This is a genomic window from Halobacterium sp. DL1 (genome assembly GCA_000230955.3).
Taxonomy (GTDB): Archaea; Halobacteriota; Halobacteria; order Halobacteriales; family Halobacteriaceae; genus Halobacterium.
Window position 1 is genome coordinate 109,694 of record CP007060.1, and the last position, 56,200, is coordinate 165,893.

Genomic DNA, 56,200 nt, shown 5'->3' on the forward strand with positions numbered 1-56,200 from the left:
AACCCCTGCAGGAGCGGGACATGATCCCCGAACTCCGCATCACGAAGTACCACGTGTTCGGCTTCGTCGTGGTCTTCTTCGGGCTGGCGGCCATCGGCATCTCCTACGCCTACTTCCTGTTCTTCCCGCTGATGTTCGACTTCCTGGCGGGCAACGCCGTCGGCTCCGGGCTGGCGCCGAAGTACTCCATCGTGAAGTGGACGGAGTTCATCTTCTTCCTCGCGCTCTCGTTCGCGCTCGCAGCCCAGCTACCCCTGTTGATGTCGGCGCTCTCGTACTCCGGCATCGTCTCCTACGAGACGTTCCGCGACAAGTGGAAGTACGCCGTGATGGGCATCTTCGCGTTCGGCGCGATGTTCTCCCCGCCGGACCCGTTCACGCAACTGCTGTGGGCGACGCCCCTGGTGTTGCTGTACGGGCTGTCGCTGTACCTCTCGAAGATCGTCGTCACGATGAAACGCGGCCGCGAACACGTCGACGTCGGGGGCGTGTTCCGCGAGCGCTGGAACCGCATCCTCGGCGTCGCCGTCCTCGGCTTCGGCGCGGGGTACGCGTTCGGCAACTTCGGCGGCGTCGCCGGAATCAACGACGCGCTCGCGTTCGTCGGGTCGTCCTACCGCCTGATGACCGCGGCGGCGGCGTTCGGCGTCCCGGTCGAGACCAGCTACCTGCTGCTGGGCGCCATCTTCGCCGCGGTCGCGCTGCTCGCGACGCTGTTCTACTACGTCTACGTCGCCGTCGAGCGCGCCGCGCAGGCGGTCGCCGCGGCGGGTGGCGGTCGACCCACCGACATCGACCTCGACGTCGTCGACGCGCAGGGCGTCCGCGCCGCACCCCAGGAGAAGTTCGCGTCGATGAGCGAGGACGAGGCGATGGCGACCGCCCAGCGCGCCCTCGACGACGGCGACGACGAGAAGGCCCAGGCCATCGTCGACCGCTTCGACCAGGTCCAGGCCGACCTCGAAGAACAGGCTGAAGCGGAGGAGGACGACGACTCGAATACCGTCCAGAGCACGGCCGCGGGGATGATGGACGCGTTCACCGAGGAGGAGACCACGGAGGACGACATCGGCGGCTACTACTACGACATCCGGTTCATCGTCGGCAGCCTGCGCTCGCGGGCGTTCCGCATCGTCGGCACGTTCATGGCGCTGCTGGTCACCATCTTCGGCTGGCTCTACTACGGCGGGTTCGCGGAGACTCGGGACGACTTCATCGCGCGCATCCCCCAGGACGTCCAGCCGGCGGGCGACGTGGCGTGGCCCATCACCCTCCACCCGGTCGAGGCGCTCGTCTTCCAGGTGAAGATCTCGACCGTGCTGGCGGCCATCGGCGTCCTCCCACTCCTCGTCTACTACATGTGGCCGGCGCTCGCGGACCGCGGCCTCGTCACGGGGGACCGGCGCACCATCGGCGTGTGGGGCGGCGGCATCGTCGGCGGCCTCGCGCTCGGCAGCTACGTCGGCTACTCGTTCGTGGCGCCGGAGCTCATCTCCTTCCTCGTCTACGACGCGCTCCAGTCGGACATGGTCATCAGCTACACCGTCAGCAACTTCGCGTGGATGGTGTTCCTGCTGACGGTGGGTATCGGCCTGCTGGCAGACATCCCGGTGACGATGGTGCTGTTCCACATCGGCGGCATCGTCTCCTACCGGACGATGCGCGAGCGCTGGCGGGTCCCCGTGCTCTCCATCTTCGCGTTCAGTTCGCTCGTCACGCCGGACAGCCTCTACACGATGTTCCTCATCGCGCTCCCGATGATACTGATGTACTTCCTCGGGCTCGGCATGCTGTTCGTCGTCACGCTCGGCGGGCGGCGCGGCGGGCCGCCGACGCCGGCCTCAGAGGCGTAACTCGCCGGCCGCCGCGTCGAGCGCGAGGCGCACCCCGGCGTCGCTCGTGCGGCCGTACGCCTCGAAGCGCTCGGGCGTGAGTTCGACGTCGGTCTCGAACACGGTGCCGTCCTGGCCTGGCTGGAAGACGTGGTGGCGGTAGGAGACGCGGAATTCGAGGCCGGTCTCCGGGAGGTCGCTCAGTAACACGTCGCGTGGCCCGTTGGCCGACTGCGCGGACGGCACGCCGATGACCTGTGCGCCGAGTTTCGAGAGGAGGATTCCGGGCTCGACGCCCGCCGAGAACGTCTCCGCGTCGGTCACGACGACGACGTTCTCCGGGCAGTAGCGGCCCGCGTCGTCCCCGCGCGCCAGCTCCCGGGCGAACGTCTCGCTCAGCTCCGTCAGCTCCTCGAGTACGGACGCGCCCTTCTCCCCAGTGGCCGTGAAGTAGGAGTCGAAGTCGAAGCCGGCGGCGTTCTCGGTGTCCGCGACCGGACCGTCGTCCCCGTAGTTCTCGCGGTAGAGCGCGGAGTCCTTCGAGACACTGTACTGGTCGCCGGCGGCTGTCGCGACGCCCTCGCGGCCGTGGAGGACGTAGGTGAGCGCGTACGCGGCGACGGAACTCCCGCCACCGTTCCCGCGCGTGTCCACGACCAGCGTCTCCGTGTCCCGCGACGCCATCTCCTCGGCGAGAGCCACGAATATCTCGGTGGCCGCGGGGATGCCCGCGAGCACCGCCGCGTCGTCCTCGGGCACCGGTTCGCCGGCGGTCCGTCGGTAGGTCTCCCGGAGGTCGTAGAGGTCCGGCACCTCCTCGTACATCGCCAGCGCGGCCTCCAGGGGTTCGCGGTGCGTCTGACAGTCCGGAATCCTGAGAAGCGCCGCGTCGTCGAGGAACCGGTAGGCGGGTTCGCCGCTCGTCTCGGGGTGGTCGAGCGCAGCGTCGAGCGTCGCCACGGGGTCGGCTGCGTCGGTGCGTGCGAGCGTCCGTTCCTGGTGCTCGCCGTCGGTCGTCTCGACGGTGACCGTGGGAGTGGTCGCGTCCCCGACGAGCGCGTCCAGCGAGGCGGGGTCCGGTCCGAGCGCGTCACAGAGCGACTTCCGGTCGCCGTACGCGTTGTCGCTGCTCTCCGTGCGCGCCACTCGCTCCCGCAACGCCGGGACCGGGACGTCCTCGACGGCCAGCAGTCGGCCGCCGAGCAGGTCGGTGTGCGCGTCGTCGTACACCGCCTCCACGTAGAGGGCGTCGCCGACGACGCGCCAGCCGAGCGGAAGGCGGCCGTCGGCGTCGGCCGACGCGTCGTCCGGGACGACGACCTTCGTGTGGCCGTCGCGGACGCGGGCGGCGAACTGCTGGAGTCGCCGGGCGAACGCGGGCGCTGACTGACCGCCGTCGGGAATCTCGCGGACCAGTTCTTCGAGGTGCCGGTGGAACGCGACCCGCCCGCCGTGGCCGGCGTACGGGTCGGGGTGGGCGTCTTCGAGGGTCGCCGCGAACTCGCGGGCGTCGGAAACGAGCGCGTCTCGGCCGTGGGTCCGTGAACCGTCTGTCGTCACGGACGACAGAACGCTGGACTGACAGTTAACGGCTCGCAGAACAGCTTTTCTGTCGGCGAACGGGAACGTCTGGGTCGGTCCGCGACCCCGCTACTCTCCGTGCTCGTCGAACGCCGGGTGTCCCTCGATCCGGTCGGCGGTCTGGTTCCCGGTACCCCAGCTACTGATGGTCTCGGTCTCCACGTCGACGTTCGGGTGAACGAACGTAGTGTCGAACGCCGGGAAGTAGACGGCCACGACTCCCGGTTGGCCCCGGACCTGGGGCTGTAGTTTCTTCGCCGTGTCGAAGTCGTCGAGTTCGTGGCGTTCGAACCCGCCGTCGCTCGCGTTCGTCCAGTAGACGATGTTCGTCTCCGAGACGCCGGTGCTATCGACCTCGAAGTTCCCCTTGCCGTTGAACGTCGCGCCGTCGAGGCTCGCACACGAGAGTTCGAACTCCCGCGTCGCCCCGGAGATGGATGCGGTCACGCCACTCCCCTCCAGGGTGACGGACACCTCGACGGTCTCGGTCTCACCCGGTGTGCAGTCGACGGTTCCGCTGACGACCGCCGTCGTCCCCGGCGATAGCGTGGGCTCGGAGAGGTCCTTGATGGCGAAGGAGTCCGCGTCCACGGTGACGTCCGTCACCGCGACGTCGCCGGGCAGTCGGTTCGTGACCGTGACGAGGTCCACACGCTGGCCCTCGGGTGCGAGTCGGTCGCTGGCCTGGTAGCCGACCATCGCGTTCTCGTCGTCCACCACGGCGACGGAGACGCCGCGCTCGGCGGAGGCGGCGCTGAAGCCGAACGTGCCCAGCAGCAGGCCGGTGCCCGCGAGGACTGCGAGCGCGATGCTGAGTCCTTTGAGGCTACTCATGGTCCACTTCGACTGGCTGCTCGCCGCTGCCGAGTTCGCTCTGCCGGGCGTAGTAGCGGTGGGCGACCGCCGAGACGGCGAACCCGGCGACCGTGGCGACCCCCCACGCGAGGTCCGGGAGCATCGTGAACGGCCACACGTTCACCGCGACGGCGAGCATCAGCGTCGCGGCGACGGCCGAGAGCCCCAGGTAGTAGGTGCTCCAGGGGATCTCGTTGCCCTTCACGACGTCCATGTACACCTCTACGTCCTCGAGCGCGGGCGTCGGTTCGACGAGCCCGCGGTTCTTGTCGAACTGTACGACGTTCGCGTCGTCCATCTTCGGGAGGTGGGACTGCTGGAGCGCCGTGTAGACGCGCTTGCGCTCGTCGTAGGACACCTTCGCCACCTCGGTGTCGTACTCCCACGCGGCGACCTGCTCGGCGACGTCACCGATCTCGACCGGCGACTCCGTCCCCTTGAGCACGTGCAGCGCGTACCGGCGTCGTCTGCTCGAGAGCACCTCGAACAGTTCGTCTTCAGTTGGCCCCGAAGACGTATCCGCTCCCCCACTATGTGATACCGATGCCACAACAACACATGCAATGCGCCCAACCAATCATAAGTGTTGGGGTTCTTTTATTTCTGGCCTGTATGCCCGCTGTCAGACGCTGGGTTTAGCGAGGGTTTGAACTCCTCTAACGGTATTTTACGGCAATCGGCGAGTTCGGCGCCTGCCTGTAGTTCTCGTGAGGCAGTCGTCGTTAGGCCACTGCTATCGGTCGCACGGGACTGAGTTATGGCCCGGGTGACCAGTTCTCAGGCCCACCCATACGGCCGACTTGCCGTTCTCAGACCCGACCATCCGGTGCTGGCTGACGGCGCTGGCACAGCCTTCGCATCTGGCCGCCATTTCACGTCCACGCTGAACCACGTTCAGTCGTGTCAATACTACGGGGAAAAGGCTCCTGGGTGTGAGTGAGCGCTCTCGGGGCGTGCGGTGCCCGCGGGAGTGCACGAACGAGGTAATACGACAATGCAACGACGCAAGTTCATCGCGGGACTCGGATCGCTCGCCGCCGCTAGCGCGGCTGCAGTTGGTACAGGTGCGTTCAACTTCGCGAACGTCGAACGCAGCGCAAACATGCAAGTTGTTGGCGACAAGAAGGCCTTCCTCGCGCTCAATGACACGAGCGACTACGCCGTCGGGGGGAACAACGGAACACTCCAGTTAGCTTTCGGTAAGAGTGCCGACGTCACGGGCTCGGGTATCAATCAGGAATCGGACTACTCCTTCACCGGCGTCTTCAGCATCACCAACCAGGGGTCGCAGCCTGTTGGCGTCTGGATAGAGGACAACGATGGTGACGACGCTGTGAACTGGTACGGCACCGAGTCGGACGACAACTCCGACTTCAGCACCTCGATAGAAGGACCTGGAAACGCGTACCAACTCGACGTCGGGGAGCAGGTTTTCGTCAACGTCACGATCCTGACTCGTGGGAAGCCGAAATGGGACGATCTCCCAGATACGGTGAACATCAAGGCCGACGCATCACAGGGCTAGCGCCTCCAGACGGACCACGAGACGGCTATCTTTTTCCTCGGCCTCGGCGGTGTCGCAGGCGCTGGTACTCCCGATAGCGGAGCCGTCACCATCGCGAACGTCGAGCGGGAAGTCGGGGTCGTCGGGACAGACGTGAGCGAGGTCGACGGTAACTCCATCTAACCAGGGTCGTCCCAACGGTTCCTAATCCGCTTACGAACATCATTTTCGCGCTCACTCGCACCGTCTCGGGGCGTACTCAGACACGACTTGACTTCCTTCAGGCACCCCAATACTACCCCTTAGTCTTGTATTGTCCCGAGCAACTGGATGGAGTTCTTCCGGTAGAGGGCACGCGTGATCAGTCGACGCACACTCGCACTCGCTGCGGCGCTCGCGCTCGCGGGGACGCTGGCGTTCCCGTCGGCAGCAGCGCCGCTGCTCGACGGGCCGAGCGACGACGTGTCGGGAGGCGTGGAGCTGTTACCGGCCGCTGACAGCGAATACGCGACCATCGGGCCGGACGGCAAGCTAGCGCTGGATCTCACCCCGGGAGAGACCGGGTTAAATCCTGACTCGGTGACGGTGTTCGGGGACGTGTTCTACTTGCGGTACACGGGCGACCGGTACGCAGAAGTCTGGGTGACGGCGGACTCGGACGAAGTCACCTTCGAGGTAGCTGGACAGCCGGTTGACTCGCGGGCGGAGGGCGTGCGTCTTGGTACCGACGAGGCCGTACCGGTGAGCGTGCGTGTGAATACCACGGAGGGCGACTTGGATGTCGACGACATCACGGTGCACTCGCGGGTCGCGGAGCCCGAGACGGCCGACGCGATGACGGTCGACGACAAGGTCGGGCCGAACGTGCGGACGGTCGCGGCGTCCGAGGGCTCCCGACAGTTCACCGTGTTGCACGCGTCTGCGGGGGAGCCGGTGGCGCTGGACACGTCGGGGATGAGCGTCGTCGAGACAAACGTGACGCTCGAGGAGCTGTCGGTGACGCGCGCGACCGACGGCGCGCTGTCGGTCGGCGTGCGACGCGTGGGGGCCTCGTCGGCGGGGCCGCTGCCCGCGTCAGGAGCCGACGCACTCGGCGCCGTCGAGGTGACGACCAAGAGCAGCGAGCGGGAGATTCGACGCGCGACGTTCCGGTTCAGCGTCGCCGAGGACTACCTCGACGCGGTCGACACGGACGCCGGGGACCTGACGCTGTACCGGCACAGCGACGGCGAGTGGAGCGAAGTCGACGCGACGGTGGTTGGGGAGCGCGCCGGTCGCCTGTTCGTCGCGGCGGAGGCGGACGGCTTCTCGACGTTCGTGCTCGCGGCGGAGCGGCCCGCGATCGGCGTCCAGTCCGCGTCCGTCGACCCCGCGACGGCGGCCGCCGACGAACCGGTCACCGTGACCGGCGAGGTCGAGAACGCGGGCGGCGCGGCGGGCGAACGGACTGTCGCGCTCACGCTCGACGGTCGCGTGGTGGCCGAACAGGCGGTCGCCCTCGACGCGGGCGAATCGACGACAGTGACGTTCACGACCACACCGTCTCCGGGCGAGTACGACGTCGCTGTGGGGGGGACGGACGCGGGCAGCCTCGTGGTCGAAGCTGGGAGTGGGGACGGGACCACCGCCGCCAGTGGGTCTGGGGACGAGTCTGACGCGGCCGCGACCGACGGTGCCGACGAGACGCCGGTGGCGGAGCCGGCGGGCATCGACCTCCAGGCGGTCGCGGGCGTCTCGGTGATGCTCGCGCTCGTCGTCGCCACGCTCGCGCTGGTGCGGCGGCTCCCGCGGGAGTGACGTGACAGTGGGGTGGACTTTTGGCGGCGGGACGACCACTCCGCCCATGGACAGCGAGTCGGGCCGTCGACCGCCGTTCCGGGCGGCCCTGCGACGCGCCGTGCGATTGCGGGACGTCGCGCTCCTGCTGCTCGTGCCCGGGGTGCTGGTCGGCGTCTTCGCGCTCCCGCTGGACGTGCGACGGTCGCTGGCGTTCCGGTACACGGACCCGACGCTCGCGACGGCGTACACCGCGCACTTCGTCCACCTGGAGAGCTCACACCTGCTTGCGAACGTCCTGGCGTTCCTCTTGCTCGCGGGCGTCGGCTATCTGCTCGCGACTCTCGCGGGCCGCCGCCAGCTGTTCGGCACGGCGACCGCCACCTACCTGCTCGCGGTGCCGTTCGCGCTGTCGGGACTCAACCTCGCGGTGCCGCGGAACGCCGTCGGCTACGGGTTCTCGGGGGTGAACCTCGCGTTCGCGGGACTGCTTCCGCTGTTGCTCGTCGCCTACGCGCGGCGGAGACTCGACGCCCGCGTCCGTCTGCGACACGCGCCCGGCCTGTTCTTCGCCGCGCTCGCCGTCGTCGCGGTGGTGGCACTCCCCTGGTCGCCGGTGAGTGTGGGCGTTGCCGGGGTGGCCGCAGTCGCGGCGGTGGCGTACGCCGTGCCGCTCGTCCGGAGCGACGCGCCGCGGGCGTCGACCGGCGCGTCGACGGCGGGGTGGCTCGACCTGCTCGTCGTCGGTCTGGTGTTGTACCTGGCGACGCCGTTCGTCGCGTTTCCAGCGTCGCCTGGCGTCGAGGGGGGCGTGTTGAACCTGTACGCCCACCTGCTCGGGTTCTGTCTCGCGTTCGTCGCGCCGTACGTCGCTCTGGAACTCGGTCTGTTCGAAGCGACGCCGGCGCGCGCGGTGGACGCCGCGGACTGACGCCGTCCAAGGATTTATGCCTCGCTGATACGTTCACCCGTCCGACACTCGATGGATTCGCGGCGCATCCTCACGCTCGCCGGCGAGGCGCTCCTCGTCGGGATGGTGCTCGCACTCGTCGCCGGACAGGTGCTGGGCTACCCGGTGTTGCTCGGCTACGTCGAGACCGGGAGCATGTCGCCGACGATGGAGCCGGGCGACGGCTTCGTCGCCGTCCCCACCGCTGTCGACGGCGACATCGAGGAGGGCGACGTCGTGGTGTTCCGCGCCAAGGAGCTCCACGGCGGCGGCCTGACCACCCACCGGGTCGTGGGGGAGACGGAACGGGGATTCGTCACGCGGGGGGACGCGAACCCGTTCACCGACCAGGACGGCGACGAGCCACCGGTGAAGCGCGCGCAGGTCGTCGCGAAGGCGCTGGCGGTGAACGGCGAGGTGGTCGTGATTCCGAACCTCGGTACCGCCGTGATGGGCGTCCAGAACGCGGTGACCGAGACGCAGCGCACTCTCGCGAGTCTCACCGGCACGCGCTCGCTGATGGGCACCCAGGGGCTCACGTACCTCCTGTTCGCGCTGTCGGCCCTGCTCTACGTCGTCGACTTGCTCGTGAGCAGCGGCCGGGAGCGCGACAGAGAACGCTCGCGCTCTCGCGACCAGGGTATCTCACCGGGCGTCGTCGTCGCCGTGCTCGCGGGCCTGCTCGTCGTCTCCGCGACCGCGGCGATGGTCGTGCCGGCCGGCACCGAGGAGTACGGCGTCGTCAGCGCAGAGTTCGACTCCGAGAGCCCGACCACCATTCGGGCGGGCGAGTCCTCGACGTTCACGTACCGCCTCCCCAACGACGGCCTGGTGCCGGTCGTGACCTACCTCGAACCCGCCAGCGGCGGCGTCGCTGTCGAACCGGCGCGGCAGTACGTCGGCGGGCGGTCCTCGGGGAGCGCCCAGGTGACGCTGTCGGCGCCGCCCGAGACCGGCTACTATCGGCGGTACGTGGCCGAACATCGCTACCTGGCAGTGCTCCCGACGTCGCTGCTCGACGGGCTCTACCGGCTCCACCCGTGGCTCCCCATCGTCGCCATCGACGCGGTGCTCGCGGGCGGCATCGCGCTCCTCGGCCTGGGGGTGTTGCGCGGGCGCCGCGTCAGGCTCCGGCGCCGGCAGTCCAGACACGACCGGTCGCTGCTGGGCCGCATCCGTCGCCGGTTCCGGTGACCCGACCACCGGCAGTCGGTTCAGGTCACCAACAGTTCTTTGGGCCCGGATGACACAGGCGTTGGGCATGGCAGGGGACAGTCGCTGGCTGGGGATTCGGTCGTTCGCCGCGTCGTGGCTCCCGGTTCTCGTGGTCGCGCTGGCCGTCTGCGCGATGGCCGGCGGCTACGCCACGGCCACCGCCTACGCCGCGCCCGGGACCACCGAGGAGCGCCAGACGGTGACGAACTGGGCGGTCACCGCCGACTACAGCCACTCGGCGACCGTCGTGGCCGAGAACCCCGTCTTCGAGGAGGGGACCGAACTCCGGGGGCGCTCGACGTACTTCACCACCGTCACGCCGGTGCTCGACGGGACGTTCGCGGCGACCTACCGCGACACGGACGCCGACTCCGGGTCGCTGTCCGTCTCGATGAACGCCACGCTCGTCGCGCGCTCGGTGGGCGAGGAGGGCGCGGTGTTCTGGACCGAGCGCACGCCGCTGGCCGCGAACGAGACCACGCTCGACAGGGGCGAGACCGCGACCGTGGACTTCGCCGTGAACGCCAGCCGAGTGAACGACCGCGTCGCAGCGATACAGGAGTCGCTGGGCGAGACGCCGGGCAAGATAGAGACGGCGGTCGTGGTGGCCGTGAACGCCAGCGCGGCCGGCGGTGGTCCGGGCAAGTCGCTCACGCACAGCCTCCCGCTGTCCATCGGTAGCACGAGTTACACGGTGGGTCAGGCGGAGTCGACCCAGGCGGCCGCGACTACCACCCAGGTCGTCGCGGTGCCGCGGACGTACGGACCGCTGTGGACGGTCGGCGGACCGCTGCTACTCCTCGCCGGGGTAGTCGGCCTGGCGGCGCTCGCCCTCACCCACCGCCGCGCCGCGCTCGAACTGACCGACGTCGAGCGGGAGTACCTCGCGTACCGCGACGACCGTGCCGAGTTCGACGAGTGGGTCGTCCGCGCGCGCCTCCCCGAGTCAGTGCTCGACCGGGAGCGGACGGAGGCAGAGTCCCTGGCCGACGTCGTCGACTTCGCCATCGACTCCGACGTCGGCGTCGTCGAGGACACCCGGACCGGGTCGTTCTTCGCGGTCACCCCGGACCTGCTCCTCAGCTTCGACCCGCCCGAACTCGTCGACGACCCGTCACCGCTCCCGGCCGACGCCGCGGCCGAGTTCGACCTGCGGGGGGTACTCGGTCTGGCCGAGACGGCCGGAGGAACCGGAGAGGACGCTCCAACCGCGGATGCCGGCGACGACGCGGGCGGCGTCGACGGTTCGAGCGCCGACGCGAGCGAGGCAGCGGAGCGCGCCGGCGTGGTCGAACCCGAGGACTGACCGGCCCCGAACGCGGCGCTTATATTCTCCGGGTATTACTGCAGTCATATGCCAAAGATAAGCGTGGAGGTGCCCGAGGAACTCCTCGCGGACCTCGACGAGCACGTCGGGGACGACGGCAAGTTCGTGAACCGCAGCGACGCCATCCGGGCGTCCATCCGGAAGACCCTCGACGTCCTCGACGACATCGACGACCGCCACGGGAGGCTCGACGATGACGAGTGAGGAGCGCCTGGCGACTGGGCGCATCGTCCTCGTCGCCCTGTTCGTCACCGCGCTGGTGACCGCCCAGCTCACCGCCTCGAAACTCCTCATGTTCGAGTTGCCGTTCGGTCTCACGCTCCCGGTCACGGGCAGCGCGCTCGTGATGCCGGGCGCGGCGCTGGCCTACGCGCTGACGTTCTTCGCGTCGGACTGCTACTCCGAACTGTACGGCCGCCGGGCCGCCCAGGTGATGGTGAACGTCGGCTTCGCGATGACGCTCGTGATGCTCGCGCTCGTCTACACCACCATCGAGGCCCCCATCGCGCCGTTCTCCGGCGTCGGTCAGGCCGAATTCTCCCGCGTGCTCTGGTCGAGCGCGAACATCGTCGTCGGGAGCCTGCTCGCGTACGTCGTGAGCCAGAACTGGGACGTCCTCGCGTTCCACGCCATCCGCGAGCGCACCGGCGAGGACCTTCTCTGGGTGCGGAACATCGCCTCGACGGCGACCAGCCAGGCCCTCGACACGGTCATCTTCGTCACCGTCGCGTTCGCCGTCGCGCCCGCCGTCCTCGGCGTCGGCTCCGTCTACCCGACGGACCAGATTCTCTCGCTCATCGTCGGCCAGTACGTCCTCAAACTCGCCATCGCCGTCCTCGACACGCCGTTCGTCTACGCCGTGGTCGGCGCGTTCCGCGGCCGCGGCCTCGGGGCCACGCCCACTGCGGAGTAGCCTCTTCTCACGGGAGCGTCGCCCGGTTTTATCACCACGTACCGCGGAGCGCGGTACGTGACAGCAACCAGGGCACTCGCGGTCTGTACGCTGGTCGTCCTCGCCGGGTGTAGCGGCGCGCTCGGCCCGCTCGGTGGTGGGGACGGCGCCCCGTCGCCACCGCCGGGCGTCGAGGGAGGCCAGGTGAACGCCACCGTCCTCCTCGACGCGCACGTCGCGTCCCTCGACAACGAGTCGTTCACCGCGGCGCTCCCCGACGGACCGGCGGGTCAGGGCAACGCGGCCACCGCCCGCGTGAGCACGAACGGCACCGCGCGCGTCGAACAGGAGACGGCGTTCGGCGGGACGGCGAACGTCTTCGTCGCCGACGGTCGGTCGTACTGGCCGGCCGACGAGGCGGGAGCGAAGTACGTCGTCTCGAACTGGTCGGCGCGCTACGACCACTCCCCGCGGGGGCAGTACGTCGCACCGCCCGCGCTCCGTCGCGCGCTCGGTGTGGCCGACGGCCGCCCAGCACCCGCACTCTCACGGGACGGCACCGTCGAACGCGACGGCCGCACCCGCTGGCGACTCACCGTCAGCGGGTCGAACCAGACGGAGGCCGCCGGGCTGACGAACGTCCGGGGCGAGGTGCTCGCCACCGCTGAGGGCCGCGTCGTCGAGGCGTCCTACCGCTACGACCGCGGCGGAACGCCCGTCTCGCTGACCTACGAACTCTCGGCAGTCGGTGACACGCACGTCGAGCGCCCGGCCTGGGTTGACGACGCGCGCCGCCACGGCGACTACCGCGGCTTCGGCGGCGACCAGCGCCGCCTCACGGCCGACGTCCCCGTCGGCTTCTCCGGGGACTCACGCGGCCTCGTGACGCTCGTCGGCGTCCCCGAGCACGCCGACCACGGCGACGTCAGGGTGCGACCCATCGGCGTCACGGAGGACCCGCTGAGCGACGCCGTGGTCGCCTGGTACGCCCACGTGGAGGCGACGGCGTCCCACGACCACGCGTTCCTCACCTTCGAGTACAACGAGTCCCGCCTCCCGGCGAACGGCTCGGAGTCGGAACTCGAGGTCTATCGGTACTCGAAGGGGGTCGAGGAGTTCGTCGCGCTCGACGCGTCGATCGACGCCGACGAGAACGAGGCTTCGGTCCGGGTCGACGACGCCAACGGACTGTACGTCGTCTTCCACGCGCCGACGTTCGAACGCCTCCGCGAGAACCTCCGGGACTAGCGCCGTTCGGCGAACCCGAAGTTCGGCTTCACGTCAGTCACTTCGACCTCGACGGTCTCTCCCTCGTCGGCGTCGGGCACGAAGATGGTGTAGCCGTCGACCTTCGCCACGCCGTCGCCCTCGTCGCCCTCGCCGACGATGTCGACCTCGAGGCTGTCGCCCTCCTCGACGGGCGCGTCCACGCGGTTCTTCGCCACGACGTACAGTTCCGAAGAGGAGTCACGGGAGGCGTCCGGCGTGTACGTCCGGGTGAACGCGAACTCCTCCTCGACGTCCGCGAGGAACTCCTTGAAGTCCTGGCCGTCGAAGACCTTCACCGCGAAGTGGCCGCCGTCCACGAGGACCTCGCGGGCGGTGTCGAGGGCCTGCCGCGCGAGGTGGACCGAGCGCGCGTGGTCGAGGTTGTACTCTCCGGTCATGTTCGGCGCCATGTCCGAGAGGACGACGTCGACGCCGCTCGAACCCGCAGCCTGCCGAATCTGCTCGCGGGTGTCTTCTTCGGTCATGTCGCCGCGGATGGTCTGGAAGCCGGCCTCGGTGTCGATGTCGTCGATGCGCTGGAAGTCGACACCGATGACCCGTCCGCGTGCTCCGGCCTCCTCGGCGGCGACCTGCAGCCACCCGCCGGGCGCCGCGCCGAGGTCCACGACCGTCGCGCCGCCGAACAGCAGGCCGAACTCGTCGTCGATCTGCTGCAGTTTGTAGGCGGCCCGGGTCCGGTAGCCCTCCTGTTTCGACTTGTTGTAGTAGTGGTCCTTGCCGTTCCCCATGGTCAGTTCACCGCTCCGTTCCGCCCGTCTACCGCCGGCGACGCCGCGTTCATACGCAAAGGGACGCCGCCGACCCGGAAAGGCGCATCGGATGGGTCGCGCGCAGCCGACCGGCCACGAGAGGGCGTGATGTGTGAGATCCCGTCTCTCCGCGCCCATCGTCGGTTCGTCCACGAATCACTCGCGGCACCCACCGCGACGACGCCTCCCGCAACCACGAGCATTCTGGCGAATCTCGGAGCGTGTATTCCCCCGGTTGCGCTCACCACCGTGGCCTTGTGTAGCAATCCCAAACGGTTATCCTCCCCATCTGATACACTGTACCTATGTCGGCAGACCCCGACCGCATCTCTATTCTCTGCGTCGACGACAATCTCGACCTCGTCGACCTGACGGCCACCAACCTCGAACGCCACGACTCGCGGTTCTCGGTCACCACCGCAACGAGCGCCCGAGATGCACTCGAGCGGGTAGAGTCGATGGAAGTCGACTGCATCGTGAGCGACTACGAGATGCCGGAGACGAACGGCCTCGAACTGCTCGACGCCGTCCGCGATGGCACTCCCGACCTCCCGTTCATCGTCTTCACGGGGAAGGGCAGCGAGGAGATCGCCAGCGACGCCATCACCCGCGGTGCCACCGACTACCTCCAGAAAGGGGGCGGCACCGAGCAGTACGAGATTCTCGCCAACCGCGTCACGAACAGCGTCGCGAAGTACCGGCTCACGAAACAGGAACGGGCGGCCGAGAAGCGGTACCGGTCGCTGTTCGAGAACAGCCCCCTCGTCATCTGGGAGGAGGACTACTCGGCGAGCATGCAGGAGCTGGACGCGCTCACCGAGGATGTCGACGACCTCGCCGCCTACCTCGACGACCACCCCGACGTCGTTCGGCGACTGATGGCGAATATCGAGGTCATCGACGTGAACGAGAACGCCCTCGACTACTACGGGGCACCGTCGAAGGAGGTACTAATCGACAACCTGGAGCAGGTGTTCACCGACGACGCGTTCGAGACGATGCGGGACATGTGGGTGGCCCTCGCGGCCGGCGAGCGGAACTTTCGGTGGGAGACGGTCGGCCAGACCCTGGGGGGCGACCGCAAACACGAACTCATCGAAGTCCACGTCCCCGACGAGTACAGCGACGACCTCTCGCGGGTCTACGTCACGTCGATGGACATCTCCGACCGGAAAGAACAGGAGCGCGAACTCCAGGAACGGACGTCGCGGCTCGAGGAGTTCGCGAGCGTCGTCTCCCACGACCTCCGGAATCCGTTGAACGTCGCCGGGGGGCGACTCGAGATGGCGCGGAGCGAGTGCGAGAGCGAGCATCTCGGTGCCGTCGCGGAGTCACTCGACCAGATGGAGACCCTCATCGAGGAGCTGCTGGCGCTCGCGCGGAACGACGAGGCGGTGGTCGCTCCGGAACCGGTGGCGCTCCGAGCGCTGGCCGAGGAGTGCTGGCAGCACACGGAGACGGCAGACGCCACCCTCGCCCTCGAGACCGACCGCACGATTCGCGCCGACAGGCGCCGCACCCAACAGCTGCTGGAGAATCTCGTGCGGAACGCGGTCGAACACGGTGGCGAGGACGTGACCGTCACCATTGGCGACTGCGAGGACGGGTTCTACGTCGCGGACGACGGCGCCGGGATTCCGGACGGTGACGCCGAGCGAGTGCTGGTGCGTGGCTTCTCGACAGCGGCAGACGGGACGGGGCTCGGCCTGTACATCGTCACCGAGATCGTCGACAGTCACGGCTGGGACATCGCGGTGCGCGACGGCCGTGCTGGCGGGGCTCGATTCGAGATCAGTGGCGTGGACACGACCGACCCGTAACCGACTGACCGAACGACGGGCGGGTCGAGGCGGGGGTGAGGGCACGCAACGCTGCTGGGGCCCCCTCCCCGCAGCCCCTATTCTATCCTCGGCAGATGCAAGCCGGGAGCGTATGCTGGCGGAAGCCCGAGTACGACGCACTATGTCACTGGCCGAGACGGTGTCCAAGATAGACCGGCTGTCCGAGGAGGAGCGGGACTGCATCGAGATCTGCAACGAGGCCGCGGAGGTCTCGGAGTGGTGCGCCGACGAGTGTCTCGGGAGCGAGGAGATGGAGCAGTGTGCCCGTCTCTGCCGGGACATCGCGGACATCACCTCGATGCACGCCCGGTTCATGGCCCGGGGCTCGGAGTACAGCGGCCACTTCGCCGAGGCGTGCGTCGAGGCGTGTGAGGCCTGCGCGGACGAGTGCGAGAGCCACGACGCCGAGCACTGCCAGGTCACCGCGGAGGTGCTCCGGGAGTGCGCCGAGAGCTGCCGGAACATGGCGTCGTAACCGCCCCACTCGCGCTCCCCGAACAGAAGCAGAACGCGACGCGGTCCCCCCGCCACTTCTTGCAGTGGAGTTCCACCCCTCTAGTCGTACGGGGACGTCAAAACTCTCGTGACCGCCGCGTTCGTCGGCGGGTTGCTCGCTCGATTGCGGACTCTGTGGTACCGAACCCGGCCTGCCGCGATACGGGACCTCGCGTCGTTCCCCGTCAGTCGGCCTGTACGGGAACCGCAACCTCGTTCGTGCGGAGGAACGGGAGGGTGCCCGGGGAGTCGTAGCCGAGGAAGAACGGGTCGCCGGTCGGCTCGATGCCGTGCTCGTCCAGGCGCTCCAGCAGTCGCCGCTCGTTGTCGCGGATGCGGCCGACGGTCGGCCGCCAGGAGAACCCCCGGACTGCGAGCGTCCGCGCCGGCTCGGTCACGAGGGAGACGTCGGGATCGGTGGGCTCCGGCGCGGTCTCGGGCGTGTACTCGTTGGGTAGATAGAACGCCATCCGGACGTCCTCGTCGGTCGACGGTCCGTCAGCCCCGGGCAGCATCGCTGTCGGGCTGACGCGGACGGGCGCCGTCATCGGGATTCGGGCCGCCTCCATCCGGACGGGCGCGGTCATCTCGATGTTCCGCTCGCCGGCGTTCTCGTCGCTGATGTAGCCGAACAGCCGCGAGAACGCTTCCCGCCGGTCCCCGGCGGTGGTCTCGACGGCGACCGCCTCCGGGTAGCGCCGCAGTTCGACGCCGTCGAGCGCGAGTACGGTCTCGTAGTCGAGTTGCTCGGTCTGGCGGGACCGGTACGTCACGGCCGCAGAGGCGAGCGCCGCCGTGACTACGACTCCGGTGGCCGCAGCCAGGAGTCTGGTGGAGTTACGCACACGAGTCGTAGGGCTCTGAGGAGAATAAGCGTTCAGTCGGAGCGGCCCACCGGAACCCCGCGTTCCGGCGCCCGCGGCTGCGCTGATTCCACAGTCGGGTCGCGGTCGAGTCGTCAGTTCGCCGCGGCGACCGCCGACACGTCGACGGTGAGCGTCTCGCCATCGCTCGTCACCGTCAGTTCGGAGTCCACGCTCGCGTTCGCCGGCACCTCGACGGTCAGCTCGCCGTCGGCGTTCGTCTCGCCGACGACCTCGCCGTCTACGGCGACAGTGGCGTTCTCGACGGCCTCACCGTCGCCGTCGGTCACGACGACAGTCGCGTTCTCGCCCGCGGTGAACGAGCCCTCGAGCGCGACGGCGAGGTCCACCGACGCGTTCGTCCCGTCGTCGCTGTCGTCCGCCTCGCTGTCCTCGCTCTCGCCGAACTCCAGTTCGAGTTCGGCCTCACCCTCGCCGTGTTCGCTGCTCTCGACCGTGGTGGCCGTCAGTTCGAACTCCTCGACGTCGGCGGGCACCTGGACGGTCGCGGTGCCGTTCGCGTCCGTCGTGGCGACGACCTCACCGTCGACGCGAACCTCGGCGTTCGCGACGGCCTCGCCGCCCTTCGTGACCTTCACGGTCGCGTTCTCGCCGGCCGAGACGTTCCCGACGACGCTCGCGCGAAGTTCCCGCTCGCCCTTCTCGCCGTCACCGCCGACGACGTCGATGGGAACGTCGGTGCCGGACTCGCTGGCGACCGGCTTCAGGATGAACTTCCCGCCGTTGCCCGCCTCGAAGACGGTGATGTCGAAGACGAAGTTCACGTTGCCCGCGCTCGTCACCTCCACGTTCTTGTTGAGGTGGAGCTTCTGGGAGGGGAGTTTGACGTTCACTTGCTCGCCGGTCTTCAGCGTGCCGTTGACCTCGCCCACGTGGACGAAGACCGTCTCGTACTCGCCCGACGGCACGCTGAGGTTGCCCAGCAGCGTGGCGTTGTCGCCCTGGAGTTCGGTCAGGTCGACGGTCCGCGAGTCGACGTCGCGCTCGACCCACTCGCCGTCAGACTCGTTGGTCTCCGTCTCTTCGACCGCTGTCTCGTTCGCCGCCGTCTCGTCACTCTCGGCCTCGTCGTCCGTGGTCTCGGTCACCGTCGTGGCGTCCGAAGACGCGTTGCCGGACGCCGCCGCGTCGCCGTCGGCCTCGGCCTTCTTGAAGCCGACGCTCGTGACGGTCACGTTCAGGTGTGCGAACTGTTCGATAGCGTTCTGCTCGTCGCTCACGTAGAACTGGACGGTGCCGCTGTCGCCGTCGCTCGTCGCGCCGGGGCTGGACGCGCCCGGTCCCGCGATGCCGCCGGCACAGCCGGCGAGCACGACCAGTGCGGCGACCAGTACGGTCGGTAGAGTGTGGCTCATTGCACTCGGGGCCAGACGCCCACGCCACGTAAAGGGGGAACGCCCTGAAGCGGAATTTCACCGCCGAGCCGCCGAATCAATCCCGATTAACGCCACTTTACTGGCCGCGTACCGTCAGCGCCTCGGTCGAGGCCGGTTCGCGCTCGGGGCGCTCGGCGCGCGACGACGCGAACGCCCTCCTGCGGTCTCGCGCGCACGCGGAACGTGGGGCTTTTTATTCCCGGATTTCGTAGCCGTTCCCATATGTTCAAGGCGATTGTGAGCGCCGACACGCTCCGGGAAACACTCGACTCCGTGAGCGTGCTGGTGGACGAGTGCAAGATCCACCTCGACGAGGACGGCATCTCCATCCGCGCCGTCGACCCCGCGAACGTCGGCATGGTCGACCTCGACCTCGGGGCCGCCGCGTTCGAGTCCTACGAGGCCGACGGCGGCATCATCGGCGTCAACCTCTCCCGACTCGAAGACATCGCGGGCATGGCCGACGCCGGCCAACTCGTCCAGCTCGAACTCGACGAGGAGACCCGCAAGCTCCACATCCAGATCGAGGGCCTCGAGTACACGCTCGCGCTCATCGACCCCGACTCCATCCGACAGGAGCCCGACATCCCGGACCTCGACCTCTCCGCGCACGTCGTCGTCGAGGGCAAAGACATCGACCGCGCCGTCCGCGCCGCCGACATGGTCTCCGACCACATCGCGCTCGGCGTCGACACCGCCGACGAACTGTTCTACGTCGACGCGGCGGGCGACACGGACGACGTCCACCTCGAACTCACCCGCGACCAGCTCATCGACCTGGAGGCGGGCGACGCCCACAGCCTGTTCAGCCTCGACTACCTCAAGGACATGAACAAGGCCATCCCGAAGGACGCGGAGGTCGAACTCGAACTCGGCGACGAGTACCCCGTCAAACTCCACTTCGACATCGCGGAAGCCCAGGGCCACGTGACGTACATGCTGGCGCCGCGGATTCAATCAGACTAACGGACCTTTTGCTGCGCTCGTTCGAGCGCTTCGCGCTCTTCACTCGCTGGCAAAAGCTACGCTAAAAGCACTCCTCCTTCGCTTCACTTCGTTCCGCTCAGTCGTCGGCCTCCGCTCACTCACTGCGTTCGTTCGCGGAGTGAACCGCGACCCTCGGGTTCTCCGAACCGCTCGGGCCGCGGATGCTCGCTCCAGTTACTGCAACAAGTGCACGCCGTTTCTGTGAATATCGCCTTGAGGGAGTAACACTTTCTAGCAGGTTTCCGTACACTCGGTTTAGATGGCGCTTCCGGTTGGAATCACTCTGAGACAAATCACCGTTCTCGGAGTCTTAGGCAGTGCTGCGACGCTCGGCCTGTCAAAATTATGGGATTGGTGGCGTGACCACGTCAAGGCTCGACGAGAGCGTGTGTATAATTGGCACCGTGATTTACAAGGCCTATTTTCTGATGTCATTTCGGTTGGTCAACGTCTCAGGGTTAGAGAGCGGACTGGAGTTGATCCCAGTGAGCTGAAGGAACTGATTCCGGTCGCGTCCGATTTGGACGCTGAGGTAACCACACCACCGTCAGGGGTGAAACGAATGGTTGACGCGGCCGTCTTCAATGATGTGCAGAAGGCTGCCGGTCTTGTGTATCATTTTGTTCATCTCTCAGAACCTGAGCAGGATGAGGAATCCGTTGCTGGGATAATGCGACATCAATACGGCCTGCTTCAGGTGTTAGATTTGGATACAGATGTAGAAATGGGGAGAGTGTTGGATGCAATCGGGGAGGTGGCTAAACCTGAGGATGTAGATGTTTCTCAAGAAGAGGCGGAACAGATTCTAAACCGGTTTGAAGAAGAGGCGAACCGCCGGATGGAAGAAGCCAATGAGATGACCGTTGATGAACTCATGCAGTTGCCTTGGGAGGAAGTTGACCAAGTGGTATCCGAGGAAGCACGTAGAGAGTTGGTGAAGTTCTCTGTTGAACAATATTATGAGAAGGCAGTGGTTGAGGTGCCGCGAAAGGCTCGAAGTAGGTTGCAGGATTCGCAGGAAAACCTGTTCGAATAGTCCCTCCCCAGACCGCTACTTACGCCCCCCGTACCACTCCTTCTCGAAGCGTTCCGCGAACTCCTCGAGGAACGCGTGGCGTTCGGCGGCGATGTCCCTCCCCGTCTCTGTGTTCATGTTCTCGTGGAGGCGCAGGAGTTTCGCGTGGAAGTGGTGGTACGTGCTCGCCGGGCCGTCGTGGTCGTCGTGGCCGTCCTTCCGGTAGGGGTCGTCGGGGTCCGGGAGCGGGCGGTCGGGATCCCAGAGGAGGTTGCCGTGGGCGCCGCCGAACTGGAACGCGCGGGCGACGCCGACGGCGCCGATGGCGTCGAGGTTGTCCGCGTCCTGGAGCACCTCGGCTTCGAGGGTCTCAGCAGTCAGCGGGTCGTCCTCGAAACTGTACTCCTCGTGGACGGCGACGCAGTGACAGATCGGGTCGACGAGTTCTGGGGGAACGTCGGCGTCCGCGAGAATCTCTCGGATTTCCGGGAGCGTCTCTTCGGGGTGCGTGAAGCCGTCGCCGCGCACGCGGTGGAGGTCGTGGACGAGCGCCGCGCCCCCGACGACGCGTGGGTCAGCGCCCTCCGCCTCGGCGATGCGGGTGCCGACGCGGTTGACGCGCCACGCGTGGTGGAGGTCGTGGCCCGAGGCGTCACCGCCGAGGTGGGCGGCCATCTCGCTCGCGACACGGTCGAACAGCGAGTCGTCACTCGTCATGCGGGAAGGTTCAGCGACGCGGCGTAAAACTCACTCGACGAGTGGGGGCCGCTCGATGGGGCGGCCGGTGTGGGTGGCCAGCACCGTCTCTCCGGCCTGCACCGTGTCGCCCTCCTCGACCACGAGGTCTTCGCGGTCGTACTCCCGTGGGAGGAGGACGTCCGCGCGACTGCCGAAGGAGACGTGGCCGATGCGGTCGCCGCGAGCGAGTTCGTCGCCGGCCTCGACGTAGGGGTGGATGCGGCGGGCGAACGCGCCCGCGATGAGCACCACCTCGAACTCGCCGCAGTCGACGCGGACGCGCTCGTTGCGGTCGGAGTCCTTGTCGAAGGCCGGGCGGTGGCCGCCCGCGCGGTGCGTGACGCTCTCGACGGTGCCGTCGAGGGGCGCGCGGTTCACGTGCACGTCGGTGACGTTCATGAACACGCCGACGCGGACGCGGCCGTCCTCTTCGCGAATCACGGACACCTTCCCATCGGCTGGCGAGACGACGCCCTCGTGTGGCGGCGTGCGCTCCGGGTCGCGGTGGAACCAGACCACGAACCCGGAGACGGCCAGCGCGAGCACGCCCCACAGCGACGACGCGGCGAGGAGCGCGAGGCCGACGACTGCCGACGGGAGCGCGTACACCCACATCCAGGAACCGCGAGCGAACATACCTGTACTACGACGGCCAGCGCCGATAGCCCTTCGGTCGGGAGCGGGGCGTTTATCGGGCCTCGCTCGCAAGGGTGTCAGCGATGAACGCGCGTCACGCTCGCTACCCGTTCCTCGGGGATGCACGCACCGCCGTCCAGGAGGCGGGCGTCGACCTCGCCCGGGTCGTCGCCGAGGAGGACGCCGTCGTCGAACGCGCCCGCGAGCGCGTCGTCGGCGCGCTCACCAGCGGCGCGGTCGGCGAGCGGGCGCGGTCGGTCCGCGTCGAACTGCTCTCCTACCCCGTCGCTCGCGTCCTCGTCTCCGTCGTGGACGAACACATCCTCGTCCGCAAGTACGCCGACGCGGAGGCGAAGGCGGCCTACGAACGATTCACCACGGACGAGTCCGACGAGTCGGAACTTCGGAGCGTCGGCGACGAGGCCAGCGTCTCCCGCGCTGAACTCCTCCGGGAGTTCGACCTCACGGACCACATACACGCCACGGGCGACGGCTACGACGTGGACGTGCCGACGTACCTCCTGCTCGCGTCCTCGCTGCGCGAGGACGGGTGGCGTCTGGTCAACCGCGCGCTCGACGACGGCCGGGTCCCCGTCAGCGACCCGGAACTCGACACGCTCCTCCGACAGGCCGTCCGCGACAGGGTGGCCGAGGGCCTCCCGCTGGACGTTCCCGACGAGATCGAGGAGGCGATGGAGGCGCCCGCGACGGCCGTCCGGGACGTGCTCGCGGACATGGACCTCACGCGGGAGATCGACACCGTCGTCCCGGAACTGTTCCCGCCGTGCATGCAACACCTCCTCGACCAGGTCCAGCGCGGCGAACACCTCGCCCACCACTCCCGGTTCGCCATCACCGCGTTCCTCGCGAACGTCGGCCTCACGACCGACGAGATCGTGGAGATCTACTCCGTCAATCCGGGGTTCGGCGAGGAGATGACGCGCTACCAGACCGACCACATCCGCGGGGAGTCCAGCCCCACCGAGTACACGGCGCCGTCGTGTGCGACGATGAAGGCGTACGGGGACTGTACCAACCCCGACGACCTCTGCGACGCCATCAACCACCCGCTGTCGTACTACGAGGCGAAACTCGACGACGAGGACGACGAGGACCTGGAGGACTGGCGCGAACGCGAAGACCGGGACGCAGAGGCCGACTAGAAGGGGGACCGCCGCACGACCGTGACCGCGAGACGCCGCCTACTCCTGTTTCGTGGAGAGCCAGAACCCGATACCGCCCATCAGCAGGATGAACGCGACGATGGCGCCGACGACGGTGTAGGCGCCGGTCGGTCCGAACTCGTCGGACGTCATCGTGCCGCCGGCGAGGAGGATGCCGATGAACACGAGGGCGGACAGGATGGCGATTCCCGCCTCGATGCGGGCGTCCAGCGACTCAGACATGGACACCGCTTTCGTCGGACCCGGGAAAAGCGCTTCGAAGCGGCGGCCGTCCGCCGGCGGCGAGGGGGCGCCGGAGCGGGTCCGACTGCCGGTTCGTTCTGCCTCAACTAGAGGGGCTGCGCACGCAAGAATACTGCGTTTTTGAGGGGTTTAGGGTGGTCGAGGGCCTGAATTACGGTATGGAATCCGCCACGCCAACCGACCAGCAGAACGCCGAGCGGGCCCGCCGCGCCCGCGAGGAGCGGATGGTCGTGCGCGCCGTCGGCGGCGGCATCTACGAGGTGGCGACGCCCTCCGGCAACGTCTACCAGGTCGACCTCGACGGCGGTCGCTGTACGTGCCCCGACCACCAGTTCCGGCAGACGCAGTGCAAGCACCTGCGCCGAGTCGCGATGGAAGTCACCGAGAACCGTGTGCCCGCGCCCGGCCAGCGGGAGGCGACCTGCGCCGACTGCCGCCAGACGTTCTTCATGGGCGAGAACACGCCCGACCCCGCGTACTGCGAGGACTGCACGTTCTCCCCCGGGGACCCCGTCGTCGACCGGGAGACGGGCAGCCTGCTCCTCGTCGTCGAGTCGAGCGGGGACCGTGCGAGCGAGGTCCGCATCGCCGACCGCGGCTGGTCCGTCGCCGAGCACTATTCGAACCAGGGGTACGACCCCGAAGACAGAGTCGTCGACGTGCTCTACCCGCTCGACCGCGGCGTCTCGCCCGAGGACATCTCGCCGCGGGACCTCAAACGCTACTCGTTCCCGCGGGGCCGCCTGCGCCGCCCGACCGAGCGGCTCAGTAGTCGTCGAGACCAGTTCGTTCCGGCCCGCCAGTGAGTTCCTCGATGTCCGTCCCGTCTTCGAGGGCCTTCTCCTTCTTCACGCGATAGCTGCCGGCGTCCGTCGTGTGGAGGTCCGCGGGGTGGAAGAAGTACCAGTCCTCGCGGTCGAAGCGCACGCCGATGCGGGGTTTCGCGCCGAAGTTCCGCGCGAAGTAGACGAGCGCCTCGACCTCCTCGCCCGTGAGGTAGATGGGGTCGCCCGCGCTCGACTTCGCCTCGATGGCGTAGAAGACGTCACTGTCGCCCGCGAGCACGTCCGGGAGTTCGCGCTCTGTCGCGCTGCCGCTGGCCGGCGCCCGCATCACGGCGAACCCGCGCTCGTCGAGCGCGTTCACCAGCTGGCGCTCCCGCCGGTTCCCTTTCTCGTTGGAGTTAGACATCGCCGCCCTCCCTGCTCGCAGTCATACACCGGCATATGCAGCGGGGGGATAGGAGGCTTGCGCCACGCGCAGGGGAACTTTTGGACGCCCGCCCCGTATTCGAACTGTCATGGGCGACGGCTCCGGCGCGTCGACGGGCGAGCAGACGTCCTCCACCGGGATTCTCACGCAGGAGCTCCGGGAGGGCCTGAACGAACTCGAGCGACCGGCCGACGGCCTCGCGCTCTCCGGCCTCTCGGCGGGCCTCGACATCGGGTTCGGGCCGCTGTTGATGGCCGTGCTGGTCGCGCTCGCCGCGGGCGAGTGGGGCGAACCGGTGCTCGAGATAGCGCTCGCGAACGCGTACGCCGTCGGCTTCGTCTTCGTCGTCATCGGCCGCTCGGAGCTGTTCACCGAGCACACGACGCTCGCCGTCCTCCCGGTGCTCGACGGCCGGGCCAGCTGGCGATCGCTCGCCCGCCTCTGGAGCATCGTGTTCGCCACGAACATCTCCGGGGGTGTCGTCTTCGCGGCGCTCGCTGTGGCCATCGCGCCCGGATACGGCATCGCCGACGCCGCGGCGTTCGAGGCGGTCGCCGAGCCGCTGGTCGCCCACGGGCCCGTGGCGCTGTTCGCCGGCGCCGTGCTCGCGGGCTGGCTGATGGGGCTGATGACCTGGCTGGTGGCGGCCGCCCAGGAGACCATCAGCCGCGCGTTCTTCGTCTGGCTGGTCGCCGCCACCATCGGCATCGCGCACCTCCCGCACTGCGTCGCAGGCAGCGTGGAGGTGCTGTTCGGCGTGTTCTCGGGCGCCGTCGCTCCCGCGGGCTACGCGCGGTTCCTCGGACTCTCGACGGCGGGGAACCTGCTCGGTGGCGTGGTGTTCGTCTCCCTCCTGAAGTACGGCCACGTCGTCCGCGGTGGCGACTGACCGCCCTCCGCGGCGGCCGAGCGCGGTCCTGGGGTCTCCGGCACCGCCCGCCGACCGCGCCAGCAGTAGAACTCGTGGTTACGTCCCGTGCCGCCAGCTGCTCATGTAGTCGGCCTGCTCGTCGGTGAGTTCGTCGAGTTCGATGCCCTCGGCGTCGAGTTTGATCTCCGCGAGTTCGCGGTCGAGGTCGTCCGGGACCTCGTGGACGCCGGCAGCGTAGTCGCCGCCGTTCTCGACGAGTTCGCGCACGCAGACCGCCTGCACGCCGAACGACTGGTCCATCACTTCGACCGGGTGGCCGAGGCTGACGGGCGTCGCGAGGTTGACGAGGCGGCCCTCGGCGAGCACGTTGATGCGGCGGCCGTCGTCCATGCGGTACTCGCGGACGCCGTCGCGGACCTCACGCTCCGAGTCGGCGATGTCCGACAGCGCGTCGAGGTCGATCTCGATGTCGAAGTGGCCGGCGTTGGCGAGGACGGCGCCGTCGGCCATTTTATCGAAGTGCTCCTCGACGATGACGTCGCGGTTGCCCGTGGTGGTGACGAAGATGTCGCCGACTTCCGCAGCCTCGTCCATCGACATCACGTCGTAGCCCTCCATGTGGGCCTCGAGCGCGCGCCGCGGGTCGATTTCGGTGACGATGACGTCGGCGTTCTGGCCCGCGGCCTTCTTCGCGACGCCCTTCCCGCACTGGCCGTAACCCGCGACGACGACGTCCTTGCCCGCCCACGCGAGGTTCGTCGTCATGGCGATGGAGGCCAGGGAGGACTCGCCCGTGCCGTGGACGTTGTCGAAGAGCTGCTTCATCGGCGTGTCGTTGACGGCGAAGACTGGGTAGTCGAGGGCGCCGTCGTCGTCCATCGAGCGGAGGCGGTGGACGCCCGTGGTGGTCTCCTCGGTGCCACCGACGATGGTGTCGATGAGCTCGGGGTGTTCCTCGTGGACGCGGAAGACGAGGTCGCCGCCGTCGTCGACCGTGACGGTCGGGTCGTGGGCGAGGACCGCGTCGATGGCCTCGTAGTACGCCCCGTCGTCGACGCCGTGGACGGCGTAGCTCGTGATATCGTCGTTGGCGTCGAGCGCGGCGCTCACGTCGTCGTGGGTCGACAGCGGGTTGCAGCCCGTGATGGCGACCTCGGCGCCGGCGTCGGCCATCGTCTCCACGAGCGCGGCGGTCTTCGCCTCGACGTGGAGCGCCATCCCGACCGTCTCGCCCGCGAGTGGCTGGTTCTCGACGAACTCCTCGCGGAGCGCGGTGAGAATCGGCATGTGTTCGAACGCCCAGTCGATCTTCTTCCGCCCGGACTCCCGGGCGACCTCGACGTCGTCGAGGGTCTCGCTGACCGGCGGCGCAGTTGTCATACGAACGGAGACGGCGACCGAACCCAAAACGCTACCGAAGCCGTCAGCGCCGACCGATTACGTCCCGTGGTGGCGACGCTGTCGCTGGTCTACGCGTCGGGTCGGTCGGGTGAGCCGGCACCGCCGCTCAGCTACCAACGAAGAAAGCTCGCGACGCTACGGCGGTCCGTTCCCGTTGCCGTTACCGCCACCGTTCCCATTGCCGCCACCGTTGCCGCCGCCGTTACCGTTGTTTCCGCCACCGTTTCCGTTGTTACCGTTCGCCTGCCCGTCGTTTTCGCCGTTCGCGTCGGCTCCGTCGGAGTCGTCATCGTCGTCCTTCGGGCCCGCGTCGACGTGGTCCGGGCGCTGGTCGGCGCCGGGGTTGTTGTCGACGACGAACGCGGCCACGGTCTGCCCGCTCATGTTGCCATCCTCCTGCAGCGAGGCGACGAAGGCGGAGACCCGCGCGCCGAACGTGTCGAGTTCCTCGGTGTCGTTCTCCTCGGTCTCGTTGGTCGGCGCGACGAGGTCGAGCGTGGTCGACGCCGTCGAGTTGTTTGCCGACGCCGTCACCGAGACGCTGACGTTCTGCTCGGGTGCCACCAGCCCGACCGTGCCGTTCTCGTCGGTGACGTAGTCACCGCTGCCGGCGTACGTCGAGTTGTTCAGTGCTTCGACGGTGACTGACGCGTTCGCCACCGCGGACCCGTTCTCGGTCACCGTCACCGTGACGGTGCCGTCCGTCGCCTGGTCGCCGCTGACCGCCAGTGCGTCGGCCGCCATCGCTCCACCCGGAACGACGGCGACGGCTGCGACGACCAGCGCGACGACCAGTAGTGTGTGCCCTGTTTTCCTCATTACGACTGGATAGTTACCAGCAGCACCGGTATAAGGTTGCTGGCCGATTCGGAGCCAGGGCCAGAAATCCGGCTGTTCGGCGCCGCTACTACGCTCTCTCGGCGACGGTGGCGGCGCGGGCCGCCGCGCGTTCCCGCACGGCGGCCTCGTCGAGGGGCAGCACCTCGCGGTCCCGCAGCAGCACCTCGCCATCGCAGACGGTGTGGCGGACGTCGCTCCCGGTCGCGGCGTACGCGAGGTGGGAGACGTAGTCGTGGACCGGCGTGAGGTGGGGCGCCGAGAAGTCGACGACCGCGAGGTCCGCGTTCGCCCCCGCCTCGATGCGCCCGCTGTCGAACCCGAGCGCTCGCGCTCCACCTGCGGTCGCCATCTCGACGGCCGCCTCCGCGGGCACCGCGGCGGCGTCACCGGTCGCGAGTTTGCCGAGCATCGCGGCGTCCCGCAACTCGTCGAAGAGGTCGAGGTCGTTGTTCGACGCCGCGCCGTCCGTGCCGAGCGCGACGGTCACACCGGCGTCCCGCATCGCCTGGACGGGCGCCATCCCGGACGCGAGTTTCATGTTCGACGCCGGGCAGTGGACGACGCTCGCCCCGCGCTCGGCGAGCAACTCGATTTCGTCGGCGTCGGTGTGGACCCCGTGCGCGAGGAAGTCCTCGGGCTCGAGCAGGCCGACGTCGTCGGCGTACTCGAGGGGGCGCACGCCGCGCTCGTCGACGATGGGGTCGACCTCGTCGGTCGTCTCGTTCGCGTGGAAGTGGACCGGGACGCCCGCCTCGCGGGCCTGCCCGACGAACTCCCGGAGGTACTCCTCGCCGACGGTCGTGAGGCTGTGGGGCATGTACGCTGTGCGGATGCGGCCGTCTGCCGCGCCGTCGAACTCCCGCGCCACCTCGACGCTCTCCTCGTTGTCGGCGACGGCGTCTCCCTCGTCCTTCCCGACGGTGACGGCGCCGTGGCCGAGTCGCGCCCGCACGCCCGCCGTCTCGACGGCCGCCGCGACCTCCGGGACGTGGAAGTACATGTCCGCGAACGCCGTCGTCCCCGACTTGAGCATCTCGACGAGCGCGAGCTCTGTCCCCGCTCGCACGTCCTCGGCGCCCAGTTCGGCCTCCGCCGGCCAGATGTCCTCCTGCAGCCACGCCCCCAGCGGTTTGTCGTCGGCGTACCCCCGCAGCAGCGTCATCGCCGCGTGGCAGTGAGCGTTCACCAGCCCGGGCATCACGAGACAGCCCTCGGCGTCCAGTTGTTCGTCGCCCTCCGCGACGACCCCTACGTCGAGAATCTCGCCCGCGTCCTGGTCGACGAGTACGTCTCCCTCTGCGACCGAGAAGTCCGGCTGCAGGACTCGCCCGCCCGCGACTCGCAGTGTGGTCATGGTGCGGGGTTCGGCGCTTCCCGGTGTGAATCTGTCGGGTTCCGCGTTCGTGATTTGTCGTGTGCTATCTCGATGCGACTGATTACCCTGCCGCCAACACCGCCTCGGAAGCCCCCGGCTGCTCGACTCCCGCGACTCGCTGCGTTCCTCGTCGTTCGCTGCGCTCACTCCTGCGGTACTTGCGTCGTCGGGGTTCGTCGAGAATGCGGCACCTTCCATTCCCGGAAGACTCGCTTCGCTCGTCTTCCGACCCTCGCGAACGCGTAGCGTTCGCTCAGTCCCACCCACTACCGGCTGGCCAACCGGCAACGGGCGGACTGAAAGGGGCGGCGCGGTCGGCGACGGCGGACGACGCAAGCACTGGACTGAACGAGCGCAGCGAGTGAAGGAAGCGCGCAGCGAGTCCTCCGAGCCGAGCGCGCCGGGGCTTTCTGGGCGTCGTAGTCAGTCGAACTACTGTCTCCCGCAGATACGCCGCCAAACCACGTCCTGCCACAAGGAAAACCTAGTTCCGCTCCGACCGCCAAGACGACTCACATGCGAATAGCCGTGCCCAACAAGGGCCGTCTCCACGACCCGACGCTCGACCTCCTCGACAGAGCCGGCATCGGCGTCGAGAACGGCGCGGACCGACAGCTGTACGCCGACACGGTCGACCCCGACATCACCGTGCTGTACGCGCGAGCGGCGGACATTCCCGAGTACGTCGCGGACGGCGCGGCCGACCTCGGCATCACGGGCCTCGACCAGATGCGGGAGTCCGGCGTCGACAACGTCGCAGACCTGCTGGACCTCGGCTACGGGAAATGTCGGCTGGTGCTCGCCGCGCCGGAGGACGGCGACATCACGGAACCCGGCCAGTTGGACGGGAAGACCGTCGCTACGGAGTTCCCGCGGGTGACGCGGGACTACTTCGAGGGGTTGGGCGTGGACCCGGACATCGTGGAGGTCACGGGCGCGACCGAACTCACGCCACACGTCGAGATGGCCGACGCCATCGTGGACATCACGTCGACGGGGACGACGCTGCGGGTGAACCGGCTCGGCATCGTCGACGAGGTGCTCCAGAGTTCGGTGCGGCTGTTCGGCCGCGAGGACGTCGTCGACGACCCGAAGGTCGAGCAGGTCGTGACGGCGCTGCGGTCGGTGCTCGACGCGGAGGGCAAGCGCTACCTGATGCTGAACGCCCCCGAGGAGAACCTCGCGGCCGTCGAGGACGTGATTCCGGGGCTCGGCGGCCCGACCGTGCTCGACGTCGACGAACCGGGGATGGTCGCGGTGCACGCGGTCGTCGAGGAGCGGGACGTCTTCGAGGCGGTCAACGACCTCAAGGCGGAGGGCGCCTCGGGCATCCTCGTGACGGAGATCGAGCGGCTCGTCGAGTAGCTACCGGATCTCGTCGCGCACGTTCTCGCCGAGTTTCGCGGCGTAGGCCAGCAGCGGGTAGGCGACGAAGCCGACGACGCTGAGCGCCGCGAGCGCGAGCGCGGTGACCTGCTGGTCGTGGGCCGACTCACTGCCGAGCGTGACGACGGCGGCGACGGTCGGCACGACCCACGCACCTGCGAGTTCGCGGGCCCGGTCGAGGAAGTAGTACGCCGAGAGGGCGAGGACGGCGAAGATGCCGAAGACGGCGGCGACGTCGGGGCTGGGCGGGGCGACGAACGAGGCGGCGTAGGCGAGGAGGGCGGCCAGCAGGGCGAGTGCGCTCCCGTGGAGCGCCTGGCGGTCGTAGTCGTTCATGCGCTGGCCTACAGGTCGTCCGACAAAAAGTGGGGGCGGGCGTTCTCCCCGCCTGCGAATCTACCCGGGGGCGGTCCCGAGCAGGGCGAGCAGGTTCGCGGCGAGCAGCACGAGCGCGAGCGACACCACGTAGTGCATCACGACGACGAGCAGCGCCGTCCGGTACTTCACCCGGTAGACGGCGTGGACGGCGACGAGGTCGGCGGTGAGGCCGACCGCGACGATGACCAGCGGGCTGTACCGGACCAGTGCGACGGTGACGACCGCGGGCGCGAGGCCGACGAGGAACGCGCGCTTCCAGGGTACCTCGCCGAGGACGTAGGTCGCCGCCGCGTGGGCGGTGAAGCTGAACAGGAGCCAGCCGGCGAGGAACGTGCCGACGAACTGGGTGACCGTTCCCGGGCTGGGCTGGACCACGAGCGGGACCACGGCCTACTCGAGGAGGCCGAGCTCTTCGAGCCGGGAGACGATCTTGTCGACGGCGTGTTCGGCGTCCTCGGGCTTCTTCCCGCCGGTGATGACGAGCTTCCCGGAGCCGAACAGCAGCGCGACGACCTCGGGTTCGTCGAGGCGGTAGACCAGTCCCGGGAACTGCTCGGGCTCGTACTCGATGTTCTCGAGGCCGAGGCCGATGGCGATGGCGTTCAGGTTGAGCTGGCGGCCGAGGTCGGCGCTCGTGACGATGTTCTGGACGACGATCTCGGGTTCGTCCTCGACCTTGATGGAGAGGTCGCGGAGCTTGTCGAAGACGATGCGCAGGGATTCGTGGACGTCGTCGGTCGACTTCGCGCCGGTACAGACGATCTTCCCGGAGCGGAAGATGAGCGCGGCGCTCTTCGGTTCCTGGGTTCGGTAGACGAGGCCGGGGAACTGCTCGGGGTCGTAATCGGCGCCCTCGAGGTCCATCGCGACACTCTGGAGATCGAGTTCCTGGCCGATGCCCGTCGAGGCGACCACGTTTTCAACGTTGATGGTTTCCTTGGGGTCGGTCATCGTTCGCCTTAAACGACGTATTTAAGGTTTATAAAGGTTGGTAGTCCCGGTGTCTTCCGCTCAAGTACCCTCGGCCGCCATCGGTAGCCTGATTGGCCGCGGGCGTGGACCTGTGGGCGTGTACGTCCTCGAACTCGGCGGTGACGACGACGCGTTCGCCGCCGCCGAAGCCGCGGCTGCCGCCACCGACGTCCGCGTCGTCGCGCCCGCCATCGCCGTCGCCAGCGACGTGGACTGCGAGCGGTTCCGCGGCCTCGCGTACGCCCACCGCGCCGGCGAGCAGGTCGCCACGGCGGCAGCGAGCGTCGACGCCGCGGCTGACGCCCTCCGCGACGCCGACCTCGACCGCGAGGGCTCGGTCGCCGTCCGCGCCCGGGACGTCCGCGGCACCGCGGGCGTCGACACCCAGCGCGCCGAACGCGAACTCGGCGGCGTGCTCGTCGACCGCGGGTTCTCCGTCGACCTCGAGGACCCCGACCACGAACTGCGGGCGCTCTACTCTAGGGACTCTGCTCACCTCTCCTGGCTCGCCACCGAGTCGGTCCGCGACTACGGCGACCGCAAACCGACGGACCGCCCGTTCTTCCAGCCGGGGAGCATGGACCCGCTGCTCGCCCGCGCCGTCTGCAACCTCGCGCGCGTCGACCCGGGCGACCGCGTCCTCGACCCGATGTGCGGCACGGGTGGCGTGCTCATCGAAGCGGGCCTGCTCGGCGCGCACCCCCTGGGAACGGACGCCCAGTCGAAGATGGTCCGGGGCGCCCGCCAGAACCTCGGCCACTTCCTCGACGACTTCGACGTGGCGCGCGCCGACGCCACCAGCCTCCCGCTCCGGGACGACAGCGTCGCTGCTGCCGTCTTCGACGCGCCCTACGGCCGGCAGTCGAAGATAGAGAGCCACGACCTCGCGGACCTCGTCGGCGGCGCGCTCGCGGAGGTCCGCCGCGTCGCCGACCGCTGCGTGCTCGTCGCGGACCGCGACTGGCGCGACGAAGCAGCGGAGGCGGGGTGGACGGTCGAGTCGCGGTTCGAGCGCCGCGTCCACCGCTCGCTCACGCGGTACGTGTTAGTGTTGGAGTGACGGTTCGCCTGTGGCGGAGTCGCTGGTGACGTGACTGCCTGAAAGCCCTCGGCTTGCTTGCGGTCGCTCGCCCTTTCACTCCGCCAGGCTTCTGACCGCTCGATCGCCGAGCCTACGAGCGGTAGTAGTCCACGACGGCCGCGACCACGAACGCCGCGGCGCTCACGGCGAGCGCGGCCGCCCGGTTCTCGCCGATGGGCTGGAGGTCGAGCACGGCGAGCGCGGCCACCGCGAGCACGTAGCCGAAGAAGCAGACGAACCAGACCGCGTCGTAGTCGAAGGGCACCCAGTCGGCGACCGCCGCCCACCCCACGACGAACCCTGGCGCGAGCAAGAGGAGTGGGCCCCACCACGGGGTGCCGGCGCCGGAGAGGGCGTTCAGGAGGACGGACGCTGGCAGCGCTACCATCAGTATGGACCCGAACACGATGCCGGCTCGTTCCAGGGTGTCGGCGAGAGACACACGCGGTATCCGTCGCCGCGCGTAGAAAAGCTACCGCCCTAGTTCCGCGAGCAGGCGGCCGAGCTGGATGCGGTCGCTGTTCCCCTGCGTGAGGTCGAACTCGACGTCGCCGGCGAGCACGTGGAGTTCAGCGAGGTCGCCGCCGGAGTACCGCGAGCGCCCGACGCGCAGCAGGTCCCGGAGCACCTCCTCGCCGTCCATCCCCTCGTCGACGAGCAGGTCGTCGAGGGTCTTCCGGGCGTCCGTGAACTCCCCCGCCTCGGCATCGTCGAGCATCGACTCGACGGCGTCGTCGGAGCCGACCTCGCCGAGCGTCTCGTAGGCCGCGTTCATCGTCACCTCGCCCGCCTGCTCGGCGGTCGTCTGGGCGCCGAGCACGGCTTTCCGGAGGTTGCCGTCGGCGTAGCCCGCGACGAACTCCAGGCCGTCGTCGTCGTGGTCGACGCCCTCCGCCTCGACGATGTCGCGGAGAACGGCGACGATCTCCTCGGGGGTCGGCGCCCGCATCGACACCGGGAAACACCGCGAGTGGATCGGCGGGATGAGCTTCGAGGGCTGCCGGGTCCCGATGATGAACTGCGTCGCCTCGTGGTGGCGCTCCATCACGCGGCGCAGCGCCTGCTGGAAGTCCTCGCGGATGGCTTCGGCGTTGTCCAGCAGGATGGTGTTGTACTCCCCGGAGACCGGCGCGTAGCTCGCGGACTCCTTGAGCACGTGGTTGATGAGGTCGGCCTTCGAGGAGTTCCGGCGGCGCTTCGAGGAGATGAACGGCGCGAAGCGGGGGTCCTCGCTGACCTCCTTCTTCGTCATGCCGAAGAAATCCGCGACGTTCAACTCCACGAGGTCGTTGTCCGGGTCCGCGTGCGCCTCCTCGGCGAGCGCGCGCACCGCGGCCGTCTTCCCCGCGCCCTCGGGGCCGTACACCACGAGGTTGACGGGTTCGTCGACGGCCTCCTGGAGGCGGTCGCGCACGTCGGCCTGCGGGATGTCCGCCAGCGACGGCGCGTGCGTGTCTATCCAGAGCGGGTCGTCCATCAGTACGGGGTAGCCGCCCGGCGGTCAAGAATCGGTCGGTTGGCGGGAGTCGGGGACGGGCGCGGCCGTCCCGTCAATCTCCAGCGAGGTCGTCCTCCCGGGCGACAGTCGGGCCGTGTCGTTTGTGGCCGTCTAGCCTTCGAAGCTGCTGGCGCTGCCCACCATCTAGGTGGTTGTGGTGGTCGTGGTGTTGTTTTCGGTCGTCGTAGTGGTGGTCGGGGTAGTGGTTGTGGTGGTCGTCGTAGTCGTCTGGTTGCCTTCCGCGTCCTCGGGCATCACGATGGCCGTGTCGACGACCGCCTGACCGTCGATGGTGTAGGGACCGTCGTCTTGGCCGTCGCTCGTGACGAAGTCGTACTGCTGGTTTCCGTTCGTGTCGAGGTGCGTCATCGCGACGAACGTCTGGACGTCGCTGACGGAGTCGTTCTGGAAGTCGGCGCCCTCGACGTCGTCGTACAGCGTGACGGAGACGTTCTCGTGGTAGCCGGCCTCGAGGTACTCCGAGGTGCCGATGACGCTCTCGACCGGCGCGTTGAGCGCGTTGCTGTTGTGGATGGTGACGTAGCCGCCCTCGGGGACAAAGACGTCCTCGACGGTGACGTTGTCCGTCGCGTTCTGGTCGGCGAAGGCGACCGCGGAGTCGTTGGTCACCGCGATCTGGGCGAACGCACTGGAGTTCTCCGTGGTGACGCCGTGGATGTACTCGCCCTCGAGCACGCCAGCGGTGTCGACGTCGAAGGTCACGTTCGTGCTCTCGCCGGCACTGACAGTGACGTTCTGGCGCAGCACGACGTCGACGTCACCGCCCGCGATGCGGAATGCGACGTCCTCCTCGATCGACTCGGAGCCCTGGTTGGTCACCGTCGCGTTGACCGTGACGTTCTCGCCCGGCATGACGTACGCCGGTGCGCTGAGGCTCTCGACGGTGAGGCCCTGCTGCTGGGCCGCCGCACCCTCGAAGGTCACCTGGGCGGAGTCGGTGACGGGTTCGCCGTTAGCGAGGTAGGGGCCGTCCTCCTCCATGTTGGAGGTGAGGTAGTCGAAGGTGTTGGTGGCGTTCCCTGCCGTCGCGTTGTCCGCCGGGGTCGTCGTCGTGGTGGTCGCGTTGCCGGCGGGCGTGGTCGTCTCGTTGCCAGCGGGTGTGGTGGTGGTCGCGTTGTCTGCCGGCGTGGTGGTCGTCGTCGGCTGGCCGGTCTGGCTCGTCTCCTGGTGGGCCATGGCGACGAACGTCTGGGTGCCGTTCACGGAGGTGTTCTGGAACTCCGCGCCCGGCACGTCCTCGTACAGCGTGACCGTGACGTTCTCGTGGGTACCGGGTTCGAGGTAGTCGGAGACGCCGACGACGTCACCGACCGTCTCGTTGTTGGGGCCGCTGGTGGCGTGAATGACGGCGTAGCCACCTTCGGGCACCGTGACGCTCTGGACCATGACGGTCGTGTTCGTCGTCTGGTCGTCGAACGCCACGCTCGCGTTGCCCTCCTGGAGCGAGGCGGCGGCGTCTGTCTGCGATACTGTACTCTGTGCCGTCGTCGGCGACGAGAGCGCGGCCGCCGCGGCGCCGCCCGAGAGGGCGACGGCGAGGGCGACAGCGATGACGCCGAGCGTTCGGATGTGTCCAGTCATGGGTGCCTGCAATCGGGGTGATACGTCAGATTCGTCCATAAACCGGAATCATAGTTAAGTCGTTTTTCGGGCTATACAGAGTTGCTACTGCCCGAAAAGCACGACAATACTTCTCGACAACGCGAGCGTACCACTGCAAAATCCTGTCGTACAGATTACGTCTCTCCGGTCGGGGGCGCAACTATCGGTGTCGTTTTGCGCCCGGGCCGACCACCTCGTAGCATGACTCTCACGGTGACGTTCCTCGGGACGAGCGGCGCCATCCCGACCACGGCGCGCAACCCGAGTTCGGTGTTCGTCCGGCGCGAGGGCGACGCCTTCCTCTTCGACGCGGGCGAGGCGACACAGCGCCAGATGATGCGCTACGGCACGGGATTCGACGTCTCCGACGTGTTCGTCACGCACGTCCACGGCGACCACGTCCTCGGTCTCCCGGGCCTCGTCCAGACGTGGGACTTCAACGACCGCCAGGAGCCCCTGACGATCCACGTGCCCCGCGGCGTCGGCCGGTCGGTCGAACAGTTAGTGTTCGCCATCGGCGGCGACGTCGGCTACCCCGTCTCCGTCGAGGAGGTGGGGCCGGGGGAGGTCGCGGTCGACCGCGAGGAGTTCCAGGTGCGCACGTTCCAGACCGACCACCGCACCGCGTCCGTCGGCTACGCGCTCGTCGAGGACGACCGGAAGGGGCGTTTCGACCGGGAGCGCGCGGAGGAACTCGGCGTCCCAGTCGGCCCGAAGTTCTCGCACCTCCACGACGGCGAGGCGGTCGAACTGGACGACGGGACGGTCGTCCGGCCCGAACAGGTCGTCGGCGACCCGCGGCCCGGCCGCACGCTCGTCTACACTGGTGACACGCGGCCCCACGACGCGGTGGTCGCCGCCGCGGAGGGCGCCGACCTCCTCATCCACGACGCGACGTTCGCCGACGACGCCGCCGAACGCGCCGCCCAGACCGGCCACTCGACCGCCGGCGAGGCCGCCGACATCGCCACCCGCGCCGGCGTCGCGGCGCTCGCTCTCACGCACATCTCCTCGCGGTACGCCGGCGACGCTCGGGAGATACGGGAAGACGCGGAGAAGGTGTTCGACGGCGAGGTGTTCGTCGCCCACGACGGCCTAGAGTACGACGTCCCGTACTCCGACGCAGACTGACTTCGACAGCCGAGCCCGCGGTCACTTCACTCCCGCAAACGCCGAATAACGGAGGTATTCGAGCCCACGGTCGCTTCTCTCCCGTGGACGCCGACTGAGGAATCGAGTTACGCCCGCTTCTTGATGCGGTCGGCGAGGTCCACCGCACCCACGCGTTTCTCGCCGAGAATCGCCCCGACGAGCGCGCCGACGCCGCCGCCGGTGCTGGCGGCGTTCCGACTGATCAGGCCACCGACGGCGGCCCCGACGGCGGCGCCCATGGCGGCGTACTTCGCACGGCTCATCGCGAGTTCGAGTCGTCCTCTCATACAGTTCCATAGGGCGAGGACGCGGATAAACCTACCCGCCGTCAGCCGCCGCGCTCCCGGCACACCGGGGCGAGGCGGCGCGAGCGGCGGGCGTCGAGTTGGGGCCGTGGACGCCCGTCGCCCCCCTCCCGCCGTGCACTTATTAGCCGTCGCACACTACGTAGTCGCGAGTTGAGTACCCGTACGAGCGCCCTCGACGCCCTCGTCTTCGGCGTCGACGTGCAGAGCGGCGACGTGCGCGGGGACGCCCCCTCCTACGCGCTCGTCGTCTTCGACGGAGAGACGATAGAGCGCGACGTGGTCAGCCGTCGGAAGCTACTGCGCCGCGTCGACAGCGAGGAGCCCGCCATCCTCGCGACGGACAACATGTACGAACTGGCGGCGGACAAGGACCAGCTCGTCCACTTCCTGCGCGGGCTCCCGGAGACGACGAAGCTCGTCCAGGTGACCGGCGACGAGCAGCCCGAACCGCTCTCCCGGGTCGCCAAGCGCCACGGCGTCCCCTACGGCAAGCCCGCCATGGAGGAGGCCGAGGCGGCGGCCCGGCTGGCGGCCCGGAACGTCGGCTTCGAGGTGTCCGCGTTCACGAACGAGACGACGGTGAAGGTCTCCCGGGGCCGCTCGACGGGCGGCGGTGGCGGGTGGAGCGAGGACCGCTTCACGCGCCGCATCCACGGCTCCGTGAAGCGCGCGAGCCGGGAGGTGGCGTCGAAACTCGACGACGCCGGCCTCGACTACGACCGGGAGGTCACGGAGAAGTACGGCGGCTACGCGAACGCCGTCTTCACCGTTCAGGCCCGCTCCGAGGACATCCCGGTCTCCAGCCGGCGCTCCGGGGACACCCGCGTCGAGGTCGAACCGGTCCGGCGGGACGGCATCGAGTTCCGGCCGCTCGCACGCCGCCGCGACCGCGTCTTCGTGGGCGTCGACCCCGGCACGACGACGGCCGTCGCGCTGGTCGGACTCGACGGCCACGTGCTCGACGTGATGAGCACGCGGACCGCCGACACCGCCGCGGTCATCGAGTGGATCATCGAACACGGCCGGCCGGTGCTGGTCGCGGCGGACGTGACGCCGATGCCCGCCACCGTCGAGAAGATACGTGCGAGCTTCGACGCCGCCGGCTGGACGCCCGACGCGGACCTCCCGGTCGACGAGAAACAACACCGCACCCGCGAGGAGGGGTACGACGACGACCACCAGCGGGACGCGCTGGCGGCGGCGCTGTACGCCTACGACGCCCACGAGGGCCGGCTCCAGCGCGTCACAGAGGAGACGCCCCGGGAACTCGACCACGGCGAAGTGGTCGCCCGCGTCCTCGGCGGCGAGGCGCTCACCGCCGTCCTCTCGGACCTCACCGAGACGGAGGAACCCGAGGAGGAGTCCGTCGAGCACGACCCCCGGGAGCTCACCGATGAGGAGCGCCGAATCCGCGACCTGCAGTCCCGCGTGGGCCGCCTCCGGTCCCACGTCTCGGACCTCGAGGACGAACTCAAGGAGAAGGACGCGACCATCGAGGAGTACGAGGAGGAACTTTCCGAAGCCCGCCGCGAGGAGCGCCAGGAGGCACGGGAGCGCCGCGAGGCCACCCGCCTCCAGTGGGAGAACGACCGCCTCGAAACCGAACTCGACGAGGAGCGCGAACGCGCCGACGAACTCGCGTCGAAGCTCGAACGGCTGAAGGAGCTGTGGAAGCTCGACCACTCGAACTTCGCGGACGTGAACACGAGCGGCAACCTCGTCGCCGTCAAACCCATCGACCAGTTCACCGTCGACGCCATCGAGGCCGTCGACGAGGAGTACGGCATCGCGAGCGGCGACGTCGTCTACCTCCGGGACGCCTCCGGCGCGGGCCGTCGCACCGCCGAACTGCTGGCGTCGTTGGGCCCCCGCGTCGTCCTGCGCTCGGGCGGGCTCTCGGACGCCGCCGACGAGGTGCTGTTCGAGCAAAGCGTCCCGGTCGGCCCCGCCGACGACGTGACCATCCGCGAGGTGGACGAACTCGCGCTCGCCAGCGAACCGGACGTGGAGGCGGTCGTCGCTGACTGGCGCGAGCGCCGCGAGGAGCGCCGCCGCGAGCAGAAGGAGAGCATGGTCGACTCCATCATCAGCGAACACCGGGCGGACCGGGAGTAGGTCGCTCGCGGCGGAAGCCACAGTTTTTGTGTCGGGCGGGAGAGGTGGTAGGTGACCGATGACAGCCGAGCGCGGGCCGACGCCACCCTCCGAACGCATCGTCGGACTCGACGCGCTCCGCGGGTTCGCCCTGCTCGGCATCCTCGTCATCAACGTGCGACTGTTCGCGATGCCGGAGGTGGTGCTGCTCAACCCGACGGCGTACGGGGAGTTCACCGGCGCGAACTACTGGGCCTGGTTCGCGGGCCACGTCCTCGTCGAGCAGAAGTTCATGACGCTGTTCACCGTCCTCTTCGGCGGCGGCGTCGTCCTGTTCACCCGGAACGCCGAGCGGCGCGACGACTCGGCGCTCGCGCTCCAGTTCCGGCGGGCGCGGTGGCTCATCGTCTTCGGCCTCGCTCACGCCTACCTGCTGTGGTACGGCGACATCCTCGTCGCCTACGGCGTCACCGCACTCGGAGTGGTCTACCTGCGCGACCAGACGCCGCGGACGCTGACGCTGCTCGGCGTCGCCCTGCTGCTGGTCCCCTCGGCCACCGAGGTGCTGTGGGCGCTGACCGGCGACCTCTCGGAGTTCGCTCGCACGTGGCGGCCGCCACAGGCCGCCCTGCAGGCGGAGATCGAGACGTACCGCAGCGGGTGGCTCGAACAGCTGGACCACCGCGTCCCGACGGTCTTCGACAGGCAGACCTCGGGCTACCTCGCGTCCACCGTCTGGCGCGTCGGCGGCACGATGCTGTTCGGGATGGCGCTGTTCAAGTGGGGCGTGCTGACCAACGAGCGGTCGACCCGGTTCTACCGCCGCCTCGTCGTCGTCGGCGCGACCACCGGACTCGCGGCGGTGCTCGCGGGCGTCTGGTACATCGAGGCGGCCGGGTGGACCTCGTCGGCGGCGCTGTTCTGGCTCCAGTTCAACTACTGGGGGAGCCTCCCGCTGGCGGGCGCGTACGTCGGCCTCGTCATGCTGTACGCCCGGTGGCGGCCCGAGGGGGTGCTGACGCGGACGCTCGCCGCGGTCGGCCGGACCGCATTCAGCAACTACTTGCTCCAGACTGTGCTCGCCACGTCCATCTTCTACGGCCACGGGCTCGGGCTGTTCGGCCGGGTGACCCGCGTCGAGGCGCTCGGCGTCGTCGCGGCCATCTGGGCGGTCCAGGTCGTGCTCTCGATCGTCTGGCTCCGCTACTTCCGGTACGGCCCGATGGAGTGGCTCTGGCGCGTGCTCACGTACAACGAGCTCCAGCCGCTTCGGCGCGGCCATCGGGAGGGGTGAGCGTCGGCCAGCGGCCCGCCCGGTGGCGCTCACCGACCGAGCCGTTCACACACTTCCGTACCGCTTAACCCCGAGCGCTGACTCTGCCCGAGCATGGACACCCACGAACTCGTCACTCGGAACGCGGCGGAGGTCGTGACCGAGGAGGAGGTCGAGGCGCTGGCCGACGACCCCGAGGGGAAGCGGGCGTACGTCGGCTACGAGCCCTCCGGCGTCCTCCACCTCGGCCACCTGCTCACCGCGAACAAGCTCATCGACCTGCAGGACGCCGGCATCGAGGTCGTCGTGCTGCTGGCGGACGTCCACGCCTACCTCAACGACAAGGGGACCTTCGAGGAGATCCGCGAGACGGCCGAGCAGATGAAGGCCCAGTTCCTCGCCTACGGCCTCGACGAGGAGCAGACGGAGTTCGTCCTCGGCAGCGACTACCAGCTCGACGAGGACTACGAACTCGACCTCCACGCCCTCCAGGTGGAGACGTCGCTGAAGCGCGCCCAGCGCGCGATGGCCGAGATACAGAGCGGCGAGACGGCGAAGGTGAGCCACGTCGTCTACCCGCTGATGCAGGCCCTCGACATCGAGTACCTCGACGTCGACCTCGCCATCGGCGGCCTCGACCAGCGGAAGGTCCACATGCTCGCCCGCGAGGAACTCCCGAGCCTCGGCTACGAGAAGCGGCCCGCGCTCCACACGCCAATCATCGGCGACCTCACGACGGGCGAGGGGAAGATGAGCTCCAGCGAGGGCGTCAGCATCTCCATGGAGGACTCCACCGAGGAGCTCGCCGAGAAGGTGAACTCGGCGTTCTGCCCGCCCGAGCGCGACCCGGAGGGCGACCTCGTCAACCCCGTGCTCGAACTGTTCCAGTACCACGTCTTCCCGCGCTTCGAGACGGTCGTCGTCGAGCGCCCCGACGAGTACGGCGGGGACCTCTCCTACGACGACTACGAGTCGCTCGCCGACGACCTGGAGTCCGGCGAACTCCACCCCGCGGACGCGAAGGGCGCGCTCGCCGACTACCTCGACGAACTCGTCGCGCCGGGCCGCCAGCGCCTCCGTGAACTCCGCGACTGAAACCGGTCGGTCGGCCGCTCCGTCTCGCGACGACTCGACGACGACTCGACGACGACTCGACGACGACTCGACGACGCCACGTTCTAAATCCCCCGGCGTCGTAGCCAGGCACATGTCCGCGCCGGACTTCGAGGCGACGGCGGACGCGTTCGGTATGCTCGCCGACCCCGTCCGCGTCGAGATACTGGCGACGCTGTGGCGCCTGGAGTCCGCCCCGGTGCCGTACTCCGAACTCCGGGACGAAGTCGGCCTGCGGGACTCGGGCCGGTTCAACTACCACCTCACGAAGCTCACTGGCCAGTTCGTCGAGAAGGCCGACGACGGCTACCGCCTCCGTCCCTCGGGGATGGTGGTGTTGAACGCCATCTACGCCGGGTCGTACGTCGACGCGCCGGTCCGCGACGGCCTGGACGTCGGCGGCCACTGTCCGACCTGCGGGGACGCGCTCGTCGGCGAGTACGACGCCGGGATGTTCCGCGTCCACTGCGAGGACTGCGAGGACCAGTTGTTCATGCTGTCGTTCCCACCCCGGGGGGTCACGCGCCGCGACGACGACGAACTGCTAGAGGCCATCTCCATCTACACGAGGGCCCACACCCGTCGCTCGAACAGCGGGCTCTGCCCGTTCTGTGGCGGGTCGATGGCGATGTGGCTGGACGTGGACGCGGACAGCGACCTCCCGATGTCCGCGCTCGTCTACTCGGACTGCGCGAACTGCGGGGCCGAGAACCGTTCGAGCGTCGGGTTCTCCGTCCTCGAACACCCCGCAGTCGCCGGCTTCCTCCACGACCAGGGCGTCCCGCCGGACGCGCCACCGTGGCGCTTCGACTGGTGTCTCAGTGACGAAGCGCTGACCGTCGCGTCCAGCGACCCACCCCGTGTCCACCTCGACGTCACGGTGGACGACGACGGCGAGACGCTCCGGGTTACCGTGGGCGAGGACGGGCGCGTGGCCGAGACGGAGCGCGTCGACGCCGACTGACTCTCCGCCTGGGCCAGGCCAGTGACGGCTGCCCGCCGAACGTGTCAACAATTTACGGAAAACGGTTTTACCGCCAGGTGCCGTATTATTACGATAGAGGCAGCGAGAAATTAAATCGGTGACTATTTCTAACAGTTCGCCGTAGCTACTGCTCCGGCACCGGACGGTCCGCGTTCGGGGTCGTCACGCTTCGAACACCACGCGCGCCCTGTTGCTCAGACCCCGGATAGTTCGACGGCCGACCGACCAACTCCGACCTCCATGACAGGAATTCCCGAGGCCGACCGCACCGAGACGCTGACCGACCCGGAAACGCTGTGCGACCGCGACGGCGTCGACGTCCGCGAGCAGACACACGACGTGGATGCCGAGGAGTTCGAGGACGTGACGGACCTCGACAGCCACGTCGCCGTGGGAACCGCTGACGACCGCGGCGTCCTCCTCCAGAACGATGGCCACCACGGCTGGACGCTCCCTGCGTTCGCCGTCGAACCGGACGATGACTGGCTGGCGGTCGCGCGCCGCGGGTTCGAGTCCTTGACCAGCACCACTGTCGCGGTGGACGCCGTCGAGCGCGTCCGCCGCCTGGAGTACCGCGTCCCGGACACCGACCAGACGGCAGTCGTCTGGAACGTCGTCGTCCGCGCGACTCTCGACGACTCCCTCCCCGACGACCCCGAGACCAACGACGAGGGTATCGAACTCCGCTGGTTCGACGAGGTTCCGGACGACGCGCCGGAAGCGGTCGCGGACGATATCGAGTGCGTCGCCACCGCCGACACATCCCTGGAGATGACTGAGACACTCACCGAACTCACCGACCCCGAATCGCTGCTGAACCGCGACGACATCGACGTCTGCGAGGAGTCGGTAGCCGTCCCGTCCGAGGCGTTCGAACACTACGCCGCCGCCGACGGCGTGTCCGTCGTCGGTGTCACGAACGACGACGATGCCGTCCTGCTGTGGACGGACCCCGATCACGGCTGGCTACTACCCGCGGCACCCGTCGAACCGGGCGAGGACTACGTTGTCGCCGCACGCGGCGTCGTCGAGCGACTCGCCGGTGTCGCGGTAGACGTGACTGGCGTCGAGCGCGTTCGCCGCGTCGAGTACGCCGCCGACGAAGCGGGCGACGACCGCGAGACGACTGTCTACTACGTCGTTTTCGGCGCTCGTGGCGGCGACGACCCGCTCCCGGTGGAGCCGCCGGGTACCGACGAGTCCGACGCCGACTGGTTCGCGCACGAGCCAGACGACCTCCACGGCGAAGACGAGGCCAGTGACGTTCGACTGTTCGTCCCTTGACCACCATGACAGACACCACTTCCACCGACCCGACCGAATCCCTCACCGACCCAGAGACGCTGCGCGACGCTGACGGCGTCGACTACAGCGAAATCACCGACGACTCGCACTTCGAGATGAACCGCGACAACGAGGGCGTCACCGTCGTCGGCATCACGAACGACGACGGCGAACTCGCACTCGCCACTCTCGAACGCGCGACCGTGGTGCCCCACGCCGTGGTCGAACCCGGCCGTGACTTCGCCGCGGTCGCCCACGACGCCGCCGACGAACTGCTCGGTATCGACGTGACGCTCGACGACGTCGTGCGCGTCCGTCGGAAGGTCTCGACCGACGACGAGACCGGGGCGGAGGCTGTCGCGTACGACGTCCTGTACGCCGCCTCCCCCGCAGGGGGCGGTGACCTCCCGGACGAGGTCGCGAGCTGTCAGGCTGAGTCCACCGACTGGTTCGACAGCGTTCCCGAGGACCTGCCCGGGGAGATGCGGGACGACGCCGCGCTGTTCCTGGACTGAGGAGAAACCACTAGGAGCATCCGCGACCCGGATGGGTCGCGGTTCCCTCCACGACCGCAGGGAGCGGAGGCCGACGAACGACCACCGCGCCCGGAGGGCGCGACGGGAGTGAGGAGTGCTTTTTCCGCAAGTTTTTGCCGCGGGGGTGGCCACAGGCCAACCCCACCGCGAAAAGTGCGTTCTAGATCCCGAACATTCCCATCACGGACTTCGCGGCGCTGCGGACGACGAGCGCGAAGCCGACGAGGACGAGGACGAGGCCGGCGGCGACGATGGGGGCTGTCCAGGCGACGATGCCGACGCCCGCGAGCACGAGCAGGACGCCGAAGATTCCGGAGGGTCCGATCTTGTCGAGCATACCGCCACGGTGAACGAGGGCGGTGGTAAGCGTACTGGTCGCGGTCGGGCAACCGGCCGTTTCAGGGCGAGTGGGTGGGGTTTAAACGGTTTGGTGTCCAACCTGCGCGCATGAGCGACGACAGTGGACGCAAGAATCTGCGAATGCCCGAGGAGGACGAGGTGTTCGCAGAGGTCACCGACATGCTCGGTGCGAACCGCGTTCAGGTTCGATGCGCCGACGGGACCGAGCGGACCGCCCGCATTCCCGGCCGGATGCAGAAACGCATCTGGATTCGTGAGGGCGACGTGGTGCTGGTGGAGCCGTGGGACTGGCAGGACGAGAAGGCGGACGTGGCGTGGCGCTACGAGAAGGCCGAGGCCGACCAACTCCGGGAGGAAGGGCACATCGAATGACGGTGATACGGCGGTGACCGACGAGTTCGGTCTCGCCGAGGACACGGAGGGAGCGTCCGGCGACGAGTTCGAGGAACTGGACGTCAGGGACACGGAGGCCGACCGCATCGCGCGGCGCCAGGACCGCGAGTTCGCGGAGTTCCGCAAGCGCCTGAAGGACAACGAGCGGTTCAAACTCGACGACGGCGCCTTCGACGACGCGACGTACGCCGCCATCTACAAACTCGTCCAGGACGGCTACGTCGGCGCGTTCGGCGGTCCCATCTCGACGGGGAAGGAGGCGAACGTCTACGAGGCGCTGGACGGCGAAGGCGGCGACGTGGCGGTGAAGGTCTACCGCATCAACGCCTCGAACTTCCAGCAGATGCGGGACTACCTCGAGGGCGACCCGCGCTTCGAGGGCATCCGCGGGGACAAGAAGGCCGTCGTGCTCTCCTGGACGCGCAAGGAGTTCTCGAACCTCATGCGCGCGAAGGCGGCGGGCGTCAGGGTGCCTGAACCCATCGCCGTCCAGCGGAACGTGCTCGTGATGGAGCTCATCGGCCGGGAGGGCGACGCTGCGTCGAAGCTCAGCGACGTCGACGTGGAGAACCCGGACACCGCCTTCGACGTGGTCCGGGAATACATGCGACGGCTCCACAGCGCGGGCCTCGTCCACGGCGACCTCTCGGAGTACAACATCGTCGTCTACGAGGGCGAACTGGTCGTCATCGACGTCGGGCAGGCGGTGACCGTCCACCACCAGAACAGCGACGACTTCCTCCGGCGGGACTGCCGGAACGTCGCGAACTTCTTCGCCCGGGAGGGCGCCGACGCCGACCCGGGGGACCTCTACGACTACATCACCTCGCACGCGGACCCGACGACTGAGGGCGAGACGACGGAGGGCGACGGCCGCGGCATCGAGGAGGCGGACGACCCGGACGCCGCGGAGGACGCCGACGGCTCGGCGGACCCCGACGCCGAGTGAGCGCTCGTGGGCCGGTTAGTCGTCCTCGGGTTCGGGCGTCACGTCGACAGGGTCGCTGTCCCGCCTGTCGAAACCCGGCGCGAGGATGGCCTCGAAGTCCGCTTCGTGGTGTAGGTCCCCCCGGACGAGGTCCCAGAGGCCGACCGTGATGAACAGCGCCGCAGTCGCGTGGATCAGGTGGACGTACGCCGGCGCTATCGTGCCGATGACGGGACCTGTGAGGGCGTAGACGAGCATCCCGACAGTGATGAGCCGGAAGAACCGCTCGTAGTGGACCACCAGGCTCTCCGCGTACAGCAGGTAGAGCAGGCCGAGCGCCGCTACCGAACCGAGCACGAAGTCGAGGACGGCGATGTCGGCGATAGCGACCACGCTACCCACCCCCGTGGCTCATCCGGCGGTGCATCTGGAGTGTGAGGCCGACGAAGAGGACCAGCAGCGCGAAGCCCGCGGTCTCTATCAGCAGCGCTACCTCGATGTGTTCGGGGAACACGAGCAGAATCGGGTGGTAGAGTGCGAGCACCGCCATCAACACCGGGAGCACGGCGAGCACTCGCCCGAACGGCGACCCCCTGAACTTCAGCCAGGCCTGTAGCCCCAGGACGAACCCGGCCGCACCGACGAGACTCGCGGCCAGCACCGACAGCTGGTACGGCGGATGCTGCGTCACGTCCGGACGCAAGCAATCGGCTCTATTAAATGTACGTGCGGTGGCGAGGCTCACCACAACGTTTTTCGCTGCCCGAGTGGCTACCAGCGTGTATGCAGTCCGCTCCCACCTGCTGGCGCTGGCGCGCTCCGGGAGCGGACAGTCTCGCGTTCGCGGCCTGACGGGCGTCACCCGCTCGGGTCGAGTGCGTTGCTCACTCCGCTTTTCCGTGCACCGCTCCCCGACCAGCAACACCCACGACCACACCCATGACAGACGACTCCGTCACGCCGTACGCCGTCGAGGGCGACGTCGACTACGAGAAACTGCTCGCCCGCTTCGGCGCGGACGCACTGGCTGACGACCAACGCGAACGATTCCCCGACCACCCACTGGTGCGCCGCGGCCTGTTCTACGCGGGCCGCGGTGTCGACGACTTCCTCGACGCCGAGGTGCAGTCCATCGTCACCGGCATCGGGCCGTCCGGCCCGATGCACCTCGGCCACGCGATGGTGTTCTACTTCGCGAAGCGCCTGCAGGACGAACTCGGCGCCCGCGTCTACGTCCCGCTCTCGGACGACGAGAAGTACTGGTTCAAGGACCAGACGCCCGCGGAGACGGGCGACTACCTCCGGGAGAACCTGCGGGACCTGCTCGCCGTCGGCTTCGACCCCGACCTGACGCGCTTCGTCGTGGACACGAAAGACGCCGACGTGGTCTACCCGCTGGCGACCGCGTTCGGGAAGGACATCACGCACTCGACGCTGGAGAGCGTCTACGGGACGCCCGAGAACGTCGGTCAAGGGTTCTACCCCGCGGTCCAGACGGCCCACCTGCTGCTCCCCCAGCTGGTCCACGGCGAGCACGAGACGCTCGTCCCCATCGCGGTGGACCAGGACCCCCACGTGCGGGTGAGCCGCGACGTCGCCGCGAAAGCCAGATACCCCGTCGGGAAGCCCGGCGCGCTGCTGATGCAGTTCCTCCCGTCGCTCGGCGGCCCCGGGAAGATGAGCAGTTCCGAGGGCGTCGCCATCAGGCTGACCGACGACCCCGACACCGTCCGGCAGAAGATACGCAAGCACGCCTACACGGGCGGGCAGTCCAGCGTCGAGGCCCACCGCGAGCAGGGCGGCGACCCCGAGGTTGACGTCCCCTTCCAGTACATGTCCGCGTTCTTCGAACCCGACGACGACGAACTCGCGCGCGTCGAGCGGGAGTACCGGGCGGGCGACCTGCTCTCGGGGGAACTGAAGGAACTCGCCGCCGACCGCATCGTCGAGTTCCTCGAGGGCCACCAGGACCGGCGCGACGAACTCGACGACGTCGAGGCGGAACTCCCGGCCTACCGCCTCACCGAGAACGAGCGCGGGCGCGCGAGGGACGCCGTCGGCTTCGGCTACTGACTGCACCACGCTGCGTCGGCTTCGGCTACTGACTGCACCACGGCGCGTCGGCTTCGGCTACTGACTGCACCACGCTGCGTCGGCTTCGGCTACTGACTGCACCACGCTGCGTCGGCTTCGGCTACTGACTGCACCACGGCGCGTCGGCTTCGGCTACTGACTGCACCACGCTGCGTCGGCTTCGGCTACTGACTGCACCACGCTGCGTCGGCTTCGGCTACTGACTGCACCACGCTGCGTCGGCTTCGGCTACTGACTGCACCACGCCTCCGCGCGGCGCAACGCTGAAGCCCCCGATGGCCCACTCTTGAGACATGAGCGAGGACGCCGAGGACGCGTTCGCCGCCGTCGCCGACGGACTCCGCGTGCGCATCCTCAGGGAACTCTGGGACGCCGAGGACCCCCTCTCGTTCTCGGCGCTGCGCGACCGCGTCGATGTCCGTGACTCCGGCCGGTTCAACTACCACCTGGGCGAACTTCGCGGCCGGTTCGTCGAGAAGGGAGAGGACGGCTACACGCTCCGGTACGCGGGCACCAGAGTCGTCGGCGGGCTCTACTCCGGCGCGTACACCGAGGAGACGTCGCTCGGCCCGGTCCCGGTCGAGGGCCACTGCTCGCACTGCGGCGGCGACCTGGAAGCCCGCTACGAGGACGACCACGGCTACGTCGACTGCACCGACTGCGAGGTGTCCGTCCTGGCGGGCGCCGTTCCCCCGGCGTTCGTCGAGGACCGCGAGGACGACCTCTCGGGCGCGCTCGACGGCTTCCTCCGGACCAAACTGCGGGAGGTGAACGCCGGTTTCTGCACGGAGTGCAGCGGCCCCACCGCCGGACGGCTGGCGGACGGCGACCTCGGGCCACGGGCGGTCTTCGAGTGCGAACGCTGCGGCGGGGAGTTCCAGGGCCTCGCGGCGGTCGTCGCGCTCGACCACACGGCGGTCGTCTCCTTCTACCACGACCACGGCCGCGATATCCGCGGTATCCCAATCTGGGACGTCGACTGGCTCGCAGACGCGGCGTTCGACGGCGACTGCGCGGTCGTCACCGTCGAACTGGACGACGACGCACTGGCGCTCACTCTCGACGAGGACCTCGCTGTCGTCGGTGCGGAACGCGCGTGAGAGCCTCCCACGCTGGTGACGAAGGCTTTTACGCACCGACCGAATAGTTCGGTCCATGAAACACGTGAAGATTCCGCAGGACCGGATCGGTGCGCTGATCGGCGACGGGGGTGAGACGCTCCGCCGAATCGAGCAGGCCGCAGAGGTCGAACTCGACGTCGACTCCCAGGACGGGTCGGTGGCCATCGAGCGGGTCGGCGACCCCGTGCGCGGGATGAAGGCCCCGGAGATCGTGCGGGCCATCGGTCGCGGGTTCAAGCCCGACGAGGCGCTCAGCCTCCTCGACGACGAGATGCGGATGTTCGACACCATCGACATCGGGCGCGCGGCGCGCAACGACAACGACCTCCGCCGGAAGAAGGGCCGGCTCATCGGTGAGAACGGCCGGACGCGGGAGCTGATGGAGGAACTCACGGGCGCGAACGTCGTCATCTACGGCTCGACGTTCGGCGTCATCGGCCAGCCGAACGAGGTCGACGTCGCCCGGTCGGCCGCCGAGATGCTGCTCGACGGCGCCCCGCACGGCGCGGTCTACTCGTTCCTCGAGCGCAAGCGCACCGAGGAGCTGAAACGACAGGGGATGGACTACCACGAGTTCCCCGGATAGGGCCGCTACTCCGGGGCCTGTCGCGGGTCACGGGGTGATTTCACACGGATAAAGCCTCTTCTTGCCATTCGCTATCGCGCCCCCAGGGGGCCGTCTGCGCCACTCTCGGCGGGTGTGTCACTCTCTCGCGCACAAACTATAAATAGAATCGCATTCAATCAATGAGTGATTATGGCGCAGCAGATGGGCAACCAGCCGCTGATTGTACTGTCCGAGGACAGTCAGCGCACCTCTGGCAAAGACGCACAGTCGATGAACATCACCGCCGGCAAAGCGGTCGCGGAAGCGGTCCGCACCACACTCGGCCCGAAGGGCATGGACAAGATGCTCGTCGACTCCACGGGCGAGGTCGTCGTCACGAACGACGGCGTCACCATCCTCAAGGAGATGGACATCGAGCACCCGGCGGCGAACATGATCGTCGAGGTCGCCGAGACCCAGGAGACCGAGGTCGGCGACGGCACCACCTCCGCCGTCGTCGTCTCCGGTGAACTCCTCTCGGAAGCCGAGGACCTCCTCGAGCAGGACATCCACGCCACCACGCTCGCGCAGGGCTACCGTCAGGCCGCAGAGCAGGCCAAGGAGTTCCTCGAGGACGCCGCCATCGACGTCTCCGCCGACGACACCGAGACCCTCAAGAAGATCGCCGCGACCGCCATGACCGGCAAGGGCGCGGAGAACGCCAAGGACGTGCTCTCCAGCCTCGTCGTCAGCGCGGTCCAGTCCGTCGCCGACGACGACTCCGTCGACACGGACAACGTGAAAGTCGAGAAGGTCACCGGCGGCGCCATCGAGAACTCCGAGCTCATCGAGGGCGTCATCGTCGACAAGACCCGCGTCAGCGAGAACATGCCGTTCGGCGTCGACGACGCGAACATCGCGCTCGTCGACGACGGCCTCGAGATCCAGGAGACTGAGATCGACACCGAGGTCAACGTCACCGACCCCGACCAGCTCCAGCAGTTCCTCGACCAGGAAGAGGAGCAGCTCAAGGCGATGGTCGACTCCCTCGCCGAGGTCGGCGCCAACGTCGTCTTCGTCGACGGCGGCATCGACGACATGGCCCAGCACTACCTCGCGAAGGAGGGCATCCTCGCCGTCCGCCGCGTGAAGTCCGACGACTTCACCCGACTGTCCCGCGCCACGGGCGCCAACCCGGTCTCGAACGTCAAGGAGATCGACGCCGACGACCTCGGTGACGCCGGCAGCGTCGCCCAGAAGGACATCGGCGGCGACGAGCGCATCTTCGTCGAGGACGTCGAGGAAGCCAAGAGCGTCACCCTCGTCCTCCGCGGCGGGACCGAGCACGTCGTCGACGAGGTCGAGCGCGCCATCGAGGACGCCCTCGGCGTCGTGCGCGTCACCCTCGAGGACGGTCAGGTCCTCCCCGGCGGCGGCGCACCCGAGACCGAACTCGCGATGCAGCTCCGCGACTTCGCCGACTCCGTCGGCGGCCGCGAACAGCTCGCCGTCGAAGCGTTCGCCGACGCGCTGGAAGTCATCCCGCGCACCCTCGCGGAGAACGCCGGCCACGACCCCATCGACTCCCTCGTGGACCTGCGCTCCCAGCACGACGGCGGCGACAAGGCCGCGGGCCTCGACGCCTACACCGGTGACGTCGTCAACATGACCGACGACGGCGTCGTCGAGCCGCTCCGCGTCAAGACCCAGGCCATCGAGTCCGCCACCGAGGCGGCCGTCATGATCCTGCGCATCGACGACGTCATCGCGGCCGGCGACCTCGTGGGTGGCCAGGTCGGCGACGACGACGGCGACGACGGCCCCGCCGGCGGCCCCGGCGGCATGGGCGGCGGCATGGGCGGCATGGGCGGCATGGGCGGCGCGATGTGACGTAGGTCACGACCCACTTCACCCCCGCCTCTCGTCCAGCACTGCCCGCTCACCGACACGCGATTTTCTTTCGACGCTACGCCCGATAGCGACAGCGTCGCGTAACGGATGTTCTAAGTGGCGGCCCTGCAATTTTTGCCCCATGGAGACGCTGCTGCTCAACAAGGAGGACGTGGACGTCAACACGCCGATGCCGGAGCTGATATCGGCGGTCGAGGACGCGTTCGCCGCCTACGAGAACGGGAACGCCCAGATGCCCGCGAAGTCCTACATCGACCTCCCGCAGTACAACGGCGACTTCCGGTCGATGCCCGCCTACCTCGACGCCGGGTCCTGGGACGCCGCCGGCATCAAGTGGGTGAACGTCCACCCCGACAACCCCGACGACTTCGACCTCCCGACCGTAATGGGGACGATGGTGTACTCCGACCCGGAGAACGCCTACCCGCTCGCGCTCATGGACGGCACCGAACTCACGATGAAGCGCACCGGCGCGGCCGCCGCCGTCGCCACCGACCACCTCGCCGTCGAGGACGCCAGTTCCTTCGGCGTCGTCGGCGCGGGCGTCCAGGCGTACACGCAACTGGAGGCCATCTCCGCGGTCCGAGACATCGAGGAGGTTGTCGTCAGCGACATCGACGACGAGGCCGTCCAGAAGTTCGTCGACTACTTCGCGGACAGCTTTGACGTCCGCGGCGGCTCCATCTCGGACGCCGGCCACTGCGACGTGCTCTCGACGGTCACGCCAGTCGAGGAACCACTCGTCGCACCCGAGGACCTCGGCGACCACACGCACGTCAACGCGATGGGCGCCGACGCAGAGGGCAAACACGAGCTCGCTGACGACATCCTCCTCGCCAGCAAACTCGTCATCGACGACTACGCACAGACCACTCACTCCGGCGAGATCAACGTCCCGTACAACGCCGGCGTCCTCGGCGACGACGACATCTACGGCGAAATCGGCGAGATCGTCACCGGCCAGAAGGACGGCCGCACGGCGGCGGACACCGTCACCGTCTTCGACTCCACCGGCCTCGCCATCCAGGACATCGCCGCCGCCCACGTCGTCTACGAACACGCCGACGAACACGACAACGGCTACCCGTTCGACCTGCTGGGCGTCTAGGAAACCCACTTTTTGCGCTGCGCTCGCGGATGCTCGCTGGATTCCTGCGTAGGTTCAAATAGCAGAGCGGGACCAACCCCGCGCGTGACCTGAGAAGAGGTGCGAGCAGTAGCGCGGTGGACGCCTCGCGGATGCGAACTCGCCGCCTGTACGCCCTACTCGTCGCTGGAAAACTGCCCGGAGAGGTAGTCCCAGACCGTCGTGACGACCCAGAGTGCCACGAGAATCGGCAGCAGTGGGACGAGCACGAACAGCAGTCCGAGGAACAGCAGCCACCCGATGGTGTTCATCTCCACGTCCGACCGCGAGCGGACCGGTTCGGTGACCGTCCGCACCGCCTTCCTGACTGGCTCTGGAGCGACGCTCATGCGATGTAGTTGGCGGGCCGGCTACGTTAAGGGTTGGCTCGCCCGCGACCACCGAGGTGCTACTCCAGGTCGATGGCCGGTCGGAACGGCACCGCGCGCGACGCCCGGTCGGCGTCCGCGTCCTGCTCGGCGACCACGTCCACCGACGCGTCGAACTCCCGGGCGATGTAGCCGGCTGCCGTCTCGTACAGTTCGGTCTCGTCGACCTCGTCGAGCGCCGCGAGTTCGTCGTCCTCGCGCTCGCGGACGTCCGCCACGAGGTCCTGCGCGAGGTCGTTGACCGCGTCACCCTTCTCGCGCAGCGACTCCTTCTGCATCACCTTGCCCATCACCGCGCCGACGTCCGGCCCGGTCTCTCGCACCGTCTCGTAGACGCGGTGCTTCCACGGTGCCGCGGTGTAGATGGCGATGCTGTCCGGGTCGGTTCCCGTGACGTCGATGACCTCGCGCACGTCGTCCGCCAGGTTCTCGACCAGTCGCTCCTCGACCTCCACGCGCGCTGACTCCAGGTCGGCGTCCGGCTCCGGCCACGCCGCGTCCTCCACCGGGTCGCCGGTCAACTGCTCGTGGAGTTCGTTGGCGAGGAACGGGACGATGGGCGCCAGCAGGCGCAGTCGGGTCTGCAGGACCTCCTGGAGCGTCCAGCGCGCGCCCGGTCGGTCGAGGTCAGCGCGCTTCCGGTACCACGTCAGGTGCTCCTCGAAGTGGTAGAACGCCTCTTGGCTGGCCTTCCGGGTCTGGAACTCGTCCATCGCCTCGGTAGCGTCCCGGACCGTCGACTGGAGCTTCGACAGCAGCCAGCGGTCGATGCGCTTCAGGTCGCGTTCTCCCGCTTCGCTCTCGATGACGTCCTGCGCTCGCTCGTGGAACCGTGCGAGCTGGTCCTGCGTGGTGCCGACCTCGTCGCCACGCCAGTCGAAGTCCTGCCAGGGCTCCGCGGAGTTCAGTAGGAAGAACCGGACGGTGTCGGCGCCGTACTCCTCGATGGCCTCCGTGGGAAGCACGACGTGCCCGCTCGACGAGGACATCGCCTTCCCCTCCAGTAGCCCCATGCCTGCGACGGCGATTCCCTCCGGCCACTTCGACTCGTCGAACAGGTCGGTGTGGTGGAACAGGTAGAACGTGAGGTGGTTCGAGATGAGGTCGTTCCCCGAGATGCGGTAGTCCACGGGGTACCAGTAGTCCCACTCCTCGCGCAGGTCGAGGGCCGTCTCGTCCGGGTCGTCGACGGCGTCCGCACCGTAGAACAGCGTGTCGAAGAACTCCCTATCCAACTCCTCTGGAGGGACGTCTTCCAGTCGGTGGGCGATGGTGTAGTAGGACATGTACACCGTCGAGTCCGACAGCGGTTCGATGACGAAGTCGTCGTCCCACGGCAGCCGGGTGCCGAGGCCGTAGTTCCGGATGCAGGGCCACTCGTTCAGCCAGTCGACGGTGTGGTCGAGCTGGTCGCGGGTGTTCTCCGGGATGGCGTCCAGATCGGCGATGGCGTCGTGGGCGAGTTCCTTCCAGTCCTCGTCGCTGTACGTGAGGAACCACGTGTCCTGCTTGGCGACTTCGACCTCGCCGCCGCAGCGGCAGACGACCTCCTCGGAGAACTCGTACATCGTGTCGAACTCCCCGCTGGCCTGGAAGTGGTCGGCGAGTTCGTCGCGGACGTCCTCCACGACTTCGCCGGCGTACTCGCCGTACATCTCCTTCAGCGTCCCGCTGTGGAACTCGCGGTTGTACACCTGCTGGGTGGCATCCTCCAGGGCGGGGTCGTCGCTGGACTCGATGCCGTGTTCCGCGACGGCGGCCCGCGCCGGGAACTCGTCGTCGTAGGCCTCAACGTCGATGATGGCCTTCGGCTCGATGGCGTCGACGTCGGCGGGGTCGATGCCGTACTCCCGCATCCGATCGTCGTCGGCTTTGGCTTCTTCCAGCGCGACCCAGTCGTCCGGGGAGTGCGCCGGCACGGACATCACGACGCCCGTCGCGTTGTCTGCGTCGACGAAGTCAGCGGGCAGCACGAGCACGTCCTCGCCCGTGACGGGGTTGGTGACGCGCTCGCCGACCAGTCGATCGCCCGTGAACCGGTCGAGGATGCGGACGTCGCGCTGCTGGAGGACGAGTTTCTCCGCGGCCTCGTCGCTGACCAGCCAGCGCTCGCCGTCGACTTCGGCCTCGACGTAGTCGGCGTCCGGGTCGATGTAGGCGTTCGTGACGCCCCGGACCGTCTCCGGGCGCAGCGTCGCCATCGGGACCACCGTGTCACCGTGGCCGAACTTGACGAGCGTGTACTCCTGGAACTCCGCCTCCTCGCCCTCCAGGATGTCGTGGGTGGTGACGGGATTCTCCTCGTCGGTGCAGTACTTCACGGGGTGGAGCCCCTTCTCCAGGCGGCCGTGGTCCCGCAGGGTCTCGTACTGCCACGTGACGAACTTCGAGTAGCGCTCGTCGTTCGTCGTGAACTCCCGGCGCCAGTCGATGCTGAGGCCGAGGGACTGCATGTTCTCCTTGTAGTGGTTCTCGATGAAGTAGCGCGCGAACCCCATCGGCGTCTCCAGGGTCTCGAGTTCGTCCTCGGGGACGTTGTACGTGTCCCGGAGCACCGACAGTTGCTCCTCCTCGCCCTTC

General features: G+C 68.4%; 57 protein-coding genes (2 of these 57 cut by a window edge). 32 read left to right on the forward strand and 25 right to left on the reverse strand.

Translation table 11 applies throughout. The features are described 5' to 3' along the window. Positions 1 to 1,853: the 3' portion of a protein export gene (locus HALDL1_02095; protein AHG02557.1), read on the forward strand. The gene continues 316 nt to the left of window position 1, outside the view; the window shows 1,853 of its 2,169 coding nt (coding positions 317-2,169); the start codon falls outside the window, past its left edge; it ends in the stop codon at positions 1,851 to 1,853. On the opposite strand, the gene HALDL1_02100 is transcribed toward HALDL1_02095, so the two are convergent. The 3 genes from HALDL1_02100 to HALDL1_02110 form a co-directional block, all read right to left on the reverse strand. Next, entirely contained in the window at positions 1,842 to 3,392 is a 1,551-nt protein-coding gene (locus tag HALDL1_02100) for a hypothetical protein (protein ID AHG05080.1), read from the reverse strand. The two genes, HALDL1_02095 and HALDL1_02100, sit on opposite strands and share 12 nt — an antisense overlap. Positions 3,393 to 3,482: 90 nt before the next feature. Then, positions 3,483 to 4,247 carry a hypothetical protein gene (locus HALDL1_02105; protein ID AHG05081.1) on the reverse strand — a complete coding sequence of 255 codons (765 nt, stop codon included), beginning with the start codon at positions 4,245 to 4,247 and terminating at the stop codon, positions 3,483 to 3,485. Then, complete coding sequence (locus tag HALDL1_02110) at positions 4,240 to 4,818, reverse strand: hypothetical protein (protein ID AHG02558.1); 579 nt, start codon at positions 4,816 to 4,818, stop codon at positions 4,240 to 4,242. The genes HALDL1_02105 and HALDL1_02110 overlap by 8 nt, the downstream gene beginning before the upstream one ends. A gap of 552 nt (positions 4,819 to 5,370) precedes the next feature. On the opposite strand from HALDL1_02110, the gene HALDL1_02115 reads away from it, so the two are divergent. The 8 genes from HALDL1_02115 to HALDL1_02150 all read left to right on the forward strand — a co-directional run bounded on the left by HALDL1_02115 (position 5,371) and on the right by HALDL1_02150 (position 13,179). Further along, entirely contained in the window at positions 5,371 to 5,793 is a 423-nt protein-coding gene (locus HALDL1_02115) for a hypothetical protein (GenBank protein AHG05082.1), read from the forward strand. A gap of 336 nt (positions 5,794 to 6,129) precedes the next feature. After that, entirely contained in the window at positions 6,130 to 7,569 is a 1,440-nt protein-coding gene (locus HALDL1_02120) for a hypothetical protein (GenBank protein AHG05083.1), read from the forward strand. Positions 7,570 to 7,615: 46 nt separating this feature from the next. Further along, positions 7,616 to 8,479, forward strand: a complete 864-nt coding sequence (locus HALDL1_02125; GenBank protein AHG05084.1) for a hypothetical protein — start codon at positions 7,616 to 7,618, stop codon at positions 8,477 to 8,479. Between the two features lie 51 nt (positions 8,480 to 8,530). After that, complete coding sequence (locus HALDL1_02130) at positions 8,531 to 9,691, forward strand: signal peptidase (protein ID AHG02559.1); 1,161 nt, start codon at positions 8,531 to 8,533, stop codon at positions 9,689 to 9,691. A 67-nt stretch (positions 9,692 to 9,758) separates the two neighbouring features. Continuing rightward, positions 9,759 to 11,018 carry a hypothetical protein gene (locus HALDL1_02135; protein ID AHG05085.1) on the forward strand — a complete coding sequence of 420 codons (1,260 nt, stop codon included), beginning with the start codon at positions 9,759 to 9,761 and terminating at the stop codon, positions 11,016 to 11,018. Between the two features lie 48 nt (positions 11,019 to 11,066). Then, on the forward strand, positions 11,067 to 11,243 hold the full coding sequence (locus HALDL1_02140; GenBank protein AHG02560.1) for a CopG family transcriptional regulator: 177 nt from the start codon (positions 11,067 to 11,069) through the stop codon (positions 11,241 to 11,243). Further along, entirely contained in the window at positions 11,233 to 11,952 is a 720-nt protein-coding gene (locus tag HALDL1_02145) for a hypothetical protein (GenBank protein AHG02561.1), read from the forward strand. Before HALDL1_02140 ends, HALDL1_02145 begins: the two co-directional genes overlap by 11 nt. A gap of 57 nt (positions 11,953 to 12,009) precedes the next feature. Further along, positions 12,010 to 13,179, forward strand: coding sequence for a hypothetical protein (locus HALDL1_02150; protein ID AHG05086.1), 1,170 nt, complete (start codon positions 12,010 to 12,012; stop codon positions 13,177 to 13,179). Here the strand turns inward: HALDL1_02150 and rrmJ are convergent. Next, positions 13,176 to 13,949, reverse strand: coding sequence for a 23S rRNA methyltransferase (gene rrmJ, locus HALDL1_02155; GenBank protein AHG02562.1), 774 nt, complete (start codon positions 13,947 to 13,949; stop codon positions 13,176 to 13,178). The genes HALDL1_02150 and rrmJ overlap by 4 nt on opposite strands. A 326-nt stretch (positions 13,950 to 14,275) precedes the next feature. On the opposite strand from rrmJ, the gene HALDL1_02160 reads away from it, so the two are divergent. Together HALDL1_02160 and HALDL1_02165 are read left to right on the forward strand one after the other, a co-directional pair. After that, entirely contained in the window at positions 14,276 to 15,790 is a 1,515-nt protein-coding gene (locus tag HALDL1_02160; protein ID AHG05087.1) for a hypothetical protein, read from the forward strand. A gap of 142 nt (positions 15,791 to 15,932) precedes the next feature. Continuing rightward, a complete protein-coding gene (locus HALDL1_02165) occupies positions 15,933 to 16,286 on the forward strand; it encodes a hypothetical protein (protein ID AHG02563.1) in 354 nt (117 codons plus the stop codon). Positions 16,287 to 16,491: 205 nt separating this feature from the next. Here HALDL1_02165 and HALDL1_02170 read toward each other — a convergent pair whose 3' ends face one another. Next, a complete protein-coding gene (locus HALDL1_02170) occupies positions 16,492 to 17,151 on the reverse strand; it encodes a heme-binding protein (GenBank protein ID AHG02564.1) in 660 nt (219 codons plus the stop codon). Between the two features lie 113 nt (positions 17,152 to 17,264). Continuing rightward, positions 17,265 to 18,545, reverse strand: a complete 1,281-nt coding sequence (locus HALDL1_02175; protein ID AHG02565.1) for an FAD/FMN-dependent dehydrogenase — start codon at positions 18,543 to 18,545, stop codon at positions 17,265 to 17,267. Positions 18,546 to 18,788: 243 nt separating this feature from the next. On the opposite strand from HALDL1_02175, the gene HALDL1_02180 reads away from it, so the two are divergent. Both HALDL1_02180 and HALDL1_02185 read left to right on the forward strand, forming a co-directional pair. After that, complete coding sequence (locus HALDL1_02180) at positions 18,789 to 19,532, forward strand: DNA polymerase (GenBank protein ID AHG02566.1); 744 nt, start codon at positions 18,789 to 18,791, stop codon at positions 19,530 to 19,532. A 583-nt stretch (positions 19,533 to 20,115) separates the two neighbouring features. Continuing rightward, positions 20,116 to 20,589, forward strand: a complete 474-nt coding sequence (locus tag HALDL1_02185; GenBank protein ID AHG05088.1) for a hypothetical protein — start codon at positions 20,116 to 20,118, stop codon at positions 20,587 to 20,589. 15 nt (positions 20,590 to 20,604) lie between these two features. On the opposite strand, the gene HALDL1_02190 is transcribed toward HALDL1_02185, so the two are convergent. Together HALDL1_02190 and HALDL1_02195 are read right to left on the reverse strand one after the other, a co-directional pair. Further along, positions 20,605 to 21,285: a phosphohydrolase gene (locus tag HALDL1_02190; GenBank protein ID AHG02567.1), complete on the reverse strand. Its 681-nt coding sequence runs from the start codon at positions 21,283 to 21,285 to the stop codon at positions 20,605 to 20,607. A gap of 30 nt (positions 21,286 to 21,315) precedes the next feature. Continuing rightward, positions 21,316 to 21,942 (reverse strand): phosphatidylserine decarboxylase, encoded by a 627-nt coding sequence (locus HALDL1_02195; GenBank protein ID AHG02568.1) that lies wholly within the window; start codon positions 21,940 to 21,942, stop codon positions 21,316 to 21,318. Positions 21,943 to 22,025: 83 nt separating this feature from the next. Here HALDL1_02195 and HALDL1_02200 point away from each other — a divergent pair, with 83 nt between their 5' ends. Further along, entirely contained in the window at positions 22,026 to 23,105 is a 1,080-nt protein-coding gene (locus HALDL1_02200; GenBank protein ID AHG02569.1) for a DNA primase, read from the forward strand. Between the two features lie 39 nt (positions 23,106 to 23,144). Here the strand turns inward: HALDL1_02200 and HALDL1_02205 are convergent, their stop codons facing one another. Further along, positions 23,145 to 23,348 carry a hypothetical protein gene (locus HALDL1_02205; GenBank protein ID AHG02570.1) on the reverse strand — a complete coding sequence of 68 codons (204 nt, stop codon included), beginning with the start codon at positions 23,346 to 23,348 and terminating at the stop codon, positions 23,145 to 23,147. A 179-nt stretch (positions 23,349 to 23,527) separates the two neighbouring features. On the opposite strand from HALDL1_02205, the gene HALDL1_02210 reads away from it, so the two are divergent. Then, entirely contained in the window at positions 23,528 to 24,175 is a 648-nt protein-coding gene (locus HALDL1_02210; protein ID AHG02571.1) for a swim zinc finger-containing protein, read from the forward strand. Here the strand turns inward: HALDL1_02210 and HALDL1_02215 are convergent. Further along, positions 24,135 to 24,560, reverse strand: a complete 426-nt coding sequence (locus HALDL1_02215) for a nucleoid-structuring protein H-NS (GenBank protein AHG02572.1) — start codon at positions 24,558 to 24,560, stop codon at positions 24,135 to 24,137. The two genes, HALDL1_02210 and HALDL1_02215, sit on opposite strands and share 41 nt — an antisense overlap. Positions 24,561 to 24,669: 109 nt before the next feature. Here HALDL1_02215 and HALDL1_02220 point away from each other — a divergent pair, with 109 nt between their 5' ends. Beyond that, on the forward strand, positions 24,670 to 25,470 hold the full coding sequence (locus tag HALDL1_02220; protein AHG02573.1) for a formate transporter: 801 nt from the start codon (positions 24,670 to 24,672) through the stop codon (positions 25,468 to 25,470). 78 nt (positions 25,471 to 25,548) lie between these two features. Here the strand turns inward: HALDL1_02220 and HALDL1_02225 are convergent, their stop codons facing one another. The 3 genes from HALDL1_02225 to HALDL1_02235 all read right to left on the reverse strand — a co-directional run bounded on the left by HALDL1_02225 (position 25,549) and on the right by HALDL1_02235 (position 29,047). Then, a complete protein-coding gene (locus HALDL1_02225; GenBank protein AHG02574.1) occupies positions 25,549 to 26,832 on the reverse strand; it encodes an S-adenosyl-L-homocysteine hydrolase in 1,284 nt (427 codons plus the stop codon). A 156-nt stretch (positions 26,833 to 26,988) separates the two neighbouring features. After that, entirely contained in the window at positions 26,989 to 27,672 is a 684-nt protein-coding gene (locus tag HALDL1_02230) for a hypothetical protein (protein AHG02575.1), read from the reverse strand. An 88-nt stretch (positions 27,673 to 27,760) separates the two neighbouring features. Next, positions 27,761 to 29,047 (reverse strand): S-adenosylhomocysteine deaminase, encoded by a 1,287-nt coding sequence (locus HALDL1_02235; protein AHG02576.1) that lies wholly within the window; start codon positions 29,045 to 29,047, stop codon positions 27,761 to 27,763. A 537-nt stretch (positions 29,048 to 29,584) separates the two neighbouring features. Between HALDL1_02235 and HALDL1_02240 the strand changes: the two genes are divergently transcribed. After that, positions 29,585 to 30,433, forward strand: a complete 849-nt coding sequence (locus tag HALDL1_02240) for an ATP phosphoribosyltransferase (GenBank protein AHG02577.1) — start codon at positions 29,585 to 29,587, stop codon at positions 30,431 to 30,433. Here the strand turns inward: HALDL1_02240 and HALDL1_02245 are convergent, their stop codons facing one another. The 3 genes from HALDL1_02245 to HALDL1_02255 are packed head-to-tail and all read right to left on the reverse strand — an operon-like array spanning position 30,434 to position 31,783. After that, positions 30,434 to 30,790: a hypothetical protein gene (locus HALDL1_02245; protein ID AHG02578.1), complete on the reverse strand. Its 357-nt coding sequence runs from the start codon at positions 30,788 to 30,790 to the stop codon at positions 30,434 to 30,436. A gap of 60 nt (positions 30,791 to 30,850) precedes the next feature. After that, complete coding sequence (locus HALDL1_02250) at positions 30,851 to 31,219, reverse strand: hypothetical protein (GenBank protein ID AHG02579.1); 369 nt, start codon at positions 31,217 to 31,219, stop codon at positions 30,851 to 30,853. Positions 31,220 to 31,222: 3 nt separating this feature from the next. Further along, complete coding sequence (locus HALDL1_02255) at positions 31,223 to 31,783, reverse strand: transcription factor (protein ID AHG02580.1); 561 nt, start codon at positions 31,781 to 31,783, stop codon at positions 31,223 to 31,225. Positions 31,784 to 31,901: 118 nt separating this feature from the next. Between HALDL1_02255 and HALDL1_02260 the strand changes: the two genes are divergently transcribed. Next, positions 31,902 to 32,864 (forward strand): RNA methyltransferase, encoded by a 963-nt coding sequence (locus tag HALDL1_02260; GenBank protein ID AHG02581.1) that lies wholly within the window; start codon positions 31,902 to 31,904, stop codon positions 32,862 to 32,864. Positions 32,865 to 32,976: 112 nt separating this feature from the next. Here the strand turns inward: HALDL1_02260 and HALDL1_02265 are convergent, their stop codons facing one another. From HALDL1_02265 to HALDL1_02275, 3 genes are all read right to left on the reverse strand, one after another. Next, entirely contained in the window at positions 32,977 to 33,327 is a 351-nt protein-coding gene (locus HALDL1_02265; GenBank protein ID AHG02582.1) for a hypothetical protein, read from the reverse strand. Between the two features lie 30 nt (positions 33,328 to 33,357). Next, complete coding sequence (locus HALDL1_02270) at positions 33,358 to 34,362, reverse strand: ATPase AAA (GenBank protein AHG02583.1); 1,005 nt, start codon at positions 34,360 to 34,362, stop codon at positions 33,358 to 33,360. Between the two features lie 165 nt (positions 34,363 to 34,527). After that, on the reverse strand, positions 34,528 to 35,985 hold the full coding sequence (locus HALDL1_02275) for a hypothetical protein (GenBank protein AHG05089.1): 1,458 nt from the start codon (positions 35,983 to 35,985) through the stop codon (positions 34,528 to 34,530). Between the two features lie 222 nt (positions 35,986 to 36,207). Between HALDL1_02275 and HALDL1_02280 the strand changes: the two genes are divergently transcribed. Continuing rightward, complete coding sequence (locus tag HALDL1_02280; GenBank protein AHG02584.1) at positions 36,208 to 37,137, forward strand: ribonuclease Z; 930 nt, start codon at positions 36,208 to 36,210, stop codon at positions 37,135 to 37,137. Positions 37,138 to 37,244: 107 nt separating this feature from the next. Here HALDL1_02280 and HALDL1_02285 read toward each other — a convergent pair whose 3' ends face one another. Beyond that, positions 37,245 to 37,445, reverse strand: coding sequence for a hypothetical protein (locus HALDL1_02285; GenBank protein AHG02585.1), 201 nt, complete (start codon positions 37,443 to 37,445; stop codon positions 37,245 to 37,247). 171 nt (positions 37,446 to 37,616) lie between these two features. Here HALDL1_02285 and HALDL1_02290 point away from each other — a divergent pair, with 171 nt between their 5' ends. The 6 genes from HALDL1_02290 to HALDL1_02315 all read left to right on the forward strand — a co-directional run bounded on the left by HALDL1_02290 (position 37,617) and on the right by HALDL1_02315 (position 44,730). Further along, entirely contained in the window at positions 37,617 to 39,581 is a 1,965-nt protein-coding gene (locus HALDL1_02290; protein ID AHG02586.1) for a hypothetical protein, read from the forward strand. Positions 39,582 to 39,639: 58 nt separating this feature from the next. Further along, on the forward strand, positions 39,640 to 40,854 hold the full coding sequence (locus HALDL1_02295; protein ID AHG02587.1) for a hypothetical protein: 1,215 nt from the start codon (positions 39,640 to 39,642) through the stop codon (positions 40,852 to 40,854). A 93-nt stretch (positions 40,855 to 40,947) separates the two neighbouring features. Continuing rightward, positions 40,948 to 41,928 carry a tyrosyl-tRNA synthetase gene (locus HALDL1_02300; GenBank protein AHG02588.1) on the forward strand — a complete coding sequence of 327 codons (981 nt, stop codon included), beginning with the start codon at positions 40,948 to 40,950 and terminating at the stop codon, positions 41,926 to 41,928. Positions 41,929 to 42,040: 112 nt separating this feature from the next. Continuing rightward, positions 42,041 to 42,910 (forward strand): ArsR family transcriptional regulator, encoded by an 870-nt coding sequence (locus HALDL1_02305; protein ID AHG02589.1) that lies wholly within the window; start codon positions 42,041 to 42,043, stop codon positions 42,908 to 42,910. A 261-nt stretch (positions 42,911 to 43,171) separates the two neighbouring features. After that, complete coding sequence (locus HALDL1_02310) at positions 43,172 to 44,215, forward strand: hypothetical protein (GenBank protein AHG05090.1); 1,044 nt, start codon at positions 43,172 to 43,174, stop codon at positions 44,213 to 44,215. Between the two features lie 5 nt (positions 44,216 to 44,220). Beyond that, positions 44,221 to 44,730, forward strand: coding sequence for a hypothetical protein (locus tag HALDL1_02315; protein ID AHG05091.1), 510 nt, complete (start codon positions 44,221 to 44,223; stop codon positions 44,728 to 44,730). A 181-nt stretch (positions 44,731 to 44,911) separates the two neighbouring features. On the opposite strand, the gene HALDL1_02320 is transcribed toward HALDL1_02315, so the two are convergent. Beyond that, positions 44,912 to 45,088 carry a hypothetical protein gene (locus HALDL1_02320; GenBank protein AHG02590.1) on the reverse strand — a complete coding sequence of 59 codons (177 nt, stop codon included), beginning with the start codon at positions 45,086 to 45,088 and terminating at the stop codon, positions 44,912 to 44,914. 110 nt (positions 45,089 to 45,198) lie between these two features. Between HALDL1_02320 and HALDL1_02325 the strand changes: the two genes are divergently transcribed. Then, positions 45,199 to 45,483, forward strand: coding sequence for a translation initiation factor 1A (locus tag HALDL1_02325; protein ID AHG02591.1), 285 nt, complete (start codon positions 45,199 to 45,201; stop codon positions 45,481 to 45,483). Positions 45,484 to 45,496: 13 nt separating this feature from the next. Continuing rightward, a complete protein-coding gene (locus tag HALDL1_02330) occupies positions 45,497 to 46,453 on the forward strand; it encodes a serine/threonine kinase (GenBank protein ID AHG02592.1) in 957 nt (318 codons plus the stop codon). Between the two features lie 15 nt (positions 46,454 to 46,468). Here HALDL1_02330 and HALDL1_02335 read toward each other — a convergent pair whose 3' ends face one another. Then, positions 46,469 to 46,825: a hypothetical protein gene (locus HALDL1_02335; protein ID AHG02593.1), complete on the reverse strand. Its 357-nt coding sequence runs from the start codon at positions 46,823 to 46,825 to the stop codon at positions 46,469 to 46,471. Position 46,826: 1 nt separating this feature from the next. Further along, positions 46,827 to 47,123: a hypothetical protein gene (locus HALDL1_02340; GenBank protein AHG05092.1), complete on the reverse strand. Its 297-nt coding sequence runs from the start codon at positions 47,121 to 47,123 to the stop codon at positions 46,827 to 46,829. A 248-nt stretch (positions 47,124 to 47,371) separates the two neighbouring features. Here HALDL1_02340 and HALDL1_02345 point away from each other — a divergent pair, with 248 nt between their 5' ends. The 5 genes from HALDL1_02345 (at position 47,372) to HALDL1_02365 (ending at position 53,213) form a co-directional block, all read left to right on the forward strand. After that, entirely contained in the window at positions 47,372 to 48,505 is a 1,134-nt protein-coding gene (locus tag HALDL1_02345) for a tryptophanyl-tRNA synthetase (protein AHG02594.1), read from the forward strand. Positions 48,506 to 48,819: 314 nt separating this feature from the next. Then, complete coding sequence (locus HALDL1_02350) at positions 48,820 to 49,626, forward strand: hypothetical protein (protein ID AHG02595.1); 807 nt, start codon at positions 48,820 to 48,822, stop codon at positions 49,624 to 49,626. 55 nt (positions 49,627 to 49,681) lie between these two features. After that, positions 49,682 to 50,233 carry an RNA-processing protein gene (locus tag HALDL1_02355; protein ID AHG02596.1) on the forward strand — a complete coding sequence of 184 codons (552 nt, stop codon included), beginning with the start codon at positions 49,682 to 49,684 and terminating at the stop codon, positions 50,231 to 50,233. 171 nt (positions 50,234 to 50,404) lie between these two features. Then, the gene (locus HALDL1_02360; protein ID AHG02597.1) at positions 50,405 to 52,084 is read left to right on the forward strand and encodes a thermosome subunit; all 1,680 of its coding nucleotides are present in this window, start codon (positions 50,405 to 50,407) and stop codon (positions 52,082 to 52,084) included. A gap of 142 nt (positions 52,085 to 52,226) precedes the next feature. Further along, positions 52,227 to 53,213 carry an ornithine cyclodeaminase gene (locus tag HALDL1_02365; GenBank protein AHG02598.1) on the forward strand — a complete coding sequence of 329 codons (987 nt, stop codon included), beginning with the start codon at positions 52,227 to 52,229 and terminating at the stop codon, positions 53,211 to 53,213. Between the two features lie 155 nt (positions 53,214 to 53,368). Here HALDL1_02365 and HALDL1_02370 read toward each other — a convergent pair whose 3' ends face one another. Further along, on the reverse strand, positions 53,369 to 53,581 hold the full coding sequence (locus HALDL1_02370) for a hypothetical protein (GenBank protein AHG02599.1): 213 nt from the start codon (positions 53,579 to 53,581) through the stop codon (positions 53,369 to 53,371). Between the two features lie 59 nt (positions 53,582 to 53,640). Continuing rightward, a protein-coding gene (locus HALDL1_02375; GenBank protein ID AHG02600.1) for a leucyl-tRNA synthetase crosses the window boundary here: on the reverse strand, positions 53,641 to 56,200 show its 3' portion. Its footprint extends 281 nt past the window's final position; the window shows 2,560 of its 2,841 coding nt (coding positions 282-2,841); its start codon lies off the right edge, out of view; the stop codon is at positions 53,641 to 53,643.

Coding starts and splice junctions, on each gene's coding strand:
- HALDL1_02105 (AHG05081.1), bottom strand. CDS start 4,247: ATGAGTAGCCTCAAAGGACTCAGCATCGCGCTCGCAGTCCTCGCGGGC.
- HALDL1_02115 (AHG05082.1), top strand. CDS start 5,371: ATGCAAGTTGTTGGCGACAAGAAGGCCTTCCTCGCGCTCAATGACACG.
- HALDL1_02125 (AHG05084.1), top strand. CDS start 7,616: ATGGACAGCGAGTCGGGCCGTCGACCGCCGTTCCGGGCGGCCCTGCGA.
- HALDL1_02130 (AHG02559.1), top strand. CDS start 8,531: ATGGATTCGCGGCGCATCCTCACGCTCGCCGGCGAGGCGCTCCTCGTC.
- HALDL1_02135 (AHG05085.1), top strand. CDS start 9,759: ATGGCAGGGGACAGTCGCTGGCTGGGGATTCGGTCGTTCGCCGCGTCG.
- HALDL1_02140 (AHG02560.1), top strand. CDS start 11,067: ATGCCAAAGATAAGCGTGGAGGTGCCCGAGGAACTCCTCGCGGACCTC.
- HALDL1_02145 (AHG02561.1), top strand. CDS start 11,233: ATGACGAGTGAGGAGCGCCTGGCGACTGGGCGCATCGTCCTCGTCGCC.
- rrmJ (AHG02562.1), bottom strand. CDS start 13,949: ATGGGGAACGGCAAGGACCACTACTACAACAAGTCGAAACAGGAGGGC.
- HALDL1_02160 (AHG05087.1), top strand. CDS start 14,276: ATGTCGGCAGACCCCGACCGCATCTCTATTCTCTGCGTCGACGACAAT.
- HALDL1_02165 (AHG02563.1), top strand. CDS start 15,933: ATGTCACTGGCCGAGACGGTGTCCAAGATAGACCGGCTGTCCGAGGAG.
- HALDL1_02175 (AHG02565.1), bottom strand. CDS start 18,545: ATGAGCCACACTCTACCGACCGTACTGGTCGCCGCACTGGTCGTGCTC.
- HALDL1_02180 (AHG02566.1), top strand. CDS start 18,789: ATGTTCAAGGCGATTGTGAGCGCCGACACGCTCCGGGAAACACTCGAC.
- HALDL1_02185 (AHG05088.1), top strand. CDS start 20,116: ATGGTTGACGCGGCCGTCTTCAATGATGTGCAGAAGGCTGCCGGTCTT.
- HALDL1_02190 (AHG02567.1), bottom strand. CDS start 21,285: ATGACGAGTGACGACTCGCTGTTCGACCGTGTCGCGAGCGAGATGGCC.
- HALDL1_02195 (AHG02568.1), bottom strand. CDS start 21,942: ATGTTCGCTCGCGGTTCCTGGATGTGGGTGTACGCGCTCCCGTCGGCA.
- HALDL1_02200 (AHG02569.1), top strand. CDS start 22,026: ATGAACGCGCGTCACGCTCGCTACCCGTTCCTCGGGGATGCACGCACC.
- HALDL1_02205 (AHG02570.1), bottom strand. CDS start 23,348: ATGTCTGAGTCGCTGGACGCCCGCATCGAGGCGGGAATCGCCATCCTG.
- HALDL1_02210 (AHG02571.1), top strand. CDS start 23,528: ATGGAATCCGCCACGCCAACCGACCAGCAGAACGCCGAGCGGGCCCGC.
- HALDL1_02215 (AHG02572.1), bottom strand. CDS start 24,560: ATGTCTAACTCCAACGAGAAAGGGAACCGGCGGGAGCGCCAGCTGGTG.
- HALDL1_02220 (AHG02573.1), top strand. CDS start 24,670: ATGGGCGACGGCTCCGGCGCGTCGACGGGCGAGCAGACGTCCTCCACC.
- HALDL1_02225 (AHG02574.1), bottom strand. CDS start 26,832: ATGACAACTGCGCCGCCGGTCAGCGAGACCCTCGACGACGTCGAGGTC.
- HALDL1_02230 (AHG02575.1), bottom strand. CDS start 27,672: ATGAGGAAAACAGGGCACACACTACTGGTCGTCGCGCTGGTCGTCGCA.
- HALDL1_02235 (AHG02576.1), bottom strand. CDS start 29,047: ATGACCACACTGCGAGTCGCGGGCGGGCGAGTCCTGCAGCCGGACTTC.
- HALDL1_02240 (AHG02577.1), top strand. CDS start 29,585: ATGCGAATAGCCGTGCCCAACAAGGGCCGTCTCCACGACCCGACGCTC.
- HALDL1_02245 (AHG02578.1), bottom strand. CDS start 30,790: ATGAACGACTACGACCGCCAGGCGCTCCACGGGAGCGCACTCGCCCTG.
- HALDL1_02255 (AHG02580.1), bottom strand. CDS start 31,783: ATGACCGACCCCAAGGAAACCATCAACGTTGAAAACGTGGTCGCCTCG.
- HALDL1_02270 (AHG02583.1), bottom strand. CDS start 34,362: ATGGACGACCCGCTCTGGATAGACACGCACGCGCCGTCGCTGGCGGAC.
- HALDL1_02275 (AHG05089.1), bottom strand. CDS start 35,985: ATGACTGGACACATCCGAACGCTCGGCGTCATCGCTGTCGCCCTCGCC.
- HALDL1_02280 (AHG02584.1), top strand. CDS start 36,208: ATGACTCTCACGGTGACGTTCCTCGGGACGAGCGGCGCCATCCCGACC.
- HALDL1_02285 (AHG02585.1), bottom strand. CDS start 37,445: ATGAGAGGACGACTCGAACTCGCGATGAGCCGTGCGAAGTACGCCGCC.
- HALDL1_02295 (AHG02587.1), top strand. CDS start 39,640: ATGACAGCCGAGCGCGGGCCGACGCCACCCTCCGAACGCATCGTCGGA.
- HALDL1_02300 (AHG02588.1), top strand. CDS start 40,948: ATGGACACCCACGAACTCGTCACTCGGAACGCGGCGGAGGTCGTGACC.
- HALDL1_02305 (AHG02589.1), top strand. CDS start 42,041: ATGTCCGCGCCGGACTTCGAGGCGACGGCGGACGCGTTCGGTATGCTC.
- HALDL1_02310 (AHG05090.1), top strand. CDS start 43,172: ATGACAGGAATTCCCGAGGCCGACCGCACCGAGACGCTGACCGACCCG.
- HALDL1_02315 (AHG05091.1), top strand. CDS start 44,221: ATGACAGACACCACTTCCACCGACCCGACCGAATCCCTCACCGACCCA.
- HALDL1_02320 (AHG02590.1), bottom strand. CDS start 45,088: ATGCTCGACAAGATCGGACCCTCCGGAATCTTCGGCGTCCTGCTCGTG.
- HALDL1_02325 (AHG02591.1), top strand. CDS start 45,199: ATGAGCGACGACAGTGGACGCAAGAATCTGCGAATGCCCGAGGAGGAC.
- HALDL1_02345 (AHG02594.1), top strand. CDS start 47,372: ATGACAGACGACTCCGTCACGCCGTACGCCGTCGAGGGCGACGTCGAC.
- HALDL1_02350 (AHG02595.1), top strand. CDS start 48,820: ATGAGCGAGGACGCCGAGGACGCGTTCGCCGCCGTCGCCGACGGACTC.
- HALDL1_02355 (AHG02596.1), top strand. CDS start 49,682: ATGAAACACGTGAAGATTCCGCAGGACCGGATCGGTGCGCTGATCGGC.
- HALDL1_02360 (AHG02597.1), top strand. CDS start 50,405: ATGGCGCAGCAGATGGGCAACCAGCCGCTGATTGTACTGTCCGAGGAC.
- HALDL1_02365 (AHG02598.1), top strand. CDS start 52,227: ATGGAGACGCTGCTGCTCAACAAGGAGGACGTGGACGTCAACACGCCG.
- HALDL1_02370 (AHG02599.1), bottom strand. CDS start 53,581: ATGAGCGTCGCTCCAGAGCCAGTCAGGAAGGCGGTGCGGACGGTCACC.